This window comes from Pseudomonas sp. SH10-3B (genome assembly GCF_019891415.1).
Classification (GTDB): Bacteria; Pseudomonadota; Gammaproteobacteria; order Pseudomonadales; family Pseudomonadaceae; genus Aquipseudomonas.
Map to the genome: position 1 here is coordinate 1 of NZ_JAFLXD010000030.1, position 57,671 is coordinate 57,671.

Here is a 57,671-nt window from a genome sequence, read left to right on the forward strand (position 1 = left end):
TCCCCATGTGAGAGTAGGTCATCGTCAAGATTAAATTCCGAAACCCCATTTGCGAAAGCAGATGGGGTTTTGTTTTGCGCGGTCGAAAAGTAAAAACACCGTTCTGAGTGAGCTTTCGAATACCCTCAAGGTAGGCCACCGTGGCACCGTAGCCATCGACATTGAGCTCACCTCAGAGTGCCGTTGGAGAATTCAATGCAAAGTGTTTCTGCATTTTTGCTATGGTGCAGCACATTTCCCAAGGACTGATCTTTCATCGCAGGATGCGGCGTCGACCTTCTTCAACGAGATGCTGTAGAAATGCCTGAACCTATACCGATTAAAGATCACGAAAAAGAGAACCGCCTCGTCAATAAGCGCCTGCTCGCTTGTGCGTTGCTGGTGATCGGCATTACATGTGCCCTGGTGGGGCGTATGTATTTCCTTCAGGTCGTCCAGTTCGACTACCACTCCACGATATCTGAAAACAACCGCGTCCACGTACTGCCCATCACGCCGACGCGCGGTCTTATCTATGACCGTAATGGCGTGGTCCTAGCCGATAACCGACCCAGCTACAATCTGACCATCACCCGCGAGCGCACCACTGACCTCAAGGGCGAACTCGACGCCATCGTCAACCTGCTGCATCTGCCTGCTGAAGACCGCGCACTGTTCGACAAGGCCCTGAAGCAGGCACGCCACCCATTCGTCCCCGTAACGTTGTTCTACGAGTTGACCGAAGAACAAATTGCGTTGTTGGCGGTGAACGAGTTCCGCCTGCCAGGGGTAGACGTAGAACCGCAATTCGTCCGTCACTACCCCCTGGGTGCGCACTTTGCCCACTCCATCGGCTATGTAGGACGCATCAATGAGAAAGAATCCAAGGCCCTCGATTCGGTGGAGTACCGCGGCACACAATCTATCGGCAAGACCGGTATCGAGCGTTTCTACGAATCTGAACTGCATGGTCATGTGGGCTATGAAGAGGTCGAGACCAATGCCCAGGGCCGCGTACTTCGAGTGCTTAAACACACCGACCCGATCCCGGGGAAAAATATCGTCCTGAGCCTCGACATCAAACTCCAGGAAGCCGCGGAGGAAGCCTTGGGGGATCGCCGTGGTTCGGTCGTTGCCCTCGACCCGCAAACCGGTGAAGTGCTGGCCATGGTCAGCAAACCGAGTTTCGACCCGAACCTGTTTGTCACCGGTATCAGCTTCAAGGAATACGCCGCGCTGCATGATTCCATCGACCGGCCGCTGTTTAACCGGGTATTGCGCGGGCTGTACGCTCCAGGCTCAACGATCAAGCCAGAAGTGGCCATCGCCGGTCTGGACAGCGGTGTCGTCACGGCTCAAACGCGTGTATTCGACCCCGGTTACTATCAACTGCCCGACTTCGACCACAAATACCGCAACTGGAACCACAGTGGCGACGGCTGGGTGGACATGGACGCAGCCATCATGCGCTCCAACGACACCTACTTTTACGATCTGGCTCATAAACTCGGCATCGACCGGCTGCACGACTACCTGGCAGAATTCGGACTTGGCCAGAAAGTGTCGCTGGATATGTTTGAAGAGTCTGCGGGTTTGATGCCTTCCCAAGCGTGGAAGCGTGCCACCCGGCGTCAGCCTTGGTTCCCTGGTGAAACCGTGATCCTCGGCATCGGCCAAGGCTATATGCAGGTCACGCCGCTGCAGTTGGCCCAGGCCACTGCATTGATTGCCAACAAGGGGGTGTGGAACCGACCCCACTTGGCTAAAACCATTGATGGCGTGCCACCGGTGGATGAAAACCCAATGCCGAACGTCGTCCTTAAGGACCCGCGTGATTGGGAACAGGTCAACCACGGCATGCAACTGGTGATGCACGACCCGCGCGGTATTGCACGGGCTGCAGCGCAAGGCGCGCAATACCGTATCGCCGGCAAGAGTGGCACCGCCCAGGTGGTTGCGATCAAGCAGGGTGAGCGTTACAACCGTGAGAAGACCTTGGAGCGCCATCGCGACAACGCGTTGTTCGTCGGCTTTGCTCCCGCTGAACACCCGAAAATCGTGATTTCAGTGATGATCGAAAACGGTGAGGCCGGTGGTCGCGTCGCGGGACCGGTGGTGCGGCAAATCATGGATGCCTGGCTACTTGACCAGGAAGGCCACCTGAAGCCGCAATACGCCACGCCGGCTAAAGCGCCAGGTGACCCGCGCGTCTAAGTCATGCCTTCCATTCGTCCCAGTGCTCTATACCTTCATGGGCGAGCCAAGGCACATCATGGGCCGTCCAGATGTGCGAGGTGGGCCTGACGCCCGGATCATCATCCAGCGTCGCCACCCGCACAATCACATGGGGCTGATGCCCACGCTCTGCTATCAGGTGTGAGCCACAACGTGAGCAGAAATACCTGAGCTTGCCCGGCGAAGATTCAAAGGACGCCAGCAGCTCCTCCCCCAGCGTCCAGCGAAAATGTTCGCGCATCACTCCGGCGGTGGCCACAAACGCCGCCGCATGTATTTTACGGCAGCTCGCGCAGTGGCAGTGGCTGATGGGCATGTCCAGTTGGTCCACCTGATAGCGAACACCTTTGCAGAAGCAACTTCCATTCAATGGGTCAGTCATAAACGTATTGCCGGTTCAAGGACGGGGTCATCATGATTGCTTACAACCTGAGGTTGCGCATTGTTTGATGTCGCCTACTGTCAACGGAGGAGGTGACTTATGCACGTATTAGATCGCATCGAGCGCAAAGTTCTGCTCAACGCTTCACGTAAACAGGTCTGGGAAGCGCTCACCAATGCCGAGCAATTCGGTAACTGGTTTGGGGTCGCCCTCAAGGGCAAAACCTTTATGGCTGGGGAAACTATAGAGGCGCCGATTACCTACCCAGGTTACGAACACGTGATCTGGAAAGCCAAAATCGAACGCATCCTGCCGCAGACGCTGTTCTCTTTCTGGTGGCACCCCTTCGCGGTCGAAGAGGGCGTCGACTACGACAAGGAAACCCCGACACTGGTGGAGTTCACCATTGAGGATCGCGCGCCAGGCATTTTGCTCCGGGTGGTTGAATCCGGTTTCTATACGGTGCCAGAGAAGCGTAGGCAAAAAGCCTTCAAGATGAACTCCCGTGGCTGGGACGAGCAGATGGGCAATATCGAAAACTACCTGAGCAAAGCTCGTCGGGCGTAAACCGGATAACGGGCATCAGCACTGATGCCCGTCCTTGTCGTTCTCAGCTTTCATAAGTGATGCAGGGCAGTTGGCCTTACGGTTAGAAGTCGACCGTCGCCGACAACTTGGCCACGCGAGGATCCCCCTGGCTCAAGAACCCGCCCTGAGCCGACTCCCAGTACTTTTCGTTGGCAACGTTCTCCACAGTGGCGCCCAGCGTCACCTCACGCTGATCCAGCATGAAGGCGTAGCGCGCGCCTACATCGAAACGGTTCCAGGCTGGCAGGCTCAGGTTGTTGGCCGCATCCGCGTACTGGCCACCGGTGCGCAGCATGCGCCCGTTGAGGGTCACGCCTTGCAGGCCGGGCACGTCCCATTCCACGCCGGCGTTGAGCTGGAAGGAAGGTACACCGATGGCACGGTTGCCATCGTTGGTACCGTTCTGCGTGTCCTTGAGCTCGGTCTTCATCACCGTCGCACCACCCAGCAAACGCAGGCCGCTGACCGGTTCGCCGAAGACGTTCAGTTCGACGCCTTTATTGATCTGCTGACCTTCACGCACGTAGCGCGCGGTGGTGGCGTCGATGACTTCTGAATAGCCTGCGCCAGGCTGCTCGATACGGTAAACGCCTAACGTAGCGCCATAGGTGCCCATGTCTACCTTGACGCCCGCTTCGATCTGCTTGGAGCGCGCGGGTGCATAGGCCTGCCCGCCGCCGATGATAGTCCGGGTACCGGCCGTAAGCGGCGAAACCGGGCCCTGGGCCAAGCCTTCAATACGGTTGGCGTACACCGATACGTGTTCCCACGGCTTGAACACAACGCCGTAGACCGGCGTGGTGATCGATTCGTCATAGTTGGCGGTGCGTGTACCGCTCATGTAGTTGTAGCCCTGTACCACCATCTGCTGGCGTCGGGCGCCGACGGTCACCAACAGACGGTCATCGAAGAAACCCAAGGTGTCGGAGATGGCTGCGCTGCGCACGAATGTCTTGGCGGTAATGGTCGGGTCGCTGAAGTCCGTGCCGGGGGTGTTGCGTGGGTTATTCAGAGTCGGTGGTGCCCCGGTCACAGGGTTGTAGATATTGGTCGCACTCGGTGAGCCGTTGAAGACATAAGCGTTGCGCGCCTGGGTCCAAATGCCGGCGAGGCCGAAGTTGAGTCGGTGGCTGACGGGCCCAGTCTGGAATTTGCCATTCAGGCCGCTCATCAGACTGGAGTTGTCTTCTTCGTGCGCGATGGTCGAGCGGCTGGAGGTGGCATTACCGACGTTATCGGTCAGGGTCACCGACGAATACTGGCCCATTTCACGACTGTGCTTGGCACCGGCTGCGGCATAAGCCGTCCAGTTTTCGTTCAGGTCATATTCGGCGCGCAGCATGCCCAAGGTGTCTTCAAGGTTGGTACGGCTCCAGCTCGGCGCATAGTTCGTGTCGGCCGAAGGCGCATCCGGTACATGTGTGGCGGTCCCCACGAATACCGAATTGCGCCCGCCGTTGATACGCTGCTTTTGATAAACGAAATCACTCGATACGCGCAAAGCATCGCCGCGGTAATCCAGGCCGACCGCAAACAATTTCGAACGCTGGTTTTCATCATCAATGCCGGTATCACCTTCGCGCTGGGACAGGTTCACCCGAGCGCCAAACCGATTGTCTTCGCCGAACCGCTGGCCTATATCCAAGTGCTCGCCGACGCGGCCATCGCTGCTGATATCCGTGCTGAAGCGCCGCAGCGGTACATCATCGGCGCGCTTGGGGTGCAGGTTCACGCCGCCGCCGATGCCGGAGCCGCCCGGTGTCACGCCGTTGATAAACGCGTTAGGCCCCTTGAACACTTCCACGCGTTCCAAGGCGTCAGTAGAGATGATCTGACGGGGTAGGATGCCGTACAAGCCATTGTAGGAAATGTCATCACCATTCAGCGGCAGACCACGGATCATGAAGGTCTGCGCCTGGTTCGCATACCCCGAGGCCTGGCGCACTGACGAGTCATTGAGCAGCACATCACCGACGGTTTCGGCCTGTTGATCGCGGATCAGTTTTTCGGTGTAAGAGGCCATGCTGAAAGGCACGTCCATGATGTCCTGGTTGCCCAGCACACCCAATTGGCCGCCGCGTGCCACCTGGCCGCCGCTGTATACCGGGGGCAGGGCGTTCGGCGCGGGCGCGTCGGCGTTGATATTGGTGGCACCCAATTCCAGTGTGTTGCCGTCCTGACGGTTGTTCGCATCCTGCGCGGTGACGGGGGTTGCGGCATGAGCGGCAAGGCTCAGGGAGCAACAAAGGGCGAGCAGGGTCGGGCGAAACGGCACAGCGAATGAGGTACAGATGGGCATGGTCGATCCTGACGGCGAACCGTCAATGTGAGAAAGAGGGCAACAGGCGTTGCGCTTCCTCACTGCGCGAATACGACTCCGGCGCGGATGATAGTAATTATTATTAACGTCCTGCAACAAATTTATCAGATTGCGCCCGACGTGCGTGTTTACCTGCCGCGTTGGCACGGATGCCGCGTAGAATCAACGCCTGAACGCTATTCCTGAGGTGCGGTACGGTGGATTTACAGCAGGGTTTTGTCCTGACCCGGCATTGGCGCGATACCCCGGCGGGCACGGAGGTCAGTTTCTGGCTGGCCACAGACCATGGCCCGCGGTTGATCCGCCTACCCGTGCAGACCTCGGTGATGTTCATTCCCGAGGCTCATCGCAAGCCGTTGGATTGGCTGCTCAAGGGCGAGCGCGATATCGAACTGCGCCCGCTGCAACTCTGCGATTTCCATCACCGCCCGGTCCTGGGCCTTTACACCCGCCAGCACCGCCAGGCGATGGACGTGGAAAAACGCCTGCGCGCCGCCGGTGTCGACGTCTACGAAGGCGATGTACGTCCGCCCGAACGCTACATGATGGAGCGCTTTATCACCGCCCCGGTCTGGTTCGGCGGTACGCCCGATGCCAGCGGTGTCCTGTGCGATGCGCAGATGAAACCCGCGCCCGACTACCGTCCGCCGCTCAAGCTGGTATCCCTGGACATCGAGACCACCGCCCAGGGCGACCTCTATTCCATCGCCCTCGAAGGCTGCGGCGAGCGCCAGGTGTACATGCTCGGCCCGCCGAACAAAAGCTGCGCAGTGAACTTCAAGCTCGACTACTGCGACACCCGCGCCCAACTGCTCGAATGCCTCAACCAATGGCTCGCCACCCATGACCCCGACGCAATCATCGGCTGGAATGTGGTGCAGTTCGACCTGCGCGTGCTCCACGAACATGCCCAACGCCTCAACGTGCCGTTGATGCTAGGCCGCGGCGACGAACCCATGGCCTGGCGCGAACATGGCAGTCGCAACCATTACTTCGCCGCAGCGGCTGGACGCCTGATCATCGATGGCATCGAGGCCCTGCGTTCGGCCACCTGGAGCTTCGAATCCTTCAGCCTGGAGAATGTCGCGCAAACCCTGCTCGGCGAAGGCAAGGACATCTCCACGCCGTACCAGCGCATGGACGAAATCAACCGCATGTTCGCCGAGGACAAGCCCGCCCTGGCGCGCTACAACCTCAAGGACTGCGAGCTGGTCACGCGAATCTTCGAGAAAACCGAGCTGCTCAAGTTCCTGCTCGAACGCGCCAGCGTCACCGGATTGCCGGCTGACCGCAACGGTGGCTCTGTGGCCGCATTCACCCATCTGTACATGCCGTTGATGCACCGCCAGGGCTTCGTCGCGCCGAACCTGGGCGACAAACCGCCTCAAGCCAGCCCCGGCGGATTTGTCATGGACTCGCGCCCCGGCCTCTACGAATCGGTGCTGGTGCTCGACTACAAAAGCCTTTATCCATCGATCATCCGCAGCTTCCTGATCGACCCGGTGGGCCTGATCGAAGGCCTTAAGCACCCCGACGACAGCGACTCAGTGGAAGGCTTTCGCGGCGCGCGCTTCTCCCGCACCCGGCACTGCCTGCCCGCCATCGTCGCACGAGTCTCCGAAGGTCGCGAAGAGGCCAAGCGAGAACACAACGCACCGCTTTCCCAGGCGCTGAAAATCATCATGAACGCCTTCTACGGCGTGCTTGGTTCCAGCGGTTGCCGCTTCTTCGATACACGGCTGGCGTCATCGATCACGATGCGCGGCCACCAGATCATGCGCCAGACCCGCGAACTGGTTGAAGCCCAGGGCTATGAAGTGATCTACGGCGACACCGACTCCACCTTTGTCTGGCTCGGCAGCGCGCATTCCCAGGAAGACGCCAGCCGTATCGGTCAGGCGCTGGTCAAGCACGTCAACACGTGGTGGCGTGAACACCTGCACCGCGCGTTCGGCCTGCAAAGCGCCCTGGAGCTGCAATACGAAACCCACTTCAGCCGCTTCCTGATGCCGACCATTCGCGGCGCGGAGGAGGGCAGCAAAAAACGCTACGCCGGCCTGGTCACGCGTGCAGACGGCAGCGAAGAAATGATCTACAAGGGCCTGGAAACCGTGCGCAGCGACTGGTCGCCCCTGGCCCGCCGGTTCCAGCAGGAACTCTACCAGCGCATCTTCCACCGCCAGCCCCATCAGGACTACATACGCGACTACGTGCGCCGGACCTTGAGCGGCGAATTCGATGAGCTTTTGATCTACCGCAAACGCCTGCGCCGCCAACTGGACGACTACGAGCGCAACGTGCCGCCCCATGTGCGCGCCGCGCGCCTGGCCGATGAGTACAACGACCGTCTGAACCGCCCGCGCCAGTACCAGCGCGGCGGCTGGATCAGCTATGTGATCAGCGTCAACGGCCCCGAACCCTTAGAAGTGCGGCAAGCCCCCATCGACTACGACCACTACGTCACCCGCCAATTACAGCCGGTGGCCGATGCGATCCTGCCGTTCGTGAACGATGACTTCAGCACCCTGGTCGGTGGGCAAATGGGCCTGTTCTAGAACGCTTGCTTCGCGGTGTCCAGGCGCTGCATTGTTGTCATCCGATGATGAACTTCCAGGAGGTCCGCCCCATGTACACGCTCTATGGCATCGACGAGTCCGGCTCTTGCATGATCGAAATCGCCCTGCAGCGCTGTGCGGTGCCGTGGCGACGGACGGATGCAGCCTCCTGGGCCGATGGCGAGGGCAGCGACGAACTGGCCCGTATCAACCCGCTCAAACAGGTGCCCACCCTGGTCACCCCAGATGGCCAGGTGCTGACCGAAAGCGCGGCCATCCTGATCCACCTCGGCCTGGAGTTTCCCGGCGCACACCTACTGAGCGGCGATCGCGCCCAGATCATCAGGGGCCTGGTGTATATCGCTGCCAATTGCTACTCGGCAATTGGCATCATCGATTACCCGCAACGCTGGCTGGGCAACGCCGAGGAGGCCGTGCAGGCGCAACTGGTCACCGGCACGCGCCGCCATCTGCATCAGGCCTGGGTGGTGTTTGCCGAACAGTTTTCCGGCCAGTTGTTCGCGCCCAATGGCGCGCCGAATGCGCTGGGTATCATTGCGGCGGCGGTGTCGCGTTGGGACCAGGCGCGTGCGGCCTTGACGGCCCTGGCGCCAGGCTTTGCGCAGACCCTCGCGCAAGTGGATGCAGACCCCATCGTGGCGCCCGTGTTTGCCCGGCATTGGCCGGACTGGGAGGTCTCTTAATGTTTCGGCAATCAAAGGAAACAATGCTGGATGTCGCCTCCAAGCCCTTGCGGAGCGGGCGTCCTGGCCTACGCTTTCTGAACGCAGTGTAGGAATCATCCTTGAATTTGACTGTCGCAGACATGAAACTCAAGAACCCTGCATGGAATTCAAAGGAGGTGCGCATGCTCATCCGGTCGCTGACCCTGGCTACCTTGATGGCTTTTACGGGGCCGCTGTTGGCTGCTGATGATATCAACCCGCTCAAGCAGGACCTGGGCAAAGCCCGGCCACTGGTGGTGGTGGAGCTTGATTCCGGCAACGACACACTGGCGACCCTCAAGAAACAACTGGACGAGCCTGCCACCAAGCAGTCCTTTGAAGAACGCAGCATGGTGTTCTACACCGTGAAGTTCGGCAGCATCGGTGCTGAAGGGGAGAAGTTCGCCAAAGACCCCAAGGACAACAAGAAGCTCACCCCACCTGAGACCAACGCGTTGATCCGTGCCCTCAAACTCGGCGCCGGCAGCGGCACCAAAGTGATCCTGGTGGGCAAGGATGGCGAGAAGAAAGTCGAGAAAACCGTACCGCCGGATACCCTCGATTTGAAGGAGTTTTTCAGCGCCATCGACCAGATGCCGATGGCCGAGAAAGAAACCGCCGCCGCCCCGGAACCAGAACCCGTTGCACCGGCTCCGGCCAAGGGTGCCAAGCCTGCGAAACATGCCGGCAAACCCGCTGCGCCACAACTGGATGACTGAAGCCAATACCCGGTAGGAGCACGCTCGCTCCTACCGTTATCTGGCAGCCTTGCGCACTGGAAACGGAAAGTAGAAAAACCGCAGGAACGCCACCCGCTTGATCACTTCCCCGATCAATAACGGCACCACCACCGCCACCACAAAACCGATACAGGCTGCGACAAACGCGTGCAGTCCCAGACGCTCCAACAGATCAAACGTCTTGTGCTGGATCTCCCCGTGGAAGATCAGCAGGATCAGGGTCGACTGGCCGATGTAGGTCATGGCACGGGTGACCAACGCCGAGGCCATCAGCACCCGCGCCAATGCCCAGCACAGGTACACCCCGATCACCGCCAACAGGCTGGTCCACAGCCAGTGGTCGTAGCGACGTTGCGCCAGGTCCATGGTATCGCCCCGGTAGAGGAACACCGCCGCGAACAGCGCCACCGACACCAGCAGTGTCAGCAGCGAGCCCGCATGGGTACGCAGCCAGTCGCGCAGCAGGTAGCCGTAGACGAAACACGCGCTGCTGATCAACGTGATATCCAGGCTGAACGGCAAGCCGGGCAGCACCCAGGTTTGCCCACCGACAGTCACCGGCAATTGCCAGAACCAAGGCAGCATCCAGATGCCGAGCAGCAGCGGAAGCAGCATCACTGCGCAACTCGCCGCCAGCGGCAGCCGCTGGATCAGCCGCAGCACCGCCCAACTGAACAGGATCGCCACCCAGAAGTGCGGTAAAAACCACAGCGCCTGCCACGGGATGGTGTCCACCGAGGCGTACAGCACGCCGCCGATATCCGGCAGCAGCGGTTGGCCGCGCAGCACGCCACGCACGATCACATACACCAGCATGGTGAAGAAGAACGGCTTGAGCAGGCCATCGGCCTTACGCACCGCCATCTCCACAAACGGCTGTTCAGGCTTGAAAAACACCCCCGACAAAAAGAAGAACAACGGCAGCACGAACGACGCCAGGATCGGGTACATCAAGTCCGGGGACGTGGCGACAAACCAACTGTGGGCATACACGATCACCAGGATGCCGATGCCCTTGGCGATATCCATTTGAATCCAGCGATTTTTCACCTGAGTGCTCCCGATTGATCATTCATGCCCTGCGCCACGGCTTAAGCCACAGCCCCATGCCGAGCAGCACCACGGCGCCCGCCAGGGTGCTCAGCCCCAGTTGCAGCCACACGCCCTCAATACCAAACAGCATCAGCGCCGCGAGCCCCATCAGCAGCGCACTGAGCAGCCAATGCCGGGCCCACGGCAGGGTGCCGATCAACGCCTGGCGCTGCATCAGCAACAGCGCGGTGCAGATCACGCCGGCCAGTGCGGCGAGGGGGATGCCGGCCAGGCCGAACACAAAGGGCAGGGCGGCCAACAGCACCACGTTGACCAGGCTGCCGAGCAACTCGCAGCGCAGCGGCTGGCGCGTATCGCCGGCGGCGTAGGCATAGCGCGCGAGCAAGGCGTTCCAGGCGCCGAACACCAACGGCACGGCAAACCAGGCCAGCAGCAGCGGCAACGGCGAATCCGCCGATTGCTTGGGCAGCAGCAACGCCACCAGGCTTGGAGCTGCCGCCACCAGGCCGACACCGGCGGGCAAGGTCAGCACGCTGGCGGTTTCCAGGCCGCGCTTGAGCAGGGCCAGGCGCTCATTGCCCTGGCGACGGCTCATCATGCCCAGCACCACCTGGTTGAGGCTCATCAGCGCAATCAGCGGCAGGTTCATCAGCTTGCGTGCCAGGTTGACCCAGGTCACCGCGCCTTCGCCCAGCAGCGACGCCACCAGCCGCTCGATCAGCGCCAACCCTTGGCTGGCGCCATTGCTCAGCACCAGCGGACCGATGCGCTGGCCCAGCTCCCGCAGAGGCGCGAAGTTCAGCTGCCAGCGCCACGGCCGCCAGCCTTGGCGCCACACCGAGGGCAACAGCGCCAGCGGCATCAACAGGCTGCCGGCCAGGCAGGCCAGGGCCAGCGAGTGAGGTTGGGTGGCGGTGCCCGCGAGGGCGAGGTACGTCACCGGCGGCAGGTTGAACAGCAACGAGCCCAACCCTGCGAGGACAAAACGTTCGCTGGCCTGCAAGGGAATGCTGAACAGCGCATGCAGCATCAATCCCGGCACACACCAGGCGACGATCTGCAGGTTGCTGCCGGCCAATGCCGTGGCGGTGTCGGCCAACCCTGGGCCGAGCACCTGCACCAGCCATGGCGCCAACAGCGTCAGCAGCAGGCTGGTGACCAACGCGATCAGCAGCAACGCCGGGAACAGCACTGCCAGCCAGTCCAGGCGCTCGCCGTCCTTGCGTTGCAGGTACAGCGGCAGCGCGGCGGCACTCAGCAAACCGCCAGCCAATGACATGCGCAGTGCTTCCGGCAAAAACAGCGCGATCAGGAAGGCGTCACTGCGCTCTCCGGCGCCCCAGGCCGCCACCAGCAACCATTCACGGGCGAACCCCAGGCACAGGCCCAACAAGGTCGCCAGGGTCAGCCAGGCGGCAGAGCCGAGCATCAGGGCCGCGCCCCGTCAAACAAGGTTTTGCGGTAGGCCACGGTCTTCACCTGCGGCAGCCGCGCCGGAAACAAACGCCGCGCCTCCAGCACATTGATGCCCACCATCAGCCAGAACAACGCCACCATCACCACCGCAAAACTGAAGTAGTGGTCGAACAGGCCGCTCACCAGCGCCGCCAGAATCCCACCGGTGGTGCCCAGCCACAGGGCATTGTCCTTGGTCAGGCGGATCGGGCCTTTTTCCGGGCGTGCTTCACGCCACCAGCGCACGGTCACCGCCACAAAGAACAGCATGCCGACGATGCCGGTCTTGTAGATGAAGTTCAGCCACAGGTTGGAGATCCCCAGCAAGTGGGTGTCGGGCACCGGCGGGTCAACCTTGAAGCCGATGCCGAACGGATAAGACACCACCGCCTGCGGGAACATGCGGTACTCGTCGAACCGCACTTCGGTACTGGCATTGTTCGACGAGAAAATCGTCGCCAGGCGTTCCTGCAGCGGTGGATAGGCCATCACCAGCGCCACGGTCAACGCTGCGCCGATCATCAGCAGGCGCCCGGTGTAGGGCACGCGACGCGTGGCCATCCACAGCAGCACCAACGCCAGGCTGACCATCGCGCCGCGGCTGCTGGCCAACAGCAACGCTGCCGCGCCCAGGCACGCCACGCCCAGCCCCAGTGCGCGCTTCCAGCCTTGCTCGGTCATGCCGAAACAGAAGGCCAGGGGCAGCAACAACGCCATGATCCCGCCGATGGCATTCGGGTGCATCCATGGCGAACCCATGCGTGAAGACATGGCCTCCAGGCCGAATTTCAACATGTCAAAGTTGCCGTAGTTAAACAGCGCCAGAATCGGCGCAATGCCGGCCCCGGAGCGCGTGCGCACGAATACCGCGATCGACAGCACCAGCATCGCCAGGCTGCCCAGCAACAGGGCGATGACCAAGGATTCGCGGTGTTTGTGATCCACCAGCAATTTGGCGCAGAGGAACACTGACGACAGGCTCAGCAACCAGCGCAGCCAGTTGGCCACGCCACTGGTGTCGGCGTGGATGGTGACCTGGCCGACGATGAACGGGAACACGCTGAACAGCATCAGCCACACCAGCATCTGGTCGGTGGGGCGGCGGGTGAGGCTTGGCGTATCGGGCAGGCGCGCGAGGAAGTTGTGCCACAGCACCGCGCCCCAGGTCAGGGCAAGGATCGCTTCGCTCACGGTGCTGCGGATCCCCAGGTTGATGGTCGAGTACGGCATGAACGTGGCGATCATGGCAAACAGCAACAGGCCCCAGAACGGAAAGCGCAGGATGGTCACCGCCCCGGCCAGGCCGACTACGGCGAGAAACGCCTTGGCCGGCGACAGCAGCAAGGCGATGGCGCCAAACAGCAGGCCGAAGAGGATGGCGACGAGGCTTGCCAGGTTCACTCTCACTTGAGTTCCTCAATCAGTTGGGCCAGGCGCTGGCGATAAGCGTGATGGTTGAAACGTTGCGCCCACAGGCGCCGTTGCTCGGCGGATTCTTCATCCGGTTGTGTGCCCAGGCTGACCATCAATTGCACCAGCGCCGGGCCATCGGTGGGCGAAAAGCGCGGTGCCGACGGCGGGGTGATTTCATCCAGCGAAGTGCCGCTGGCCACCGCCACCGGCGTGCCCACGCTCAGGGCCTCGATCACCGGTAAACCGAAGCCTTCGGCATAGGACGGTTGCCACAGGCGTGAAGCCTGACGATAGAGGGCGTGCAACTCGGCATCCGACACACCGCTCAAAGCACGAATCCCCGGCAGCGTGCGCTGGGTTTCGGGCAAATGATCCAGGCGGCCCACCAGCACCAACTCCGGCACGGCGGGAGATTGGCGCCGCGCCTGCTGCCAGGCGTCCACCAGAAACGGCACGTTCTTGCGCAACTCTCGGGTGCCGACCAGCAGCCAATAGCGCTCGGGCAACTGACGTTTGCTCAGGTCGGCCGCCAGCTCGGCAAAGCCGTCGACTTGATTGGGCAACACGCGAATCTTGCCCGCTGCCTTGGGAAACAGCCGCGCGGTTTCATCGGCGCTGTACTGCGACGGCGTCCACACGCGGTCGGCGCTGTGCACCGCGTAGGCAATCGACAGGCGATCACTGGTCTTGTAGATCAGTGCCTTCAAGCGGTTGGCGTGGTAGTTATTCAAGGTGATCTGGAACAGGTCATGCAGCAGCACCACCGTGCGCAAACCCTTCGGCTTGGGCGGCAACGGCAGGCCCATGTTGAAGGTGCTGATGTACAGGTCGATACGCTCCTCGCGCAAGGCGCGCGGCAGAAAACCGGCCTCAAAGCGCAGACGATTCTGCGGTTGATGCATGGCGGTCTTGGCACAGCCCCACGTCGGGCAGTGGGCCAGCAGGCGAGTCTCATCGCCCAGGGGCGCCACGGTAAACCGCTCAAGCTCGATGCCCGGCAAGGTGTACAGCGCACTCTCCAGCGCATACACCTGGCGACTGATGCCCGATTGCGGCGAGGTGCCGACGGTGCGGTAATCCAGGCCTACACGCATGCGGGCTCCTTCTGATTCAGCGGCACAAGCGTGGCGTACACCTGCTCCAGTTGGCTGGCGGCAACGCTCCAGTCATGGGCTCGGCGCACATAGGCACGTCCGGCCTCACCCATGGGAACAGCGGCTTCAGGACATTGCAGCAGGCGCACCACGGCATCGGCCAAGTCGTCGGCGCTCTGCCCGCCGAGGTAGTCCAGGCCTTCCACCAGGTCCAGCCCCGATACGCCTTGTTCGGTGCTGGCCAGCGGTAGACCGGCGGCCAGGGCTTCGAGCACCTTGAGTTTGGAGCCGCCGCCATGGCGCAACGGCGCCAGGAACACCGAACAGCTCGATTGCAGGTCCAGCAGGTTGGGCACGAAGCCTTGCCACTCGATACGCGGGTCTTTCCAACGTTCGCGCCAACTGCCAGGCATGCCGAAGCCGCATACGCTCATGCGTGCCTCCGGGCAGCGCGCCCAGACCTTGGGCAGGATTTCATCCAGGGCCCATTCGATGGCATCCACGTTCGGCGCGTATTCGTAGTTGCCAAGGAACAGCACGCGGTGTGTCGAGGGATCTGGATGGGCTGCGGCGAAGTGATCGCAGTCCACCCCATTGACCACCACCGGCACAGGTTTGCCGGCGATCTTTGCCAGGATGTGCGCATCGCTCTGGGTGACCGCCACCACCTGTGTGGCCTGGCGCATCACCCGGCGTTCCCAGCGGGCATAGCGCCATTGATCGTAGCGAATAAACGGCAGCGACCAACTCGGCAAGCGGTCGTAGGTGGCCGCGCCCAGGGCCGACTCGACGTTGTGTTCGGTCAGCACGAACGGCTGGGACGTGCGCGCCAGCGCATCTTCGTAAGGCTGGAAACTGTAGCTGTGCTCGATCTGCACTACGTCCCACTGTTCACCCAGCAACCAATTGAAGGTCTCCTGCAACTCGCCCGACAGCCCATTCACACTGGCCAGCAGCGGGTAGGGTGCAAACAGCCCTGCCACCAGGGTCTTGAGGCTGCGCAGTGGGCGGCGCGGCAGGATGATCAACTGTTCGACAAACGCCTCCAGCACCTGGCGATCGCTGAGGGATACCGGGTGCTTGTCATGCAGCAGCAAGGTGATCCGATGCCCCCGCGCCGCCAGGCTGCGCAGCAGGTGGAACTGGCGCGTCTTGCCGCCGCTGGTCGCGGGCCAGGGCGAGTAGGGCAGGATCCATAAAATACGCATGGCGGGCCTCACTCCCATAACAGGATTTGCAAGTTCGTTTTGACCGGCACGGTCAGGCCGTTGGTGCCGCTGACCGGAGTTTGTGTGCTACGTAGCGGGTCGTACAGGGTGGCGCTGGCCAGGTTGGGCAAGTGCGCGCTGCCGCCCTCGGCCGACCAGAAGAACCACAGCTTGCGCCCGTCGGCGCGGGTCCAGCCGATGCTGAACAGGCCGTCTGGCAACTGGTCGGCGCTGGGCGGGTCGGCGGGGGTGAGCGTCGGGCCGCTGACGTCGAGGAAGTTTTTCAGCGCGGTGTAGACCGGCTTGGGGTTGGCGTCGATGTCGAGCAAACCGTAAGACTGGTCCCGCACACTGGCGCGCTGGTCGAGGTCGCTGAGGGTAAACAGGAAGATCTTGTCGTAATCCAGCGCACTCATCAGCGCCAGGCGGCGCACCACATAATCGGCCTGGGCCTGTGGGGTGATGATGTCCTGGGCGTCTTTAGGCCCGGTGTAGGTCGACCAGCCCCACTCGGTGCTCCACAGGGTCTGCACGCCACCGTTGCGCAGGGCCTGGTTGAGCGCAGTGGTCTTGGCGATAAAGTCCAGGTTGGCCGGGTCGTTACCTTCGGGCAATTGGGTGTAGGGGTGGTAGGAAATGATCGTATTCAGGCTGGCCACGCCCAGCGCGCCGAGCGCGTTGAACATGGTCTGACCGTTGGGCATTTCACTGAAGAACGCCATACCGGCGGCCACCACCGGTTTGCTCGGGCTCATGGCGCGCAACGCGGCGGCAGTGCTGGTCAGCAGCGCAGCATAGCCGGCCGGGTCGGCCACCGGGCGCCAGAAGCCTAGCAGGTTCGGTTCGTTCCACACCTGCCAGGCGTCGACGCTGGGGTAGCGCTGGGCCAGCAAGGCCATGCGGTTGGCGAACACGTTCGGATCTTTCGGCGGGTACTGGTCCTGATAGGGCGCACCCACCGGCGCGGAGGTGGCGAACGGCGCCGACCCCACCAGGTAGAACACTGACTTGAGCTGGTTGTCCTGCAGTTTGCCCACCAACTGATCCAGCGTCGCAACCTGGTACTGCCCTTGGACCGGCTCCAACTGATCCCAATGCAGGTCCAGGCGCACCCACTCCAGCCCCAACGCCTTGAGACGGTCGATCTGTTTCTGGTAACGCTCGGGGCTGAACCACAGGAACTGCGCGTTCACCCCCAGAAAGTCTTTCCACACCACAGTTTTGTTGCCCTTGAGCACATGGCTTTCGGCATCGGCCTGGCGTCCCCACAGAAACGCCGTCAGGCCCAGGGCAGCGACCACGATCAAGGTGGCGAAGTAGGTGCGTTTACGCGCCATGGCGGCTGTCCTCGATGGCTTGCTCAAACAACCCCTTGAACTTCTGCGCAGTCAACGGCCACAAGCGCTCGCGGCCGATTTCGCCGGCGCGTTCGGCCCAGTCCCGGGCCAGCAGCGGCGTGCGCGCCAGGCGCAGCAGTTGTTCGCTGAGGGCGTCCACATCACCCTCGGGATAGATGGCACCGTTACCGCTGGCAACTTCCTCGGCAAAGGCGCGGGCGTCGGAGGTAATTGCCCCGCGTCCGCAGGCGGCAGCCCAGGACAGCGCACCACTGGTGCCGCGTTGGCGCCCGAGCAGGCCGAGTTTCTTCGATTCGCGGTAGGGCAGCACCATCACATGGTGGGCCTGGATGGTCTGGGCAATCTCATCGGCCGGCAGGTTCAGCCGCCAGTCGATGGCATCCGCCAGGCCGAGCTCGGCGATCTGGCTGTTCAACTGCTCCAGGTAGTTGCTGCCCGCGCCAAACGCCATTTCCGCGGCCGTACCACCGGCCAGGGTCAGGCGCACACGGTCACGCCATTCGGGCGCCTGCTTGAACACGGCGGCGAGGGCCTGCAACAGGTCTTCGATGCCTTTGCCCCGGTAGATAAACCCGAAGTACAGCAGGCGCAGGGTCTCCAGGGGCGGTAACGGCACCGATGGAATTGCCAGGTTGGCATGGTTGATCACCGCCACTTTACCCGCCGACAGTTGCATGCGTTGGCCCAGGCAATCGGCGCCCAGGCGGGTGAGGGTGATCAAACGGGTCAACCCGGCGGCGACCTGGCGCTCTTCACGCAAGGTCAGCGGGTCAGCCAACACCACCGCCGCCTGTGGCATCGGGCTGGGCAAGCGCTCCAGCAGGTTCAACGGGAATGGCAACCGCTCGCGCCGCCACACGATGCGTTCCGGATCATGCACCGTGGCGGTCAGGGGCAGTGCCGGGTAGGCCTTGCGTAACTCGCGCAGGGCCAGAAACTCCCCCAGCCGTCCGCCCCCCAGCTCGGCGTGGACCAGGTCCACGCTGTGCCAGTCGAACCCCGCGATGGCCTGCTTGATCGCCTCGCTATTGCCCGCCACACCGGCCAACGGCGTCAGCACCGTTACCTCCAGCTGTTCCAGCGCCGTGCGGAAATGGTTCGCGTAGTCGGCGATACCATTTTTTTCCGGCGGCAACGGGGCGAGCAGGGCGACACGCATCAGAACGCCCCCCGGTACTTGGCGATGGTTTTAAGCACCTTGGCCGGCACTTCGAATTTACGCCGGTTCATGATGATGCCGTCCACCTTGCCGAACGCGGTGTTGAGGATCGACAACGCGTGCTCGACCACCGGCACCGTGCTCTTCTGCGCCTCCACCACCAGCGCAATCAGGTCGGCACGACGCAGGTTGATAAACGCATCGCGGTTATCCAGCAGTGCCGATGCGTCCAGTAACACCACTTCACCCGGCGCCGCAGGTGCAACCCCGCCGACGCGCACGCTGATGCCGTTTTCCTGCAACAACTGGCGCAGTTGTTCCACCACAAAGGTCACGCCCTCTCCATGGCGCGCCGAAGTCAGGCCAAGGGTCAGGCCCTGTTCGGCGATGCGGTCCAACTGCAGCAAACCGTACAGGCGATAGATGCTCGCATTGAACGCATTGGTGCTTTGGGCGGTGCTGGTGTCCAACTCCGGCAGGGTGGTCCACAGCGGCAGGCCGAACTTGCGTTCCACCAGGCCACCATCGTGGATGCGCTGGTCGAGCAGGTAGCACAGGTAGATCACCAGCAGGCCGACGACGATCGCAAACGGGATCGCCAGCACCAGCATCACCAGGGTTTTCGGAAAGATCCGGCCGGGGTTCAGGGTGGCCTCTTCGATCACCGCGATATTGCTGATCTGGCTGCTGTCCAGCTCCCGGTCGATGCGCGATTTTTCCAGGCTGTCCACGTACAGCGCGTAGTTGCGTTCGGCAGTGCCCAGCTCGCGGGCCAGGCGGGTCAGTTCCGGTTCAATCTCCAGGGCTTGCTTGCGTTGGTCTTCCAGGTTGGCCAGTTGCTTTTGCTGTTGAGTCAGTTGGGTACGCAGCGCCAGGTTGTTGCTCGACTCATCCAGCAGCACCCGCTGCAAGTGGATCTCCAGAGTGTTGGGGGCACGGTTTTCCGAACTTTGCACAGTGTTGCTTTCGCTCGCGACGTGCGCCTGCATTGCGCGGATCGATGCATCCAGGGCTTTGACCGGCGGCGCGTTATCCGTGTAGGTGCGCATCATGTCGGCCTTTTCCAGCAGCTTCTGGTTCAGCAGGCGCCGCAGGTCCTGCTGCTGTGGGTTGAGTGCGATCTGGCGCACCGTGGTGACTTCCTTGGGCTGGCTCTTGAGCTGGGTGCGAGTGCTCTGGATGGCGCTGTCGGAGGAAGCGATCAGGCGCGTGGTGTTGAACGTTTCGCCGCGCAGCACGTTAATGCGCTCGGACAAGTCTTCCAGGCGATCAGTGATGCTCGCCGCGCCGATCTGGTTCAGGTGTGTGAGGATCTGTTCCTTTAAGCCCTTGATCTCGGTGGCACTGGTGGAGACCTGCCCTTCATAGAAGGCGTACAGGCTTTTGCGCCCCAGGGCTTGAGTGCGTTCGTTGATATAGGTTTCAACCCAATCCTTGACCACCGCCTGGGCAATCTCCGGGTCGCCCCACGTAAAGCTGATGTCCATCACCGTGGAACCGGCGGCGTGGCTCACCTCAAAGTTTTTTTCCAGGCTGGCGGCCAGGCGTTCCACCGGCGTGGTTTTTTCCACCACGCCGATGGTTTCCAGGACCACCCGCAGGCCATCGAATATCGCGCCCACGCCTTCCTTGACGTAATGCTTGGCGGTTTTGACAAAGCCCTGGGGCGGCGGCGCGTTATTGATCACTTCCAGGTAGTGCTCGGCCACCGCGCGCACAATCGGGCGACCGGTCAGCAAGCGCTCTTCGTCGACAATCGGGTCGCGCTGGGTGCTGGGCATCACCAGCGCCTGGCGGTTGCTGATCTCGATAGGCAAGGTCGAATCACGTCCGGGCTTGACCAGCAGGCGCGCGGTGGATTCGTACTTGGCCGGCAGCAAAAACGCCCCCAGCAGGATGATCACCAGCGCCGCAATCGCGGCCAGTCTGAACTCGTGGCGGAAGATGAAGAACAGGCGTAGCAGATCACGAAAAGAACGGATCTCGATCATGGATGTCGCTCCTTTAGTTATTGCCGCCGCTGGTTCGGGTGTAGTTGTAGCCGACCCCAATGGACTTGGTGAACGGAATCAGTTGGTTCATGTAGGTATCCACGCCCTGGATGCGCTCGCCCACATTGGACTTGGGCACGAACACCACATCGCCGCGTTGCAGGTGCACCGGCTTGCGTCCGTTGGCGCCGGTCTTGAGGAGCTGGCTGAAGTCCAGGAAGTAGGCGCGGTAGGCGCCCTGGGCATCTTCGCGCAGCAGCGCGACCATGCTCGCGTTGCCCGCCGGACTGACTCCGCCGGCACCGAGAATCGCCTGTTCCAGGGTATTGGCCGTGGCGATCTGCACCGCCGTCGGGTTATTCACCGCGCCGCCGACGATCACCGAGTTGCCCGGCGCCTGGTTGATGTTCACCGTGACCCGGGGCTCGCGGTAGGTCTGCGCAAGCTCGTGGGTCAGTTGGTTGGCCAGCTCCGATGGTTGGCGCCCGGCCACCTGGATCGGCCCCAGGAACGGGTAGTTGATCTTGCCGTCGGTCTGCACGGTGTACAGCGTCAACTCGTAGATGGTGCTGACGTTGAACGCCGACAGCGTCGGCATCTCGCCGGCATCCCGGACGATGCGCAGCTGGTCGCCGACACGGATGCGTTCCACCGCCGGTGGCAACTGGGCCAATTGGTCGAGGGCGCGCTTGCCTTCCTCCACTGTCTGGCTGTCCGGCGGCACGATGCGCGCCGGGGTATTGCAGGCGGCCAGGGCCATCATGGCCAGGACGAGCATGCTTCGTTTCATCAAGGGGGACTTCCTGTGGGTCATGATGCTCACCTCCAATAACCGGGAAACATGCTGATGCGTCGCTTGAGGGCGAGGGGCAGGCGACGTTCAAGATGGCCCAGGCGATAACCCAGCAATTTGAACGCACTGCGCACCAGCACCTCGGGCACGCGATGCAAGGCCCCGGCTTTGCGCAGGGCCGCGAGTTCGGCCAGCACATAGCGTTTGCCCTCGCCACCCGCGTCGCCAAAGGCCTGCTTGATCCACGGCTCGCGGCCGTAGAACACGCCGATATCGAAGTAGCGGTGAAACTCGTCCATGAGTTTGTAATCGTGGGAGTGATGCACCAGCGCGGTGGCGGCGTAGCGCACCTTGTAGCCTTCCAGCAGCATGCGTGCGGCGACGTAGGCGTCTTCGCTGCCGATCACGTCGGCGGGGAAACCACCCACCGCCTGCAGCACGCTGCGCCGGTAGACCGAAAACGAGTCCGAGCTGAAACAGGTCTTGATCCCCAGCGTGGGCGCGTCGGCCAGGCTTTTGCTGCGGCTGTGTTCCGGGTAATTGAAGTGCCGCGACTGCGCACCCAACACACCGGCATCGGGGTGGGGCAATTGCCGTCCATAGGCCACGCCGTTGAGCGGGTCCTGCTGCAATTCGTCGAGCAGGTTGGCGAAGGTCTCGGGCGTCGCCGGGATGGCGTCCTGGGTCATCACGATCAGCGCCTCGCCACCCACCTGCTCACTGGCCCAGCGGCGGGTGCCGCCGTGGTTGAAGTCACGGGCGTCGATCACTTCGACCCGCGCGCCGAACTCGCGAAAGCGCGCCACGGTGTCATCGCTGGAAGCGCTGTCGACCACCAGCGTCTCGTCAGGTTGCAGGGTTTGCATCTTCAGCGCCGGCAGCAGGCGTGCCAGATGGCTGGAGGCGTTGCGGGTGGGGATGATCAGTGAAGTGCGCATATCATTTTTTCACTTCGGCAGGCGCGCGGCCGTAGATGTCGTCGAAGCGCACGATGTCGTCTTCGCCCAGGTACTCGCCGCTCTGCACCTCGATCATCACCAGATCGATGATGCCGGGGTTGGTCAGCCGGTGTTTGTGCCCGGCCGGAATGTAGGTGGACTCGTTGGCGTTGATCAGGAACTCGCGCTCGCCATTGGTGATCTGTGCCGCGCCGCTGACCACCACCCAGTGCTCGCTGCGGTGGTGATGCATCTGCAGCGACAGCGACGCCTGGGGCTTGACCACGATGCGCTTGATCTTGAAGCGACTGCTTTCCTCCAACACGGTATAGGTGCCCCACGGCCGGGTGACGGTGCGGTGCAGGCTGTACGCCGGATGGTTCTGACGCTTGAGCTCGGCGACGATGTAGCGCACGTCCTGGCTGCGGTGGGCGTCGGCAATCAGCAGTGCGTCGGGGGTGTCGACGATGATCAGGTCGCGCACCCCTACGGCGCCCAACACGCGCTTGGGCGAGTCGATGTAGCAGTTGTGCACGTCATGCAAAATCGCTTCGCCATTGACCTGGTTGCCATGGGCATCGCTGGGGGTGAGCTGGCGCAGCGCTTCCCAGGAACCGATGTCGCTCCAGCCAATGTCACAGGGCACTACGGCGACTTGCTGGGACTTTTCCATCAAGGCCACGTCGATGGAAATATCCGGTGCGCTGCCGAACGCATCCGCATCCAGTTCACGTTGGCGCGAGGTTTTGTTTTGCAGGCTCTGGCTGTGTTCCAGCGCGGCGCGGGCGGCCTCCAGTACGGCGGGGGCATGGGTGGCCAGTTCGTCCACCAGGGTGCTGGCCTTGAAGCAGAACATGCCGGCGTTCCACAGGTGCTTGCCGCCGTCCAGGTATACCTGGGCGGTGGCCAGGTCGGGTTTCTCGACAAAGCGTTTGACTCGGTAGCCGTGGCTCAGCGGCTCGCCTTGTTCGATATAGCCAAAGCCGGTTTCCGGGTGGTCGGGCTGGATGCCGAAGGTCACCAGGTAGCCGGCTTCGGCCAGGTCACGGGCCTGGGTCACGGCCTCGGCGAACGCGACTTCATTGAGGATCAGATGGTCGGCGGGCATCACCAGCAACTGCGCGTCGCCGCCGAAGTGCTCCTGCACATGCAGGGCCGCCACGGCAATGGCCGCTGCAGTGTTGCGGCCGAAGGGCTCCAGCAGCAGGTCCAGGGGCAGATGGGCCTTGTTGACCACGCGGTAGTCATCCAGGGTACGGAACAGCAGGTCGCGGTTGGTCACCGTCAACACGCTTTCCACGCCGGGCAGTTTGGCGGCGCGCTGAAAGGTTTTTTGCAGCAGGCTCTGGCCATCGCGCATGCGCATGAAGGGCTTGGGCATGTTCTGCCGCGACACCGGCCACAGTCGGGTGCCCGAACCACCGGAAACGATGCAGGGAATTAATCCGTTGAGGGTATTCATCAATAGACTTCCTTGGTGGAAAGGACGGCCGGGACCGTCATGAAAACGATGTACAGGTCAAACCACACCGACCACTTGGAGATGTACTCCAGGTCGTACTCGACACGTTTCTGGATCTTGAACAGGGTGTCGGTCTCACCCCGGTAACCGTTGATTTGCGCCCAGCCGGTGATGCCCGGCTTCACACGGTGGCGCGAGCTGTATTCGCTCACGGCCACTTCGAAGGGAACGCCGGCGGCCTTGGTCGCCGTGGCATGGGGGCGCGGGCCGACCATCGACATGTTGCCCAGCAGCACGTTGAACAACTGCGGCAGCTCGTCGATGCTGGTCTTGCGGATGATGCGGCCCACCCGGGTGATGCGCGGATCGGCGCGGGTGGTCTGGCGTTCGGCGGTGAAGTCGCTCTGGTCGGTGTACATCGAGCGGAACTTGAACACGCGGATCTCGTTGTCGTTGTAGCCAAAGCGGTTCTGGCGAAACAGTACCGGCCCTTTGGAATCGAGCTTGATCGCAATCGCCGTCGCCACCATCACCGGCGACAACGCCACCAGCGCCAGGCTGGCCAGCAGCACATCCTCACAGCGTTTGATCACCGGCGACCAGCCGCGCAGTGGCAATTGCGAGGTGTTGAACATCAGGATGCCGCCCACGTCGCTGATGCGGCTATGGCCGTAGCGCAGGGCCGCCATGTCGGGCACCAGCATGACGTTTACCGACATCTGCCGCAGGCGGTTGACCAGCCCATGGATGCGCTGCTCGGCGGCCCATGGCAGGCAGATCATCACTTGGTTGACCTGCTCGGCGCGGATGAGCTTTTCCAGGTCGCGGGTGTTGCCCAGCAAGGGCAGGTTGCTCAATTCCTTGGGAATCCGCTCGGTACGATCGTCGATAAAGCCGATCAGGCCAGAGCGGATATCACCGTTGCGTTGCAGGTGATCGGCGACGTGCACAGCGGTGTCGGTAAAGCCCAGGATCACCGTGCGCTGCAGGTATTTGCCCTTGCGCATCAGGCTGCGGTATAGGCGCAGCATCATCAGGCGTTCCAGGCAGAACAGACAGAGGCTGGCGATGTACCACGCCACCAGGTTGCGTGGGGTCAACTGCGGGAAAAATTGCAGGATCTGGTACATGAACAGCAGGATGCAAAATGCCGCCGACCACGCCTTGATCTTGGTTTTCAGGCGCAGACGGTTGCTGAACAATTCTTCGGAATAGATGCCCAGGGCCTGGAACAGAATGATCGTCAGGACCGCGAAAAATACCAGCAGGCCGAGGAAGTGCCCGCGCAGTTCAGGGTCCATCGGGTCGATGAACATCACCAGGATCAGCGGGGGCAAAATGGCACTCAGGCCATGTATGAACTTGACGAAAACAACAAAGAACTCAACAAAACCGGCGCGCGTTAAAAACAGGCTGTCGACGGACGACTTCTCTCGCATAAAACATCCCTCATTGCACGCCAGAGCTATTGTTTGGATGTTTGTTCAATAAAGCAGCGAACTGCTTTAGAGGGCACTTCCAACTACGGCTACTCTGGGTAATACGCAACTATCAATTCAAATGCAGCTATCCATTTGAAGGGAATTTGCGGGGGTAGTGACTACAGGAGTGTTCCCTTAATCAATTTGTCAATGAATTGACGATGGTGCGGAGGTGGCAGGGCAGACAGGTTTATCAGTGTTTTGTTCGGCATTTTATTGACATTCCTTGTCCGGGTACGCGGTGATTGGGTGTGTTTTTGAGTGTAGAAACAAATGCAGGATTTTTCCTGCATAAAGGAAAAACCTTTTTTCAAAGGCGGTAGGAAGGGGGGACAAAGAGGGGGTGGCAGGGCGCACGAAGTGCCCTGCCTGCGGGACTTTCGCCAGATCAGAAGTTGCCTTTCAAACTCACCGTAAAATTTCGTGGCTCGCCATAAAAGTTACCCCAGGAGGCTGTACCCACAGTGTTGTAGTAACTTTTATCGAACAGATTGTTGCCGTTGAGTGCGACGGTCCAAGTGTCGTCGATACGGTACGCCACACGGGCACTCCAGGTTGCGTAACCGGCCTGTTCGAGCTTGATGGTCTGCACGCGGTAATTGCTGCTCTGAGCGTTGACGCCGGTGCCCACGCTCCATTTCGACAGGGCGCCGTCGAGCTGGTAGTCGCCCCACATGCGCAGCATGTGTCGAGGTACGTAGGTGTTGGACGTACCGCCCTCCAGGGCGGTATCGATGTTCTTCAGGGACTTGGTCTGGGTGTAGGTGTAGCCGCCGGATACCTGCAGGCGCTCGAGCACTTCACCGCTGATTTCCGCCTCCACGCCCTGGGCGCGCACCTTGCCGCTGTCGGTGTAGCAATAGCCGTCGGCGGAGGTCGGGCACTGGGCGATGTAATCGGATTCGGCCGCGTTTTTCTCGACGGCGCGGAACAGCGCCAGGGAGCTGTTGAGGCGCCCGTCGAACCATTCGCCCTTGATACCCAGCTCGTAGTTGTCACCGATCTTCGGCTTGAGCGCGGCGCCATCGAGCGTGGCATAGGAACTTTGCGGCTGGAAGATATCCGCGTAGCTGGCGTACACCGACAGGTGCTCATTAAGGTCGTAGATCAGTGCGGCAAACGGCGTCACTTCACCGGTTTCCCGGGTGCGGGCATCCTGCAAGGCCCACTCGCCCCAGGCCAGGTTGTTGGACTGGCGACGGTTCTCGTACCAGCTCACGCGGCTGCCTACGATAAACATCAACGGCTCGGCCAGGCGCAGGCGCAAGGTGGTGTAGGCGCCGTACTGGGTCGCGGTCTCCTTCACCGTGCCGCCGCGATACATGTTCGGCCAGAAAGTGCTGTTGGCGGGCTCCGGGAAATGGTGGTCGGGTTGGTAGATGCCTTGGCGCCTGGGCAGGTTTTGGATCGCGTACACATCGTCCTGGGTACCGCGGCTGCCATTGGCACCGAGGATCAGTTCGTGTTCCAGCCCGAAGGCTTCGAACTTGCCGTCCACATAGGCGTCGAGGCCGAAGTCCTTGTGGTCGTAGTCCATCAGCGCCGCATAGGAGTTGGCCGTAGGCGTCGGGTTGCCGTAGGCAATGGTGCCTTCGCTGGCGGCGTATTTGGTGTCTTGCAGGTTGCGGCTGTGCACGGCCGCAACCTTGAGTTTCCAGTCATCGTTGAAGTGATGGGTGAGGTCGGTGAAGAAGGTGGTGCGCCGGCTTTGCCAGTCGTTCCAGGATTGGCCCAGGCAGGTGGAGCGGCTGAGGTGGGCGCTTTTGCCGTCGGCATAGCGCGGCAGGCCGCCCCAGCACGGTGTGGCGTCGACGTCTTCATAGCTGGCGCCGAAGCCCAGGGTGGTGTCGGCGTTGAGATCGACATCCAGGGCGCCATAGAACGCCTGGTCCTGGCGCTTGGAAATGTCCATGTAGGAACCGCGATTCTGTTGGCTGATCGCCGCGCGGCCGCGCACCGTACCGCTGTCATTCAGCGGGCCGCCGGTGTCGACGTCGGCGCGGTAGTTGTCCCAGGTGCCGGCGGACAGCGACAGGCTGGTGGTGGGCTTGGCCTGGGGCCGCTTGCGCACGAAGTTCACCGCGCCGCTGGCGGTGCCGGCGCCCTTGAGCATGCCGGCCGCGCCCTTGAGCACTTCCACGCGGTCGTAGATCGCCATGTTCGCGCTGAAGCTGTCGGCCTGCACGTAGTCCTTGCCCATGTCCAGGGGCACGCCATCGTACTGGTACTGGCCGAGCATCTTGAAACCACGGGAATAAAAATATTTGCCGCCCATGGGCGATTCGTAGGTGGTGATCCCGGGCGTGCGTTCCATCACGTCATCGATGGTGGTGAGGTTCTGGTCATCCATCAATTGGCGGGTCATCACACTCACCGATTGCGGCGTTTCCCGCAGGCTGTGTTCGCCCTTGCCGATCGTCACCGCACCCGTGGTGTAGGCCCCGGTGCCATCGGTGGTGGCGCCCAACCGCTCACCGGTGACCGTGGTGGCGCCCAGGTTCAGCGCGCCGCCGTCGGCCACTTGCGGCAACAGCAGCCAGGTACTGTTGCCCTGGCGCTGGGCTTGCAGGCCCTGGCCACGCAGCAACTGGCCGAGCGCCTGCTCGCGGTCCAGGCGACCACTCAGGCCCTGGCTGGTCTTGCCGGCGACGCTGGTGGCGTCATACGACAGGCTGATGCCGGCCTGGCGGGCGAACTGGTCCAGGGCCGTGGCCAGGGAACCGGCGGCGATGTTCCAGTCGCGGGCCTGGGTGTCGCTGGCCGGCGTTTCGGCCCATGCGAACGGCGGCGCGGTTGCGCAGCTCAGGCAGGCGCCGAGCAAGGCGGCGTGCACCGCGTGCTTGAGGGGTGAACGTGGGAAGGGGAACGCTTGCATGACCGCGGGATGCTCCTGAAGGAAGTGAACAGAACCGGCCTGTTGATCGGCCTTTCCTTACAGGTCGAGCGGCAATGAGAATTCACCTCATTTATTTTCGAATGTTAAACGCGGGCGGTGACGGTCACCCAGTAGCGGCTGCGGTAAGTGACATCGAGCTTGAGTGAGTGGGCTACCAGGCCCAGCACCTCATCGGTGTCGTCCAACTGATAAGTGCCCGACACCCGCAATCCGGCCACCGCTTCGCTGCAGCGCAGCAGGCCGTTGCGGTAGCGGCCCAGTTCGGCGAGGAAAGCATCCAGGCGCATGTCCCGGGCGCTGATCACGCCTTCGCTCCAGGCCCAAGGGTCCAGGCCATTGGCGGCGAGAGAACGAATGCCACTGCGGTCGAACAATACCCGTTCGCCGGGGTTGATCACTTGGCGCGCGCCGGCGACGTGGTTGTCGGCAAACACCGCCACCGTGCCCTGCTGCACGGCGAGCATGGTGCCTTGGATCTCTTCGTGCACCAGGAAGCGCGTGCCGAGGGCGCGCAGGTAACCGTCACGGGTCTGTACCCAGAAGGGCCGGTTGTCGGCACCGGGATTGACCAGTATTTCACCCTGGCGCAACTGCACCAGGCGCCGCTCCTGAGTAAACGCCGTGTCGAACGCGCTAGCGCTGTTCAGTTGGATGCGGCTGCCGTCGTTCAATGCCACCCAACGCCGTTCGCCGGTGGCAGTGCGGTAGTCGGCCATCAAGGCGGGCAGCGGGGTGTAGTCGCGGCCAAACCAGGTCAGGCCGGCCGCACCAGCCACCAGGCCGAGCAGCTTCAACCCTTCGCGACGGCTGATACGTCGACGTGCACCGTGCAGGGCGTGGCGGCCGACCTGCGCGGGCAGGTGGCTGAACTCATCATTCATCGCCGCCACCCGCTGCCAGACCTGCTGGTGTTCGGCGCTGGTGTGCAGCCAGCGCTCGAACGCAGCGGTGCTGGCGTCGTCGGCGACGTTGAAGCGCAGCTTGATCATCCACTGGATGGCCTGGTCGAGCAGGCGCGGGTCAGAGGTCGGCATAGCGCAACCGATAGCAGGCATGCAGCGCCTTGGACAGGTCACGCTCCACCGTGGCCTTGGACACCCCGAGGCGCAGGGCGATCTGCGCGCAGGTCAGGCCGTCCAGTTGCGCCAGCAGGAACGCTTCACGCACCCGCGGCTTGAGCTGGTCGAGCAGGCGGTCGATACGTTCCAGGCTGTCGAGAATCAGCAGGCGGGTTTCTTCCGACGGCACGTCGGCCTGGGGAAAATGCGCAAGGCTTTCGAGGTAGGCGCGCTCCAGTTCGCGGCGCCGATACTGGTCGATCATCAAGCTGCGGGCGATGCTGCTCAGGTACGCGCGCGGCTGCAGCACGGCCTGCTGTTTGCGTGCGTTGAGCAGGCGCACAAAGGTTTCCTGCGCGAGGTCGGCGGCACGTTCACGGCAACCAGTGCGTCGGCTCAACCAGCCGCGCAGCCAGGAGTGATGGGTGTGATAAAGCTGGCCGATGGCGGCATGGTCCAGTGGGTGATCGCTCGACATGGGCATCCTGGCGCAGCCGTCTTAATTGATAATGTTTCGCATTCTAGACGCTGGTCGTGGCCATTCGCAATTGCCGATGAACAATGTATCCAGCACAATTTTTTGTTCGCCCCGGGCCCAAGCACTAATCTGCAGGCTTTTCCCGGTGGACGGCTTGAGCATGATCGACTTTGCGACCCTGGCAGTTTTTTCAGGTGCTGTGCTGTTGTTGCTGTTATCCCCGGGGCCGAACATGGCCTTTGTGATCAGCCATGGCGTCACCCACGGCTGGCGCGGGGGAGTGGCCTCGGCCTTGGGCATCGGCGTGGCCGACCTGCTGCTGACCGCATTGACTGCCACCGGGGTGACGGCGTTGGTCGCCAGTTGGCCGCCATCCTTTGACGTGATCCGCTATGCGGGTGTGGTCTACCTGCTGTGGCTGGTGTTCAAAACACTGCAGAAAAAAACCTTGCCGGACGCGACCGACCTGCACCGCGTACCCCTTGGCCGGGTGTTTCTGCAGGCCATGTTTAACAGCCTGCTCAACCCCAAGGCGTTGCTGTTTTTTGTGGTGTTTTTGCCGCAGTTCGTAAGGCCGCAGGCGGGCGCCATCGGCATGCAGTTGATGCTGTTGGGAGGCGTGCTTACCCTCATCGCGGGCGTGTTTCACCTGCTGCTGGGCATGTTTGGCGGGGCGCTGAGCCGCTTCTTCGCCAGGCGCCCAACAGGCGCCTGGCTACAGAAATGGGGCTTGGCGACGGTGCTGACAGTGCTGGCGGTGCGCTTGGCGGTGATGTCTCGCCCCGCCTGACCCCGAAAAGGCATGGATTATGTGGCGAGCAAGCTTGCTCGCCACAGGTACAGGGTCAGCCCAATCGTGCCGCCGCGCGCGCCACTATCTCACCCCGCGTTTTGCGAGACTCGGTCGTGCGTTTTTTGGCTTCCTCCAGCACCTGCGCAGGCGCCGTGTCCGGGCTACCCGAATCGAACGGCGGCGCCGGCGCATATTCAATCTGCAACTGCACCAGTTGCGCCGCCGCTTCGCTGTACAACTCCGCCGCCAGCACCAGGGCAAAGTCGATACCGGCGGTAATGCCGCCGCCGGTGAACAGGTTGCCGTCACGCACCACGCGTGCCTGTACCGGGATGGCGCCGAGCGGGGCGAGCATGTCGTGGTAGGCCCAGTGTGTCGTCGCCTTGCGCCCGCGCAGCAACCCTGCCGCGCCGAGCACCAGCGAGCCGGTGCACACCGACGTCACGTAGCGTGCGGTCTGCGCGTGGGCCTTGAGGAAGTCCAGGGTCTGCGGGTCTTCCATCAATGCGCCCACGCCGGAACCGCCGGGCACGCAGATCACATCCAGCTTCGGGCAGTCTTCATAGGTCATGGTCGGCGTGAACACCAGGCCAGTGCTGGAAGTGACCGGCGCCAGGTCCTTCCACACCAGGTGCAGCTTCACATCCGGCAGCGAACCCAATACGTCGTAGGGGCCGGTCAGGTCCAGTTGCTGAATGCCGGGAAACAACAGAAAGCCGATCTGCAAGGTCATGAATGAAGCTCCGATCAAGGGGTAGACGGCTTCACTCTAGAGGCCTAGGCTTTGGCGAATACGCCATTGAACCCACGAATCACGCCAATATGCCCAGAATCGTTCACGTACTCGCTTTCGATAATGCCCAGGTGCTCGACGTCACCGGGCCGTTGCAGGTGTTTGCGTCGGCCAATGATCTGGCACGCCAGCGTGGCGCACCGCTGCCTTACGCGGTCACGGTGATCGCCGACCAGGCCGGACCGGTAATGACCTCTGCCGGCCTGGCGCTGTTGGCTGAGCCGTTGCCCGCAGTCGGCCAGCCCTGTGACACCCTGGTGATCGCAGGTGGCTGGGGCGTGTACGGCGCCGCCGAAGACCCGGCGTTGGTCGATTGGGTGCGCGAGAAAGCCCGGCACACCCGGCGCATGGCCTCGGTGTGCACCGGCGCGTTTTTGCTCGCGGCCAGTGGCTTGCTCGATGGCTGCCGCGTCGCCACCCACTGGACACGTTGCGAAGAACTGGCTCGCAAGTTCCCGGCGTTGACCGTGGAGGCCAACCCGATCTTTATCCAGCAAGGAGCGGTGTGGACTTCTGCCGGTGTGACCGCCGGCATCGACCTGTGCCTGGCCCTGGTCGAAGAAGACCTGGGCCGCGCCGTGGCCCTGGAAGTGGCGCGGCACCTGGTGGTGTTCCTGAAGCGGCCCGGTGGCCAGTCGCAATTCAGCGTGACCCTGTCCCTGCAAAAGGCCGGCAGCCGTTTTACCGAACTGCACGCCTGGATGGCCGAGCACCTGACCCTCGACCTGAATATCCCGACCCTGGCTGCCCAGGCCGGCATGAGCGAGCGCAGCTTTGTGCGTCACTACCGCGCCGAAACCGGCCAGACGCCCGCGCGCGCCGTCGAGCTGATCCGCGTCGAAACCGCGCGCCGGCAGTTGGCCGACAGCACGGCGTCGATCAAACGCATCGCCGTGCAGTGTGGTTTTGGCTGTGAAGAAACCTTGCGCCGCAGCTTTATGCGGGCCTTGTCGGTGACGCCCCAGGCCTACCGCGAGCGCTTCTGCGACCCGGCTTGAAGGAAAACGTACACACCTGGACCAAGGTGTTATGTTTGCCTCACTTTTTCGCAGTGAGCCCCTGTCCCTGCGCCGCAATTCCCTCCCTCCGGCGTAACGTTGCTCATGAAACCATTGCCTGCGACCAGCGCCGACCCTTTGCAGGACGATTGCGCCAGCGAGCTTATTCATATTCCCGGCTCGATCCAGCCCCATGGGTTGCTGTTGACCCTCAGTGAGCCGGCGCTGGTGGTGTTGCAGGCCAGCATCAATACCCATTCCGCACTGGGCCTTGGCGCCGCGCCGTTGTCCGGCCAGGCGCTGGGCACCCTGATCGGCGAAGAGGCACTGGCTCAGGTGCGCCGGGCGCTGGCGGACCTGGATGCGGATGAGGACGAACTGCACACCGTCATGCTCAACGGTTGTCTCTTCGACCTGTTGCTGCACCGCCACCAGGGTCTGCTCCTGCTCGAACTGGAGCACAGCGTGGCGCCCCTGCACGCCGCCACGTTGCCCGTCGCCCGGACCCTGCGCCGCCTGCAGTCGGCGAAAAACCTCGATGGGCTGTACCAGATCTGCGTCACCGAGATCCGCGCATTGACCGGCTACGACCGCGTCACCCTGTACCGCTTCGAACAGGAGGGACACGGCAAGGTGATCGGTGAATCCTTGAGCGACGGCATGCCGCCGTACCTGGGCCTGTGTTTCCCCGCTTCGGACATACCGCCTCAGGCCCGTGAGCTGTACCGCTTGAACTGGATCCGCGTGATTCCGGATGCCGCCTATACGCCGGTGCCGATCCTGCCGGCCTTGCGCCCCGATAACGGCCAGGCCCTGGACCTCAGCTTCGCGGTGCTGCGCAGTGTGTCGCCGGTGCACTGCCATTACCTGAAAAACATGGGCGTGCGTTCGTCGATGAGCATTTCCCTGCTCAAGGACGGCCAGCTCTGGGGCCTGATCACCTGCGGCCACCGCGAACCCTTGCGCGTGCCCCATGAGTTGCGCATGGCCTGCATCAGCATAGGCCAGTTGCTGTCGATGCAGATCACCTTGCTCCAGGCGCAGGAAGCGCGCGTTCAGCAGCAGGAAAAAAACGCGATGATCGAGGCGTTGACCAACACGATGGCGCAGGAAACCTGCGATGTGATGGAAAGCCTGTGCCCGTACTCGCAAACCTTGCTGAACCTTACCGCCGCCGACGGCTTGGCGATTCTGGTGGAAGAGCGCCTGCACCGGTTTGGCGTGTGCCCGAGCGAAGCTGAAATCCGCGCCCTGTACCCGTGGATCCAGCAGCAGGGCAAAGGCGTGGTCTGCAGCCACCAGTTGGGCATGGACTTCCCGCCGGCGGCGGCCTATCAAGGTCTCGCCAGTGGCCTGTTGGCTTTTCGCCTGCCCAAGCCGGTGGACAACGCGGTGATGTGGTTTCGCCCCGAGGTCCAGACCACGGTGCAATGGAGCGGCGAGCCAATAAAACAGCGCGAAGCGGGGACCACGACGCTGAGCCCACGGCTGTCGTTTGAGCGATGGAAGCAGCAGGTCGACGGCAAGGCGCTGACGTGGTCGGCCTCGGAGTTGCTGGCGGTGGAAAGCCTGCGCCGCCACGCCCTTGAGCATGACCTGGCGCGTCAGGTGCAGCGTGAACACGCGGCCGTGCGTGCGCGGGATGAACTGGTGGCGGTGGTCTCCCACGACCTGCGCAGCCCGTTGACGATCCTGCTGATGCAATGCGGCATGATGCGCAAGCTGGTGCCTGCCGGCGAGACCAAGGCCAACCTGCGACTGAACAACGCCATAGAAACCATGCAGAACGCCACGGCGCGCATGAACACCTTGCTGGAAGACCTGATCGATATTTCCCGCATCGAGGCCGGGCGCTACCGGGTTGTCCCGCAAGCGCTGGAGGTGAAGTCGACCCTCGACCAACTCGGCCTGATGTGGCACCCGCTGGCGGCGGCCAAAGGGATCAATCTGACGTGGCACGCCCAGCCGGGACTGTGCGTCCTGGCCGACCCCGAGCGGTTGTTCCAGGTGTTTTCCAACCTGCTCGGCAATGCCCTGAAATTCACCGACCTGGGCGGCACGATCGAGGTGATCGCCCAGGCCGCAGACGACGACGTGCTGTTTCGCGTGTGCGACAACGGCACGGGGATCGGCGCAGCGCAACTGCCCTACATCTTCGAGCGCTACTGGACCTCCCGCGAGGGCAACCCCACCGGCAGCGGCCTGGGTTTGTATATCTCCCACGGTATTGTCCAGGCCCACGGCGGTACGCTCTGGGCCGAGAGCGTGCTGGGGCAGGGCAGTGTGTTCAGCTTCAGGATGCCGGCTGCCCGTTAGTCTCTGTCGAGCAACTCACAGATCGCTGCGACGGTCGTCTGCGGCGCTTCCTGGGGAATATTGTGGCCCACACCAGGTAACACCTCCCGCCGGTAAAAAGCGCTGAAATGCTCCACGTCGTCATCCTCTTGCGGCGGTGGACCTACACCGTCGTCGGCACCGCACAGCGAAATGCTCGGCACCGCAATCGCCGGTTGCCGCGCCAGGGCCTGCTCGATGGCTTCCAGCGCCGGATCGCCAGGCGCATACATGAAACGGTGGCGATAGGAGTGAATCACCACCTCGACAAAATCCGGGTTATCGAATGACGGCGCCGTCTGCCCATACAGCCCAGGCCCCTCGGCCCAGGACGGCGACCACAGCGACCACAGCAACTCACAGAGTTCGCGGCGATTGGCCGTCAGCCCGTCCACACCGCGCTGGGTGTGAAAGTAGAACTGGTACCACAACCGATGCTCTGTCGCCGGCGCCCGTGGCGAGAGCGACTTGGCAATGTCCTGGATGTTATAGCCATCGCCGGTGACCAGCCCACGCACCCGTTCAGGCCACAGCGCCGCGACGATACACGCGGCCCGCCCACCCCAGTCATACCCCGCCAACGTGGCACGCGGGATCGACAGTGCATCCATGAAATCCAGCAGATCCTTGCCCAGCGCCGCCTGTTGGCCGGAGCGCATCACCTGCGCGTTGATAAACCGCGTAGGGCCATAACCGCGCAGGTACGGCACCAGCACCCGGTAGCCGCGTTCCGCCAGCACCGGCGCGATTTCATCATAGCCGCGAGGGTCGTAAGGGAAACCATGCAGCAGGATCACCGCTTCGCCGTCGGCGGGGCCATGGGCTTCATAAGCCACGTCGAGCATGGAGGTGCGCACGTAGAGCAGGGGGGCGGCGGTGGTCATGATGGGCTCCTGTCAGGTGTTGGAACTCTAGTCGAAAGACGTGACGGCATGCCCTGCTTTTGACGACAGGGCGCTGACGTGTCCAGGGCAATCGACTTGATCTCAGGGCTGCCAGGTAGTCTTCTCCCCACTGAGCTTGCGGTCCAGGAATGTCGCCGCGCTGATCAACGCCAGATGGCTCAACGCCTGGGGTGTATTGCCCAGGTGGCGGGCCTGGCTGTCGAACTCTTCGGCGTACAGACCCAGTGGGTTGGCGTAGCGCAACAGTTGTTCGAACTCCAGGTGGGCTTTCTCGACTTGCCCGGCGCGGGCCAGGCATTCGACGTACCAGAACGAGCAGGCGGCAAAGGCGCCTTCGGTGCCTTGCAGGCCGTCGATCGCGTTGTCGTCGTTGCGGTAGCGGTAGACCATGCCGTCACGCACCAGGCTTTGCTGGATCGCCTCCAGGGTGCTCAGCCAGCGCGGATCGGTGGCCGCGACAAAGCGTACCAGCGGCATCAGCAGCATCGAACCGTCCAGTGCGGTGCTGCCGATATGCTGCACAAAATGCCCGCGTTCTTCGTTCCAGAAGTTGCTCCAGATATCGGCGTAGATCGCCTGGCGCGTCTGGTCCCAACGGGCAAACGGCGCCGGCAACGAGCGCTTGGAAGCCAGGCGGATCGCACGGTCCAGGGCCACCCAGCACATCAGCCGCGAATGCAGGAAGTGATGCTGCTCGCCGCGCATTTCCCAGATGCCCACGTCTTTTCGGTTCCAGATTTCGCAGACCTGATCGGTGACTTCCACCGTGTGTTTCCAGCCCTCGTGGGAGATGGCCTCGCCGTACTTGTTGACCAGGTACACCGCGTCCATCAACTCGCCATAAATATCCAGCTGGATCTGGTCGACCGCACCATTACCGACGCGTACCGGCTTGGCGCCGCCGTGGCCGCTGAGGTGGTCCAGCTCGGTTTCGGGCAGCTCCTGGCGGCCGTCGATGCCGTAGAGGATATGGATCTTGGTCGGCTGGCCGCAGCAGTCGCTGACCCGCCCCTTGAGCCAGCGCATATAGGCGTTGGCCTCTTCGACAAAACCCAGGCGCATAAAGGCGTAGACGGTAAACGAGGCGTCGCGGATCCAGGTGTAGCGATAGTCCCAGTTGCGTTCGCCTGCGGGGGTTTCCGGCAGGCCGAAGGTGGCGGCAGCGATGATCGCGCCGTGTTTGCGCGAGGTCAGCAGTTTGAGGGCCAAGGCCGAGCGGTTGACCATTTCGCGCCAGCGCCCGCGGTAGTTCGACTGCGCAATCCAGCCGCGCCAGAACTTCAGGGTGTGGGCCAGCGCCAGGTCGGTGCAGCTGTGGTTGACACGCTCATCGTCCTGGCCGCCGAGGACAAATTCGGCGCCTTCTTCCTGACGCAAGGTAAAGCTGGCCACGGCGGCGTTATTTTCCAGTTGCAGTGGATGGCTGCTGGATAAGCGCATGCCGGGCTGGCCGTCGGCACTGAAGCACACGGTGCCGTTATCGACGGCGGCGTGGGTGGGCGTGCGAGCATAGTCATGGCGCACGGCGCAGCGCAGGTGAATGGTTGCCTGGCCGCTGACCACGCGCACGCGGCGAATCAGCAGGGGCAGGTCATCGATTTCCTCGCTGATGGTCAACAGGTCGGTGATTTCCACCACGGCCTCATCGCTGAGCCAGCGGGTTTGCAGCACATTGGTGTCGGGCAGATAGATTTGTTCGCGGCGGGCGTTGGGCAGGTCCGGGGTGAGCTGGAAAATACCGGCGTCGGGGGTATCCAGCAGCGAGCAGAAGATCGATGGACTGTCGAATTCCGGCCAGCAGAAGAAGTCGATGCTGCCTTTATCGTTCACCAGCGCCGCGCTGCGCATATCGCCGATGATGCCGTGGGCATCGATGGCGCTTTGTGGTTCGTTTTTCAAATCAACCATTGTCACGAAACTCCGGGTAAAGGCTCATGCCGCCATCAATGAACAGAGTGCTGCCGACCACGTAGTCGGAGGCGTCACTGGCCAGCCACACCACCGCGTTGGCCACGTCTTCCACGTCGCCGACCCGGCCATAGGGGATCAACTTGAGCAGCTCCTGTTCCGCTGCGCCTTCGGTGGCCGCACGGTTGATCGCCGTACGAATCGCCCCCGGCGCAATGCCGTTGATGCGGATGCGCTGCTCGCTGACTTCCTGGGCGAGGGTGCGCATCAGCATTTCCACGCCACCCTTGGACGCCGCGTAGTTCACATGCCCGGCCCATGGGATCAACTGGTGCACCGAGCTCATGTGGATGATTTTGCCGGCGGCACGGGATACGCCTTCACGGATGCCCTGGCGCTTGAACAGGCGCACTGCGGCACGGGCACAGAGGAACTGGCCGGTGAGGTTGACGCCGATCACGCTGTTCCAGTCGTCGAGGGTCATGTCGACGATGGCGGCGTCCTTCTGCATACCGGAGTTGGCCACCAGGATATCCAAGTGGCCGAAGGCATCGAGCGTCTGGGCGAACAGGCGTTCTACATCGGCCTCTTTCGACACATCAGCACCGATCGCAATCGCCCGGCCACCCTCGGCGTTGATCTGCTGTGCCAGAGCCTCGGCCGGTGCGGCCTGGCTGTTGTAATTCAGCACCACGGCCGCGCCGGCTTGCGCCAGAGCCTTGGCGGCACCGGCGCCGATACCCGAACTGGCGCCCGTGACCAGTGCTACTTGTTGCTCCAACGAGATACGCATTGCCCACCCGCCCTTAAATTCGTGAGTTCAAGTAGCTGACTGACGGCGCCCGAAGGAAGTTCATCGGTGTGAAATTAGCGACTACAACCATGGTGAAAAATGGAATAAAAGAAGAATAAAAAATAACCATAAGATACTAAAAAACCGCTAAAAAGCGTTTGACAGGGTTTTTTGCCCCGTGTCTTATAAGCACATATCAACCCGCTCCGCTGGTAGTTCGGAAGTCATGCGGAGTCACCTATAAGAGATGCCTATGTGTTTATCGGCAGTTATAGGGGAACTACCAGAACAGGCGGCAACGACCTTGCCTAAGTTAGTTATCTTCGATTGCGATGGCGTACTTGTCCAAAGCGAAGAGATTACCCTGACTGTATTGATCTCCATGCTTAATGCGCATGTACCTCACGCTAAGACACTGGACAGTGCGTATTTTATTGAGCACTTTCGTGGGCGAAAGATTGCCGATTGTTTGCGTGAGGCTGAGCAGTTATTAGATATTTGTCTGGGGCCGACGTTTGAACCCGACTTCCGCGTGCGGGCCATGGAAGCATTGACCCTTGAGTTAACCGCGACCGATGGCATCGTTGAGGTATTGAGCGTACTGCAGATGCCTTATTGCGTAGCCTCCAGTGCGCCGCGCAATAAGATCGAGGAATGTCTGCGCCTGGTGGGACTGTTGCCTTATTTCCAAGGGCGAATATTCAGTTGTTATGAAGTTGGACGTTGGAAGCCGGACCCTCTGGTGTTCTTAACGGCGTGTGCAACTTATAACGTTGCGCCGTGTGAGGCACTGGTTATTGAAGACAGTGTCACCGGGGTGCAAGCCGCTGTGGCGGCCAATATAAAAGTCCTGGGGTTTGGCCCGATGCCTCGACATCGATTATTGGCCGAAGCCGGTGCATTACCGTTTGCCGATATGCGTGAGTTACCGACCCTTATTGATCAAGTCATTCAAGGAGCAAGTGTTGTGGGCACACTGGGTTATATAGAACGGCTTAAACGCAATGATCAATGTTCTGAAGTGTGGTGGGATTCGTCGCCGGTGGTGTACGCGCCTTACAAAAAAAATTTGTTGGATAAGTATCCGGCCGCGGCCGCCCATATCGAGCAGTTGATGCCGCAGGATATCTCCCAGCCCTGGGGTCTGAGCAGTGTGACCACCAACCCTCGGCTGGTGACGGCGGCGATCCTCGACAAGCGGGAGTATTGGACGTCGCGGTTTAATCTGGCCAGCCTGTCGGCAGGGGAGTTGCGCAAGCAGCTGTATAACGAAGTGATTGCGCAGGGCGCTGAGACGCTCAAGCCGCTGTGGGTTCAATCGGCTCAGGTTGACGGCTGGATATGCGCCCAGGTCGACCCCTCGGATGTGCGCTGCACCGAACGCATGACCGCCCGAGGCTTGGAGCTGCAGCGCCTGGCAGCGAATGTGATGGTGAAAGTGCCGGGCAGTCTGGAAGGGTTCGCGACCATCGAACAACTGGTGGCCCAGGGCGTCTCGGTCAATATCACGTTCTGCTTCACCGTCTCGCAGTTCCAGGCCGGTATCCAGGCGATCGAGCGGGGCATGGCCACGGCTCACGGCAACGGCATCGACACCGATCATTGCAAGTACGTGATCACCTTTATGATCGGGCGTTTTGCCTGCCAACCCGAGTTCGCGTTGCAGGCCGCAGAGCGTGGCCTGACGCTGGGCCCGGAGGAACTGCGCTGGGCCGAGCTGCTGGTTTACCAGCAGATTCAGGCGTTGGTGGCAGCCTCGAAAGTACCGGTCAAAACCCTGCTGTCGAGTATCAAGGTCGATGTTGACGACCGTGGCCACAAGCACTGCTGGCATCTGGAAAAGACCGGGCTGACGGCGACGTGCTACACGCTGACGCCGGATGTGGTGGAGTTTCTGATCGAGCGTGAAAGCCACGGTAAACCAGTGGCTCCCGCCAGCGAACCGGTGCACGCGCCGCCTGAGACGTTCGCCAAACTGCTGTGCATTCCGTACTTCTGTGAAGCCTATTTCATCGACAGCATCGAGCCCTACGACTTTGGCAATCATGAAGCGTTTATCAACGCCTGCAACGAAGCCAACAGTGCACAGCGGCGCCTGACCGATTACTGCGTGCGCCTGTGCCCGGTGGCGAAGCCTTTCGCACGCTCGCTCAACGCCATCCTGGCCGCTGAATATGGGGTGCTGGCATGAACAAGATGGTCGGGTTATGGGCGCACCCGCGCTCCCGTTCCACGGTGTTGGAACGGGTGTTTATCGAGCGCGGGGATTTCGAGGTTTTCCACGAGCCCTTTGCGCATATGGCGTTTTCTGCGGATTCGGCGATTCCCTCGGATGAGTGGGACCACAGCTTGCCCACCACGTATCAGGGCATAAAAGCGCAACTGATCAAGGCCCGGGAAGGGGCCAATGTGTTTCATAAAGACATGTGTTACCACTGCCTGGATGACTTGAAAGTCGACCGGGAATTTCTGGCGCAACAGCACAATGTTTTTATTATTCGTGAACCCGCCGGCAGCATTATTTCCCATCATCGGATACACCCCGATATGCCCGTGCAGGCTATCGGGCATAAAGCCTTGTACGAGATCTTTTGTGTGGTGACCAAACTCACCGGGCAAGTGCCTTATGTGATTAATGCAGACGATCTCGCCGCCGAACCGGAGCGGGTCGTGCGCAAGTTGTGTGATTACTTGCAGATTGAATTCCTGCCCCACGCCATGACCTGGAAGCGCGAATGTCCCCCACAGTGGAAAACCTGGAGAAGTTGGCATGTGGCGGCGCAGAACAGCGAGCGCATTGTATCGGCGGATAAACAGCCCATCGACATGGACGCATTTGACCAGTCGCCAAAATTAAAAGCCTTGTATGAATACCATCGACCGTTCTACGCCCGCATGAATGCATTTTGCCAATAAGGATTGTGGTATGAAAAAGTTGATTGTCACCGGTGCAGCTAATGGAATTGGTCGAGCGACCGTAGAAAAAGCTATCCAGGCCGGTTATTTCGTTATTGGTGCCGATAAGGATGCCGACGGCCTGCGTGCCTTGCAGCGCACTTACCCGTCGGATGTATTGGAAACACATGTCGCGGACTTTTCCCAACAGGCGGTGATCAAGGGATTTATACCTGCGCTGTATGATCGCCACGCAACGATTGATGCATTAATCAATAACGCCGGTATTTACCACGGCAAAAGTGTCTACGCCTATTCCGATGCTGAAGTGGACGAGATACTTAATGTCAACCTCAAGGCATTGGTCTATCTCTCCAAAGACTTCGCCGAACGCGAAATGCAGCACGAAGCGCCGCGCACCATCGTCAATATCGCCTCCGTGGCCGGCGAGGTAGGCAGCTGCGATGCCTTGTACGGCGCCACCAAGGCGGCGGTGATCGGCCTGACCAAAGCCAACGCCTGGAATTTCGCACCGTTCGTGCGGGTTAACGCGGTCTCGCCGGCGCTGATCCATGACACCGCCATCTACGACACCATCCCCGAGTACCGTCGCGCCGAGTACGCGCGCCAGGAAATCCTCAAGGACCCGATCCTGCCCAGCGGAGTTGCCGAGGTCATTTTGCTGCTGATCAGCGATGCCATGCGGCATATCACCGGCCGGGTCATTCCGGTGGACAACGGAGCTTACCCACGATGATGCCGTCAGCCCCTAAGAAGAAACTGTTGCTGGTGGGCGCGGGCAACCTGTGCCTGCAGATCCTGAAGATCCTCGGGCCGAAAAATGCCTTTGAGTTCGTGGTGCTGGGGCGCAATGAAGACGCGACCTTGCGGCTGTGCAACCTGGTGGCACTGTCGTGTGCGCAGTTGGGGCACGACATCGCGATCAAGCCGGTGATTGCCGACCTCACCGATATCGACCGGGTGACGCGGGTGCTGCGTGAAGAGGCCCCGGACATGGTGGTCAATTGTGCGTCGTTGCAGTCGTGGCGGGTGATCACCGGGTTGCCCAAGCTCTCCTTCGAACAACTCGACCAGGCGCAGTTCGGGCCCTGGCTGCCCATGCACCTGACGCTGATGCATGACTTGATGCAGGCGGTAAAAGCCTCCGGCATCGTGACCCGGACGGTCAATGCGGCCTTTCCCGATGCGGTCAACCCGATCCTGGCCAGGGTCGGTCTGGCGCCGGATATTGGCGTGGGTAATGTGGCCAACCTGATCCCGGCTGTGCGCTTTTCCGTCGCGCGGCTGCTGGAGTGTGCGCCTGCCGATGTGCAGGTGCGCCTGTATGCCCAGCACTATTTCAGCCACTACGTGCCACGCGGCGGCTTGCCCCCGCGCGCCAGTTACCGCTTGTTGTATGAGGTTCGTGACCGCCCGGCCGTGAACCACCTGCCGGCTGAAGCGATTTTTTCCACGGTTAAATCCGAGTTCCGCCGCCTGGGCGGTATCGATGGGCAGTTCCTCACGGCGTGCTCGGCGGTCACCGTGATCGAAGGGCTGTTTTCGCCGACGCCGGTGCTGGTGCACGCGCCCGGGCCGCTGGGGTTGCCGGGCGGGTATCCGGTGTGGCTGCAGCAGGGGCAGATCAAGGTGCAGTTCAGTGATGAGTGCCCCCAGGACGAAGCGGTGCGCATCAACACCATCTGCCAGAGCCAGGATGGCATCGACGAAATCCATTGCGATGGTTCGGTCACCTTCAACCCGCAATGCATGGCCGTGATGCAGGCGATGCTGGGGTACTCGAAGAAAACCATGTCCATCGAACAGTCCGCCGAGTTTGCCCGTGAGCTGTCGAGCAAATACCTGTCTTTCAAACATTCAACCTGGTAGGTGTGTGATGAATCAGATGTCGGGGCACAAGCACAACGAAGTCGCCAGTTACGCGACGCAATACTCGAAAAAATTCGTCGAGCGCTGGGATGATTTGATCGATTGGGACAAAAGAAAAGCGGGGGAGAACGGTTTCTTTGAAAACCTGCTGAAGCAGCACGGCGTGAAGTCGGTCATCGACGTCTCCACGGGCAGTGGTTTTCATGCGGTACAGCTTAAGCAGGCGGGGTTCGATGTCGTCGCCACGGACGGCAGCAGTACGATGCTGACCAAGGCCCGCGAGAACTTTCGCCAACGCGGGTTGGCGATCGAATCGCACTACAGGGATTGGCAGTCCCTCGACCCAGACGAACTGGGGCGCTTCGATGCGGTGGTGTGCCTGGGCAGTTCGCTGTGCCATGTGTTTGCAGCCCATGAGCGGTTGCAGGTGCTGGAGAAATTCAGGGCATTGCTCAATCCGGGCGGCTTGCTGGTTGTGGATCAACGTAACTTCTTTGCCATTCGCGCAGGCAAGTTCAAATCCAGCGGTCACTACTATTACTGCGGTACGCACGCATCCGTCGGCTTGGGGCAGGTTGATGAACACGTGTGTGAGTTCATCTACTCGTTTGATAACGCCGAGCAGTACCGGTTGCAGGTCTATCCGCTGTTGCCGGGCGAGTTGAAGGGGGAGGTGCTCAAGTCCGGGTTTTGCGCCCATGAGAGTTACGGTGATTTCCAGCGTGACTACGACATGATGGATTGTGATTTTGTCATCCACACGGCGCGCGCCGTTTAAGGAGTACCTGATGAGCACACTGGTACACAGTAGCGCCCGCCCGTTGGACAGCGTCGTGCTGGCGGTGGTATTGACCGGATTCGTGGCCAGCACCTACGGGTTTGGCGTTTACCTGTTCGCCAACCTGGTGGTGGACATGCGCCGCGACATCGGTTTCGACTACACCACGGTGGGCTTGATCACCGGCGGCGCGCAGATCGGCTTCCTGTTGTTTTCATCGGTCACCAGTGTCATCAGCCGGTTTGTCGAGGGCTGGAAAATCAGCCTGGTGTCGACGCTGATCACCTCCCTGGCATTGCTGGGCCTGAGTGTCAGCGACAGCATCTGGTTGTCCGGGGGGCTGTTGATTCTGCTCGGGGGCTGTTCGGCCTCGGTGTATATCCCGCTGGCAGAAATCGTCACCAAGGGCTTCAGCCCCGGTCATCGCTCCAGGGTCATGGGACTGATTTCCAGTGGCACCAGCTATGGCGTGTTTATCAACGGCTTGCTGGTGTCGTTCCTGACCGTGCATGGCGGCTGGCGCTCGATCTGGCTGACGGCTGGCCTGATCTCGGTGGCCCTGTGCGGGGTGGCCTGGTGCTTGTTACGCCAGCGGGGGGCGGCCAAGGAGGGCGGTTCATCGCCGCAGCGGTCGGCGTCTTTTGAGCGCCCCACCGCGTGGCTGAGCCGGCCGCTGTACCTGATCTGGGCCATCGCGTTTCTGAATGGCATGGCGTTGTTGCCGTTCCAGACTTACCTGGCGCCTTACCTTCGCGATGAGCTGGGCGTATCAGTACAGGACACCGGATTTATCTGGACCACCATCGGCGCGGTGGGCATGGCCTCGGGATTTCTGGTGGGATGGATTGCCGACAAGGTCGGGGTACGGGCGTCGTTGGCCATGTGCTTTTTAAGCGCGGGCCTGGCTGCCACCGTGGTGTTCAGTTTCAACAGCATTCCATTGTTCTATGTGGCGGCGTTTTTGTTTGCGCTGGCGTTTTATCCGGTCTTTGGCCTGGTTCCCAGTTACATAGGGCAAATCGTGCCGGTCAGTCGCCTGACCCAGGCGTTTGGCATCGCCAATGTGCTGATCGGCTTGGGCGGTGTGTGCGGCAACTTCCTCGGCGGCTTTTCCAAGGACCTGACCGGGTCGTTTTCGAGCATCTATTGGGTGGTTGCGCTGCTGCTGTTCGGGCAATGCGTGATGGTGTTCATGTTGGGCAAACCGCCTGTTTCGGTGACGGAGGCTGAGCAGCCATGAGTTATTGTCCAGACCGTCCAGACCAGAACCTGCACGCGTTTGCGTTCAGTCATCCACGCGCCGAACACTTACCCATGCAGCACAAGCCCAGGGTGATCTGGATGACCGGCATCTCCGCGTCCGGCAAGTCGACCATCGCCGATGCCCTCGACATGGCCCTGCAGGCACAAGGGCGCCAGACCTGCATTATTGACGGTGACTCAGTGCGCGGTGGGCTATGCCGGGACCTGGGTTTTACCGACCGCGACCGCGATGAGAATATCCGGCGTGTCGCGGAAGTGGCGCGGTTGATGCTGGACGCGGGCCTGATGGTGATTGTGGCGTTGATCTCACCGTCCTCGGCCAGTCGGCATTACGCGCGTTCGATTATCGGCAATGAATATTTTGTCGAAGTGCATGTGGATGCGCCGCTGGAAACCGCCGAAAAGCGCGACCCTAAAGGCTTGTACAAAAAAGCCCGCCTGGGGCTGATCAAACACTTCACCGGTATTGATTCGAACTACGACGTGCCGATCTTTCCGGAAGTGCACGTGGACACCCAGGTGCTGTCTGTCGAACAGTCTGTCGCGACTATTCTCGATTGGGTGGCTCGCGACGACGAGCGTGCCTAGCCGCTGGTCTTGGCACTGCGGCGGCGGTTTCTGCACGTCAAGAAAACAAGGTAATCTGCGCCATCGCAGCCCCACCATGTTTTTTCAGGAGCAGGCATGACGCATTTTACCGGCACTGCAAAGTCGATTCGCCTGATTGGCGGGGCCCAGGTGTTGGACTTCATCAATACCACCAATGGCCGTCGCCCTGGTTCTCCACTCAGGGTGATGGAAGAACGGCTCACCAGTTTTCAGTTCTTCTTTGAATGGGCGCTGCATGCGTCGTTGATCTCTGCCCAGGAGTTCGATGACTACAAGGCCATGGTGTTTGAATCGCCTATTTCCTACCAACCGGATCTGGACGCCATCATTGCGTTCCGCGAATGCCTGTATGCCGTGTTTTACCCGCTGTCCTTGCGCCAGGTTGCGGCCGATGCGGCCTTGCAGCAGATCAACCTGAATTTCCAGCAAGGCGCCGCCTGGCGGGTGCTGCGCACGGTTGACGGGATACCGGCCTGGGCGTGGAGAACCTGCTCCAACGCCGAGGAATTGACCGCAATGCTGATCGGACGCCTGGCGATCAAGGCTACGCAGTTGCTGGTGTCCGGTGATCTTCGCGAGTTGAAGTGCTGCACCGCCACGGACTGTGATTGGATATTTTTGGACATCTCCAAGAACAAACTGCGCAAATGGTGCCAGATGAGCGTGTGCGGCAGCCGAGAGAAATTGAGCCGCCTTAAACAGGCGCTGCAGTGACCAGGCCATCTGCGCTGCAAGGCCTGCGGAACCTGCCGGTTTCCTGATTCTTACATCCTCACATCACAGATTGCTGCTGGCTCAGGAACCGTTTCCGACAATGTGCCACACATGGGAAAGCTGATGGGCTTCGACGTTGCGTTGGAGCGGCAAGCTGAAGATCGCGCCCACCGTATGGAGAAAACGATGTCGGTATCAAGTTTCGATACACAGGTCTCTGCCTCATCCACCTCTGGCCTTTCGCTGGCCACTTCCACGCCTGAGGTCAAATCCGCTCAGTCGATGACTGCCCTCAACGGCCAATCGCCTGCAAACGTCAGCTACCTGTCTCAGGAAAGCCAGGGCGGGCCGGTGTTCGGCGGTTATTCATCGTCGGCAGCCGGTCAGCGTGGCGCTGATCACGTGCTGCGTCATCCCAGTGCGCCCGCTACACAGGGCTTGATGGCAGCGGTCAAACACTGGATGGGCCCTTGGTTCCCCGGGCATCGCCCACCCTGCGGCAACCCACCGCCGAGGCCAAATCCTGGCTGCGGTAATCCGCCGCCGAGGCCAAATCCTGGCTGCGGTAATCCGCCGCCGAGGCCAAATCCTGGCTGCGGCAATCCACCACCACGCCCCCATCCCACCGTGTGTAAACCGTATCCGACCCCACCGTGCGGGCCTGATCCGTATTACTCGCGGAAAAACAACGAAGAGCTGGCGAAGGAGTTGCACCGCAACTTCGACGCCTTCAGAGACCCTCGCAACCCTGGGTTTGTCAGCGTTGACAGCATCCGCGCGATGGCGGACAAAGGCTGGTCCCGCGACCCCGCTACGAACGCGAACATTCGCTTGGCCAAAGAGTTGTTGCGCCGCCCGGACCTGATGAGCGCTCTTGACCGTAATCCTTCTACGGGTTCCCTGGATGGCCTGATCAACGTGAAAAATGTGAGAGACGTGATCAAGGGGGATAACTATTTCAAGTACGACAGCGACAAGCAGTTGGCCGCTGAAATGCTTACGCATTTCAACCAGCTGAAATATGATCCGCGGGCGCCGGAGCTGAGTTTTCGTGATCTGCAGAGGAGGGCGTCCCAGCCCCTGACGGGCAACGCTGCCCAGGATCACCTGACCCATCTGGCGCAGGAAATTCTCAAACGCACTGACGTGTTGAAGAAAATGGACAATCTCGCCGGCCGTGATAATGATCGCCGAATCAGTTGGCAAGCGCTTTACCAGCTTTCCCGTTAATCGAAGTCCATGCGCCGTCATCAAATGATGGCGCTTGGCTTAGCTGTGTCAGGAACTGTTTACGCCGATTGACCACATAGTTCATATGAACCGGACTTGATCAAATCGATCGTTTTTCAGATTCCGCGTGGAGGGCCTGCACATGACATCAACCGCGTTTCACCCATGCCGGCCCAGCGGCCATGAGCTCTTTTGTAAAACCCATGATGGCGATCCGACTGTATCCAGGGGCGACATCGTGGCGCAAGAGCTCCTGGCCCCGTCGGATGTGCATGCTGTTGAAGCCAGGCGCATGAGGACCTTCGCCGGCCAGCGCAAATTCCAGGCGCCGGTCGAGGAAGACTTTTTCCGCGGCATGCTTGCGACCGGACAGGTGGCAAGTGACGACGCCAGACCCCTTAAGCACTCCAGTCTGATCAACAGCCTGATGACTTGGTGGCGTCGGTAAGGGCGCGGCTCACCAGACCTGCTGGTCGCTTTTTTACATACGGTCATGGGTATTCGTCGATTATCCGGAACTGTCGTGCCTGCCCAACCACACAGGAGGTGCCTGCCTGTGGAATCCATTCGATGATTTCACCCGCCACGGGGCAATTACCGGGCAGGTATGGATCGGAAAAGAGTTGGAGGAAACCCATGTCAACCGAGGGTGTACTACTTCATGGTCGGCCCTTGGCACTGGACGGGCCGGTTTTACAGCCTACCGCGCCAGCGCCGCTCATTCTCTCTGAAACCTCGGATGAGGCTCGTTCTGCACGCGCCGACGAGGTGTCGCGGGTGTCCTTGCCGCCGCGCCGAACATCGTCGGTACTGCGCCAGCGAGTGCTGCAGAATCGGCCTGTTACGCGTGTGAGCGTTTGCCAACCCGGCGTATCGTCCAGCGACAGCCAGTTGGCGCAGGCCCTGGAAAAAGACTTTGGCAGGCTGCACCCCTTCCTGAGCGAAGGGCGTTTGACGTGGTTGTCATTGCAGCGTGCTGCCGTTGAGGGTTTGGGCAAAAGCGAGGAGTTGGACCGAACGATTCAGGTGGTCGGCGAAATTCTCAAGCGTCCGCGATTGAGTGATGCGATTTTGAGCCGCGACGGCGATATCACACGTGACAGTCTCAGGGCGGCCGCCCAAACGATGCAGGGGAACAGCTCGCCAAGCGTGTTCAGCGTGGACCCGTTCCATGCCCAGGGCAATGCCCATGTGGTGAAGGCCTTGCAGGGCCAGTTCGAACAGCTGAGAGACAAGTCGCAGGACCGGACATTTCTCTTTGAACAGTACCAGTACGTTGAAATCGCCGCGCTCAAGGCCATCATGACGGATCCGTATGTGTGTGATCCACAGGGTACGCCCGTGCTGGATCGTTCCAATGGCATGCAGCGGCCCAAATACAGCAAGCTCTGGGTCTTCACGGCCAAGAACATTCTTGGGCGGCTGGGTTTGCTGCCTTCACTGATACGTGCGAACGGCGCGCGACTGTTTGGTCCGCCTCAAAAGGAGGGCTGGCTCAGCAAACAAAGCCTTGAACGTTGGCAGGAAGAGGAATTGGCGCGCAAATCGCGCTGATACCCGGATTCATACCTTGAGGATTTTTCCGCTCAGCGACACGCCTGCGAGCAACACTGCGATCAGCACAAAGGCGCTGCTCAGGCTGCTGCCATGGGCAATAAAACCGATCACCGCAGGGCCGGCAAGAATCCCGGCATATCCCAAGGTCGTGATGGCGGGCACGGCGATATGTTCCGGCATCACCGTTTGCTTGCCAACGGCGGTGTACAGCACCGGCACGATATTCGAACAACCGGCGCCGACCAGCGCGTACCCCAGCAACGCGGTTTCCCAGGTCGGCAACAACGTTGCCAGCAACATGCCGGCAGTGGCCAGCGCACCACCGATCACAATCACGCGGGTCGCGCCCAGGCGCCGCACGATGGCATCGCCGGTCAGGCGTCCGGCGGTCATCGTCAGGGCGAAGGCTGCATAACCCAGGCCGGCGTAGGCTTCGTCCAGGCCGCGTTCGGCACTGAGGAACACGGCGCTCCAGTCCAGCACGGCGCCTTCTGCCAAAAACACGATGAAGCACAGGCAGCCGATAAACAGCACGACGCCGTGGGGGATCGCAAAGGCCGGGCCCGAACTTTCACTGCCGTAGGGCAATAAATGTGGCCCGGCCTTGAGCAGCGCCACCGCCATGATGACGATCACCACCAGGGTCGCTTGCAGCGGCGACAGACCCAAGCCCAACAGCCCGGCAACCCCTGCGGCGCCGACGATTCCTCCCAGGCTGAACAAACCATGAAAGCCCGACATCATGGTCTTGCCACTGGCGCGCTCAACAATCACCGCTTGCAGGTTCACGGTGGAGTCCACCGTGCCAAGGCCCGCGCCAAACAGGAACAACCCGGCGATCAGCAACGGAATCGAGCTGACCGTGGCCAGCATCGGCAAGGCCAGGCAGATCATGATCGTGCCGGCGGTCAGCACCCGGCGGCAACCAAAGCGAGACGCCAGCGCACCCGCTGCCGGCATGGCGATGATAGACCCCACCCCCAGGCACAACAGCAACAGACCCAGGGTGCCCTCACTCAGTTCTGCGCGCGCTTTGGCGTACGGCACCAACGGCGCCCAGGCAGCAATGCCGAAGCCTGCGATGAAAAATGCGATCCGGGTCGACATTTGCTCCAGTCGCCCGGGAATGACGGGGGCTGAGGTGGGGATGGCAGTCATGAAAAATCCTTGGTTTTGCGTTCAACGAACGATGTCCGGCCCGACATCCTTGCACATCAGGCCTTGGCGGGCGAGCCAGGTTCCCCGAGATAGGCAGGGATGAGTTTATTTTCGCGAGCCTGGAACGCTATGAACGCTGGTAACCACCCACAGACCGTCGTTGCACAAGGCGTTCTGGAAGGTGCGTAAACCCCGTGAGAACTGGTGAACCCCGGATTCTCGCGGTGGATTACCACCTTCCAGGCCGCTTCCCACAAACCTTGCGTTGTGTAATACGCTGCGGGTCCATCAGGTAGGCAACTGCGGGGACGAGCCGATGAAGATTGCAAGGCGGGCGGCGCCATGACCCTGTTCTATGACGCACGGGGCAATATTTACGGGGTGGTCACCCCGGCTTTTTTACGAGGACAGGGTATCGAGGTGCCTCATGGCGCGGCGCAGGCCGCGGCGACTCGGGAAGTTTGGACGGCCTCGGCCATAAGCTCCGAATGCACTTGGGGATCAACGCCGCGCCCGGTCGATGCCAAGGCCCACCGCTGTGATGGCTTGCTGGTTGGCCCGTTCCAGGCCGAGCCGCCGTTTGACCTGCTGATCGTGAACACCGACGGCTCGCTGGCTGAGCGCAGTGGCAATGGGTTGACGATCTTCGCCCAGGCGCTTACTGATCAGGGCTTGATGGCCGGGGCCTGTGAGTTGCGCGTGCACCATGACAAGCCTGGCGCGGTATCGCCGATGGCGACTCGGATCGAGCCCGCCATTCATGAGCACATCTCTGGATTCTGGCTGGCCTTGGGGATGCCCGGATTCGGGCCGTCGGCCGTGGGGGCGCAGGGAGTGGAGCCGGTGTCCCTGGACGGCATTGAACTGAGCCACGTGAAGGCGTTGGCGGCGATTAACCCGCAGTGGGGGCACAGTCAGTTTGTGCGGGTGGGCAACCCTCACTGTGTGACCTTGGTCGAACAGGTGGCAGCCTTGCCGGACACGTTGCAGATGCAGCAACCTGCGCTGTTCGAACCGTTACAGGCGATAGCCTTCGCGCCCCCGGCAGGACGCGGCGAGCCATGTCCGACCGGAGTCAATTTGCAATGGGTCGCCAGGCACTCGCGCAATCGGGTTGTTGCCCGTGTGTTCGAACGGGGAGAGGGCCCCACGGCGTCCTCCGGGACCAGCGCCAGTGCCGTGGCGTGTGCGGCGTGGCGAGCCGGTTGGGTTGAGGGCGATGACATTGCGGTGGTGATGCCGGGTGGCACTGCGCCGGTTCGCTTGCATACTCAGGCCGATACACTGCTGGGCGTCAGCCTGTTTGGGACCGCCCGGCCTCAGGCATGAGGTCTTTTGAACGGCTGATGTCCTGAGTGGGTGTCAGCCGTTTCACATTCCTTCTTACATAAACTCCACCTGCGCCGGCTGGCGCTTCATCAACACCTTGCCATGGCGAATCGAGTACAGCGGCAACCCTTGGCTGCGAATCACCTCGTAGTCGCTGTCTGCCGAGAGGATCAACAGGTTCGCTGGACGCCCGGCCTCAAGGCCGTAACGGTCACCCAGGGCCATGGCCTTGGCGCTGTTGTCGGTCACCAGGTCGAGGGCGCTTTGCAGGTTGCGGTAGCCGAGCATATGGCAGATGTGCAAACCGGCCTCCAGCACGCGCAGGATGTTGCCATTGCCCAGCGGGTACCAGGGATCGACGATGGAATCCTGGCCGAAGCACACGTTCATGCCGGCTTCGAGCAGTTCGTTGACCCGGGTGACGCCGCGGCGTTTCGGGAAGCTGTCGAAGCGGCCTTGCAGGTGGATGCTTTCGGTTGGGCAGGAGACGAAGCTGATCCCGGAGTGCCCCAGCAGGCGGAAGAGTTTGGCGCAGTAGGCATTGTCGTAGGAGCCCATTGCCGTGGTGTGGCTGGCGGTGACGCGGGCGCCCATGTCGCGGCTGCGGGCTTCTTCGGCGAGTACTTCGAGGAAGCGTGAATGCGGGTCGTCGGTTTCGTCGCAGTGCACATCCACCAGGCAGCCGGTGCGTTCGGCCAGGTCCATCAGGAACTTGACTGAGCTCACGCCTTGGTCGCGGGTGTATTCAAAGTGGGGAATGCCGCCGATCACATCGGCGCCCAGGCGAATGGCTTCTTCCATCAGCTCGCGGCCGTTGCGGTACGACTCGATGCCTTCCTGGGGAAAGGCGACGATTTGCAGGTCGATCAGGTGCGTGCTTTCTTCGCGCACTTGCAGCATGGCCTTGAGCGCCGTGAGGTCGGGGTCGGTGACATCGACATGAGTGCGTACATGCTGGATGCCGTGGGCGGCGAGGGCCTGGATGGTTTTTTTGGCGCGGGTCCTGGTGTCTTCCTCGGTGATGGTGGCCTTGCGTTCGCCCCAGCACTCGATGCCTTCGAACAGGGTGCCGCTCATGTTCCAGCGCGGTTCGCCGGCGGTGAGGGTGGCATCAAGGTGAATATGCGGTTCGACGAAGGGCGGTATCACCAGGTTGCCGGCCGCATCCAGGTCATCGGCCGCCATCAACGGTGCTGTTGTTTGTGGGGTGATGCTGGCGATCCGGCCGTGTTCCAGGTGCAGATCATGCAGGCCTTCACGGTTGCGCAGGCGGGCGTTGATGATGTGCATGGGCAAGTTCCTCTTGGCTAAAAACAATCAGGCAGACAGCCGCCGGATCATCGGGGCAATGCCGATGTCCAGCGCTCATCAGGGTACCATTCTCGTGAAACCAGGCGTCCAGGCTTATGCCTGGGCGTCAGCCAGGGGCGCACGCATACGCAGTACGGCGCTGATCGCGATGTAGCTCAGCGACGCAGCGGCGATGCCCACCAACGGTGCGACCCACGGCGAGTGGAATGCCAGCACGGTGCCCACGGCATACGCCGCCAGCCCATGCCAGTTGAACGCGGGCAGGCGCGCCTGCGCCAGGCGTGGGTATTGGCCGCGATAACGGTAGAAGAAATCCGCCATGATCACCCCACCAATCGGCGGAATCACCGTGCCCAACAGGATCAGGTAGGGCACCAGCATGTCGTACATGCCGAGCAGCGCCAGCAGCGTGCCGATCAAGGCGCCGGCGAGGGTCACGGTCTTGCGGCGTTGGGTGCGCATCAGGTTGCAGCCGGCCACGGCGAAGTTGTAGATGGTGTTGTCCTGGGTGCTCCAGATATTGAGCAGCAGCATGGCCATCGCCGCCATGGCAAAGCCTTGCAGCAGCAATACTTCCACCACGTCCGGTTGCTGATAGACGATGGCGCCGTAAGCCCCGATCAGCACCATCAAACCATTGCCGATAAAGAACCCGATCAGGCTGGCCAGCACCGCGACCCTGGCCGAGCGGGAAAACCGCGTCCAGTTGGTGGCCTGGGTGGCGCCGCTGACAAACGTGCCGAATACCAGGGTGATCGCGGTGGACACATCCAGCTCGCCGGTCGGCACCACCGCCAGCAGCCCCTCCAGCCCGCCGACTTTCACCGTGGCGACCCACATCGACAGAAACAGCAACAGCCCCATCGCCGGCACCGCGATGTAGGAAAGAATCTCCAGCCCGCGATAGCCCACGTAGGCCGTGGCACAAAACACCAGGCCGAACAGCACCATCAACCCCAGCACGCTGCCCTGGCTCAGCTCGAAATACTTGCCGAGCACCACCGCGGCCGTGGCGGTGCCCCAGGCGTACCAGCCGATCTGGGTGAAACCGAGGATCAAGTCACTGAGCTTGCTGCCCACCTCGCCAAAGCAGAAGCGGCCCATCAACACCGAGTTCAACCCGCTCTTGAACGCGATGTAACCCAGGCCTGCGGCGTAGATACCCAACAGCAGGTTACCCAAGGCCACCACGCCGAGCATGTCGGTGAAGCTGAACGCCACCCCCAGCTTGCCGCCGGCAAACATGGTTGCGGTAAAAAAGGTGAAGCCCAGCAGCACCATGGCGGTTGACGCCAGGCCTTTGCGCGCGTGCATGGGGACTTCGCTTAGGGGGTAGTCGTTGCCTGATTCTGGCGGCGTCATGTGCGTGCTCCCTGAATGAGTGACGCAGCCTCGTTGCACCGTGCGTGCCAAATCTGCAGCAGCGACGGGCGCACGCTATTAGAGGGTAAACGCAGGCGAGGGTGTTCGCAGTGCCCCGTCGGGCACGAAAGCGGTGCAGCGGTGGTACAAATTGGACCCGTCGAACCGCGTTCGGCAGCGAGCCTCGTGCAACACAACCGCCTCGCCCCGAGGCTCAGCGTAATACCAGGGGTTGCAACAACGCAGGGCACAAAAAAACCACCGCAAGGGTGGTTTTTTCACATCGCCGGCTTACTCGCCGCGATAGATACAGCCGCTGGTGCAGGTCTCATGGATGCGAATCGCACTGAGCTCCGGCAACAGCGGTTTGAGTTCGTTCCAGATCCACTTGGCCAGCACTTCGCTGGTGGGGTTTTCCAGGCCAGGGATGTCATTGAGGTAGTTGTGGTCGAGGCGTTCGTAGAGCGGCTTGAAAATCGCCTTGATCTCCGAGAAGTCGCGAATCCAGCCGGTATGCGGATCCAGGTCGCCGCTCAGGTGGATCGCCACCTTGAACGAATGCCCATGCAGGCGCCCGCACTTGTGGCCTTCCGGTACGTGGGGCAGGCGGTGGGCGGACTCGAAGGTAAACTCTTTGAAGATTTCCACAGTATTTTTCAGCTCGGTCAGGTATCTGGCAGGCGGCGAGTTTAACAGCTTGATCCGGTACCGCGCATACCGCTCGGTCAAAGCGCCTGCAAGCGCTCGCCCAGGCCGGCGTTATCGGCCAGTTGCAGAAACTCATCCCCCAGCCGCCGGCTCTCGCTCATCGCGGTTTGCCAGTACTTGTTGCGACTCGGGTCGTCGCCCATGAAGCGCTTGAAGTCGCTGCGGTCCGGCAGTTTGCCGTGGGGCAGGCGGGCCAGGTAGTCCTTGGACGGCGCCAGCAGCAACACATCCTGCAAGCCTTGCTGGTTGCTGCGCCGCCATGGCAGGCCCTTGTCGAACCAGCCGGGGATGACCCGGTCGGTGAAGTGCGGGTACAGCACGATGTCGTCGCCGTGGTAGGGCAGGTCGAGGTGATAGTCCAGCAGACCGCCGTCGCGGTAGGTGCCGCTGCCTGCGCCGGGCAGGTCGCGCACGCCTTGCATCACCATGGGGATCGAACCGGACGCCAGCAGCGCCTGGCGCAGGTTGCCCATGTCTAACTCAAGAAAGCGCGATGGAAAATCCTTCAGCGGGTGCACCGGCGGTGCCTGGCGAGGATCGTGGATGATCAGCCGCTCGAAATGCCGCGCCAGCCGCGCACGGCCGCGCAGGTTGTCGGCAATCACCGATGACAGGCCCAAACCCAGGCGCCCGCGATGGTCATCGGCGAGCAGGCCGTGGCTCTTAACCACCATGATGTTCAGCCGGTAGTCGGGGTTGTCCAGCACGCGCGCATCGCGGCCTGCCAGCAGGTCGTCGAGCATGCGCTGGCAGCTGCGGCTGACTTCGGCCATGGTCACGCCTTTGGCAAAGCGTTGTTCGTTGTACAGGCGGCCGAGGTCCAGCAGGCCTTGCACCGGGTCGGGCAGGCAGGCGCTGGCAAACCGCCAGGAACCGATCGATGCACCGATCAGCGCACGTTCCCGTGGCGCGCGCGGCAGCCAGTCGCCGAACAGCGCCAGGTCCAGGCCCTGGATCCCCAGCGCCTTGGGGCCGCCGGCCGCACCGGGGAGGATGCCGACATCCGCAGGTTTAAGGCCCTGCTCGCGAATGCGCGCAAAGGCGCGTTTGCCGGCCTTGAGGGTCAGGGCGGGGAACTTGATATGGATGGCTGTCATACCGGTCTCTGTTGAAGCGAGGTGTAGGAGCAAGCTTGCTCGCGAAAAACGTTAACGATACCGCGTGAATCCTGAATAAACATCGTAGCCCGTCGCGCCTGCCGGAAATTGCCATGGTGGCAATTCAGTTTCAGTTAAGTTGCAGCCGCTACCGTAGCCGGCGTAGGAAAAACATCGTTTAACGGAGACTCATCATGAAACGCCTCACTGCTCTGGTCGCCGCCGCTTTCATCGCCGCCACGGCGACTCAGGCCGGAGCCGTGGACCCCGACAAACCACTGATCGTGCCCGCCACTGTTACAATTGTCGCTTTCGACCAGCTCGAAGCCACAGCCCAGGCCCTGCACCCCGGTTCAACGCTGCTGGACACCGACCTGGACGAGGCTTACGGCAAGTATGTCTATGAAGTCGAACTGCAAGATGCCGACGGCATTGAATGGGAGGTCGAATTGGACGCGCTCACCGGGCAGGTTCTCAAGAATCATCAGGATACGTAATGAAGGCAAATTTACGCGCCGGCAGTCGAGTGGCGTTGGTGCTGGTGGTGTTCTGCTCAGGCTTGCAGGCCCGCGACCTCAATCAGGATGAAGCCTTGGCGCTGCGCCAGCAGGGCGTGATCCTGCCCCTGGAGCAACTGTTGCAGCAGGCCATGGCACGCTATCCCGGCTCGCGCCTGCTGGAAGCCGAGCTTGAGAAAAAACACGGCCAATATGCCTATGAAGTGGAACTGGTGACCACCGAGGGCGTGGTGCGCGAGATTAAACTCGATGCCACCAACGGTGTACTGATCAAAGATGAGGAAGACTGATGCGCCTGCTCCTGGTGGAAGACAACGTACCCCTGGCCGATGAACTGCTGGCCGGCCTGCAGCGCCAGGGCTATGCCGTCGACTGGCTGGCCGATGGCCGTGATGCCGCGTATCAGGGCCGCAGCGAACCCTACGACCTGATCATCCTCGACCTCGGCCTGCCCGGTTTGCCCGGCCTTGAGGTGCTGGCGCAATGGCGCGCCGCCGCGTTGGCCACGCCGGTGCTGATCCTCACCGCCCGCGACTCCTGGGCCGAACGCATCGAAGGGCTCAAGGCCGGTGCCGACGACTACCTGAGCAAACCCTTTCACCCCGAAGAGCTGCACCTGCGCATCCAGGCGCTGTTGCGCCGCTCCCACGGGCAGGCCAACCAGCCCACCCTGCAAGCCGCTGGCCTGCACCTGGACGAAGGGCGCCAATGTGTACTGCGCGACGGCGACGAGATCCAATTGACCGCCGCAGAATTTCGCCTGTTGCGCTACTTCATGCTGCACCCTGAACAGATCCTCTCGAAAAGCCACCTGGCCGAGCACCTCTACGACGGCGAGACCGAGCGCGACTCCAACGTGCTGGAAGTGCACGTCAACCACCTGCGCCGCAAACTGGGTCGCAGCGTGATCGAAACCCGGCGCGGCCAGGGTTACCGGTTTGGCGCCAGCCCTGCATGAAGTCGATTCAGCGCCGCCTGAGCCTGGGCCTGATCAGCGTGATGGTGATCGTCGGCGTGGTGTTGGCGCAGACCAGCCTGTGGTTGTTCGAGGCCGGTTTGCAACGCTACCTGGAAGCCGGGCTGCGCAACGACGCCGAGAACCTGCTGGTCGCCTTGGTGCGCGGGCCCAACGGTGTACAGCTGGATGAACAGCGCCTGTCGCCGGCCTATCAGCGGCCGTTTTCCGGGCATTATTTCCGTATCGATTTTGCCGACACCCACTGGCGCTCCCGCTCGTTGTGGGATCAGGAATTACCCCGACTGCCCGAGGCCGGGCTCAAGGGCAACCTGCAATTGGGCCCCGAAGGCCAACAACTGCTGGTACTGCGTTCGGACTACAAGCGCTTTGGCCAGTCGATTTCCATCAG

General features: G+C 61.6%; 50 protein-coding genes and 1 pseudogene (1 of these 51 running past the window's edge). 25 read left to right on the forward strand and 26 right to left on the reverse strand.

Going from position 1 to position 57,671, the window contains the following annotated elements; all coding sequences use genetic code 11:
- Positions 1–300: 300 nt before the first annotated feature.
- The gene (gene mrdA / locus J1G35_RS20575) at positions 301–2,193 is read left to right on the forward strand and encodes a penicillin-binding protein 2 (protein ID WP_053132308.1); all 1,893 of its coding nucleotides are present in this window, start codon (positions 301–303) and stop codon (positions 2,191–2,193) included.
- Between the two features lies 1 nt (position 2,194).
- On the opposite strand, the gene J1G35_RS20580 is transcribed toward mrdA, so the two are convergent.
- A complete protein-coding gene (locus J1G35_RS20580) occupies positions 2,195–2,596 on the reverse strand; it encodes a GFA family protein (RefSeq protein ID WP_223015876.1) in 402 nt (133 codons plus the stop codon).
- 99 nt (positions 2,597–2,695) lie between these two features.
- On the opposite strand from J1G35_RS20580, the gene J1G35_RS20585 reads away from it, so the two are divergent.
- Positions 2,696–3,163 (forward strand): SRPBCC family protein, encoded by a 468-nt coding sequence (locus tag J1G35_RS20585; RefSeq protein WP_223015877.1) that lies wholly within the window; start codon positions 2,696–2,698, stop codon positions 3,161–3,163.
- Between the two features lie 82 nt (positions 3,164–3,245).
- On the opposite strand, the gene J1G35_RS20590 is transcribed toward J1G35_RS20585, so the two are convergent.
- Positions 3,246–5,483, reverse strand: coding sequence for a TonB-dependent siderophore receptor (locus J1G35_RS20590; protein WP_223015878.1), 2,238 nt, complete (start codon positions 5,481–5,483; stop codon positions 3,246–3,248).
- 218 nt (positions 5,484–5,701) lie between these two features.
- Between J1G35_RS20590 and J1G35_RS20595 the strand changes: the two genes are divergently transcribed.
- The 3 genes from J1G35_RS20595 (at position 5,702) to J1G35_RS20605 (ending at position 9,503) form a co-directional block, all read left to right on the forward strand.
- A complete protein-coding gene (locus J1G35_RS20595) occupies positions 5,702–8,059 on the forward strand; it encodes a DNA polymerase II (RefSeq protein WP_223015879.1) in 2,358 nt (785 codons plus the stop codon).
- A gap of 71 nt (positions 8,060–8,130) precedes the next feature.
- Positions 8,131–8,763 (forward strand): glutathione S-transferase, encoded by a 633-nt coding sequence (locus J1G35_RS20600; protein ID WP_223015880.1) that lies wholly within the window; start codon positions 8,131–8,133, stop codon positions 8,761–8,763.
- A 164-nt stretch (positions 8,764–8,927) separates the two neighbouring features.
- Entirely contained in the window at positions 8,928–9,503 is a 576-nt protein-coding gene (locus J1G35_RS20605) for a DUF4174 domain-containing protein (protein ID WP_223015881.1), read from the forward strand.
- Between the two features lie 36 nt (positions 9,504–9,539).
- On the opposite strand, the gene J1G35_RS20610 is transcribed toward J1G35_RS20605, so the two are convergent.
- The 15 genes from J1G35_RS20610 to J1G35_RS20680 form a co-directional block, all read right to left on the reverse strand.
- On the reverse strand, positions 9,540–10,574 hold the full coding sequence (locus J1G35_RS20610; protein ID WP_082340959.1) for an acyltransferase family protein: 1,035 nt from the start codon (positions 10,572–10,574) through the stop codon (positions 9,540–9,542).
- Between the two features lie 22 nt (positions 10,575–10,596).
- On the reverse strand, positions 10,597–12,006 hold the full coding sequence (gene murJ / locus J1G35_RS20615; RefSeq protein ID WP_223015882.1) for a murein biosynthesis integral membrane protein MurJ: 1,410 nt from the start codon (positions 12,004–12,006) through the stop codon (positions 10,597–10,599).
- A complete protein-coding gene (locus tag J1G35_RS20620; protein WP_223015913.1) occupies positions 12,006–13,433 on the reverse strand; it encodes an O-antigen ligase family protein in 1,428 nt (475 codons plus the stop codon). The genes murJ and J1G35_RS20620 overlap by 1 nt, the downstream gene beginning before the upstream one ends.
- 2 nt (positions 13,434–13,435) lie before the next feature.
- The gene (locus J1G35_RS20625; protein ID WP_223015883.1) at positions 13,436–14,539 is read right to left on the reverse strand and encodes a glycosyltransferase family 1 protein; all 1,104 of its coding nucleotides are present in this window, start codon (positions 14,537–14,539) and stop codon (positions 13,436–13,438) included.
- Entirely contained in the window at positions 14,530–15,747 is a 1,218-nt protein-coding gene (locus J1G35_RS20630) for a glycosyltransferase family 4 protein (RefSeq protein ID WP_223015884.1), read from the reverse strand. Before J1G35_RS20630 ends, J1G35_RS20625 begins: the two co-directional genes overlap by 10 nt.
- An 8-nt stretch (positions 15,748–15,755) precedes the next feature.
- A complete protein-coding gene (locus tag J1G35_RS20635) occupies positions 15,756–17,084 on the reverse strand; it encodes a cellulase family glycosylhydrolase (RefSeq protein WP_053132279.1) in 1,329 nt (442 codons plus the stop codon).
- Positions 17,074–18,264, reverse strand: a complete 1,191-nt coding sequence (locus J1G35_RS20640) for a glycosyltransferase (RefSeq protein ID WP_223015885.1) — start codon at positions 18,262–18,264, stop codon at positions 17,074–17,076. Before J1G35_RS20640 ends, J1G35_RS20635 begins: the two co-directional genes overlap by 11 nt.
- The gene (locus tag J1G35_RS20645) at positions 18,264–20,255 is read right to left on the reverse strand and encodes an exopolysaccharide transport family protein (protein ID WP_223015886.1); all 1,992 of its coding nucleotides are present in this window, start codon (positions 20,253–20,255) and stop codon (positions 18,264–18,266) included. Before J1G35_RS20645 ends, J1G35_RS20640 begins: the two co-directional genes overlap by 1 nt.
- Before the next feature lie 13 nt (positions 20,256–20,268).
- A complete protein-coding gene (locus tag J1G35_RS20650) occupies positions 20,269–21,045 on the reverse strand; it encodes a polysaccharide biosynthesis/export family protein (RefSeq protein ID WP_053132272.1) in 777 nt (258 codons plus the stop codon).
- Positions 21,046–21,074: 29 nt separating this feature from the next.
- A complete protein-coding gene (locus tag J1G35_RS20655) occupies positions 21,075–21,986 on the reverse strand; it encodes a glycosyltransferase (protein ID WP_053132270.1) in 912 nt (303 codons plus the stop codon).
- A 1-nt stretch (position 21,987) separates the two neighbouring features.
- Positions 21,988–23,448 carry a mannose-1-phosphate guanylyltransferase/mannose-6-phosphate isomerase gene (locus J1G35_RS20660; RefSeq protein ID WP_223015887.1) on the reverse strand — a complete coding sequence of 487 codons (1,461 nt, stop codon included), beginning with the start codon at positions 23,446–23,448 and terminating at the stop codon, positions 21,988–21,990.
- Positions 23,448–24,887, reverse strand: coding sequence for an undecaprenyl-phosphate glucose phosphotransferase (locus J1G35_RS20665; protein WP_223015888.1), 1,440 nt, complete (start codon positions 24,885–24,887; stop codon positions 23,448–23,450). The genes J1G35_RS20660 and J1G35_RS20665 overlap by 1 nt, the downstream gene beginning before the upstream one ends.
- A gap of 430 nt (positions 24,888–25,317) precedes the next feature.
- Positions 25,318–27,804 carry a TonB-dependent receptor gene (locus tag J1G35_RS20670; protein WP_053132264.1) on the reverse strand — a complete coding sequence of 829 codons (2,487 nt, stop codon included), beginning with the start codon at positions 27,802–27,804 and terminating at the stop codon, positions 25,318–25,320.
- Positions 27,805–27,908: 104 nt separating this feature from the next.
- Entirely contained in the window at positions 27,909–28,859 is a 951-nt protein-coding gene (locus J1G35_RS20675) for a FecR domain-containing protein (protein WP_053132263.1), read from the reverse strand.
- Complete coding sequence (locus tag J1G35_RS20680) at positions 28,846–29,361, reverse strand: sigma-70 family RNA polymerase sigma factor (protein ID WP_053132260.1); 516 nt, start codon at positions 29,359–29,361, stop codon at positions 28,846–28,848. Before J1G35_RS20680 ends, J1G35_RS20675 begins: the two co-directional genes overlap by 14 nt.
- Before the next feature lie 160 nt (positions 29,362–29,521).
- On the opposite strand from J1G35_RS20680, the gene J1G35_RS20685 reads away from it, so the two are divergent.
- Entirely contained in the window at positions 29,522–30,151 is a 630-nt protein-coding gene (locus tag J1G35_RS20685; RefSeq protein WP_223015889.1) for a LysE family translocator, read from the forward strand.
- 55 nt (positions 30,152–30,206) lie between these two features.
- On the opposite strand, the gene inhA is transcribed toward J1G35_RS20685, so the two are convergent.
- On the reverse strand, positions 30,207–30,887 hold the full coding sequence (gene inhA, locus J1G35_RS20690; protein ID WP_223015890.1) for an isonitrile hydratase: 681 nt from the start codon (positions 30,885–30,887) through the stop codon (positions 30,207–30,209).
- A gap of 89 nt (positions 30,888–30,976) precedes the next feature.
- Between inhA and J1G35_RS20695 the strand changes: the two genes are divergently transcribed.
- Both J1G35_RS20695 and J1G35_RS20700 read left to right on the forward strand, forming a co-directional pair.
- Positions 30,977–31,945 carry a GlxA family transcriptional regulator gene (locus J1G35_RS20695; RefSeq protein ID WP_223015891.1) on the forward strand — a complete coding sequence of 323 codons (969 nt, stop codon included), beginning with the start codon at positions 30,977–30,979 and terminating at the stop codon, positions 31,943–31,945.
- A gap of 105 nt (positions 31,946–32,050) precedes the next feature.
- Positions 32,051–34,261, forward strand: coding sequence for an ATP-binding protein (locus J1G35_RS20700; protein WP_223015892.1), 2,211 nt, complete (start codon positions 32,051–32,053; stop codon positions 34,259–34,261).
- Here the strand turns inward: J1G35_RS20700 and J1G35_RS20705 are convergent.
- The 3 genes from J1G35_RS20705 to J1G35_RS20715 form a co-directional block, all read right to left on the reverse strand.
- The gene (locus J1G35_RS20705; RefSeq protein ID WP_223015893.1) at positions 34,258–35,163 is read right to left on the reverse strand and encodes an alpha/beta hydrolase; all 906 of its coding nucleotides are present in this window, start codon (positions 35,161–35,163) and stop codon (positions 34,258–34,260) included. The genes J1G35_RS20700 and J1G35_RS20705 overlap by 4 nt on opposite strands.
- A gap of 102 nt (positions 35,164–35,265) precedes the next feature.
- Complete coding sequence (locus J1G35_RS20710; RefSeq protein WP_223015894.1) at positions 35,266–37,092, reverse strand: glycoside hydrolase family 15 protein; 1,827 nt, start codon at positions 37,090–37,092, stop codon at positions 35,266–35,268.
- Positions 37,085–37,885 carry a glucose 1-dehydrogenase gene (locus J1G35_RS20715; protein WP_223015895.1) on the reverse strand — a complete coding sequence of 267 codons (801 nt, stop codon included), beginning with the start codon at positions 37,883–37,885 and terminating at the stop codon, positions 37,085–37,087. The genes J1G35_RS20710 and J1G35_RS20715 overlap by 8 nt, the downstream gene beginning before the upstream one ends.
- Positions 37,886–38,138: 253 nt before the next feature.
- Here J1G35_RS20715 and J1G35_RS31235 point away from each other — a divergent pair.
- From J1G35_RS31235 to J1G35_RS31005, 12 genes and pseudogenes are all read left to right on the forward strand, one after another.
- A pseudogene (locus tag J1G35_RS31235) lies at positions 38,139–38,729 on the forward strand (HAD-IA family hydrolase); the annotation flags it as partial.
- A gap of 123 nt (positions 38,730–38,852) precedes the next feature.
- Positions 38,853–40,076: a transaldolase family protein gene (locus tag J1G35_RS31240; protein ID WP_223015914.1), complete on the forward strand. Its 1,224-nt coding sequence runs from the start codon at positions 38,853–38,855 to the stop codon at positions 40,074–40,076.
- Positions 40,073–40,801: a hypothetical protein gene (locus J1G35_RS20730; protein WP_053132241.1), complete on the forward strand. Its 729-nt coding sequence runs from the start codon at positions 40,073–40,075 to the stop codon at positions 40,799–40,801. Before J1G35_RS31240 ends, J1G35_RS20730 begins: the two co-directional genes overlap by 4 nt.
- A 10-nt stretch (positions 40,802–40,811) precedes the next feature.
- On the forward strand, positions 40,812–41,537 hold the full coding sequence (locus J1G35_RS20735; protein WP_223015896.1) for an SDR family oxidoreductase: 726 nt from the start codon (positions 40,812–40,814) through the stop codon (positions 41,535–41,537).
- A complete protein-coding gene (locus J1G35_RS20740; protein WP_223015897.1) occupies positions 41,534–42,670 on the forward strand; it encodes a hypothetical protein in 1,137 nt (378 codons plus the stop codon). The genes J1G35_RS20735 and J1G35_RS20740 overlap by 4 nt, the downstream gene beginning before the upstream one ends.
- A gap of 7 nt (positions 42,671–42,677) precedes the next feature.
- On the forward strand, positions 42,678–43,448 hold the full coding sequence (locus J1G35_RS20745; protein WP_053132231.1) for a class I SAM-dependent methyltransferase: 771 nt from the start codon (positions 42,678–42,680) through the stop codon (positions 43,446–43,448).
- Positions 43,449–43,458: 10 nt separating this feature from the next.
- Positions 43,459–44,688 carry an MFS transporter gene (locus J1G35_RS20750; RefSeq protein WP_053132229.1) on the forward strand — a complete coding sequence of 410 codons (1,230 nt, stop codon included), beginning with the start codon at positions 43,459–43,461 and terminating at the stop codon, positions 44,686–44,688.
- On the forward strand, positions 44,685–45,299 hold the full coding sequence (cysC, locus tag J1G35_RS20755) for an adenylyl-sulfate kinase (protein WP_053132226.1): 615 nt from the start codon (positions 44,685–44,687) through the stop codon (positions 45,297–45,299). Before J1G35_RS20750 ends, cysC begins: the two co-directional genes overlap by 4 nt.
- Positions 45,300–45,395: 96 nt before the next feature.
- A complete protein-coding gene (locus J1G35_RS20760) occupies positions 45,396–46,034 on the forward strand; it encodes a CGNR zinc finger domain-containing protein (RefSeq protein ID WP_223015898.1) in 639 nt (212 codons plus the stop codon).
- A 111-nt stretch (positions 46,035–46,145) separates the two neighbouring features.
- Positions 46,146–47,264, forward strand: a complete 1,119-nt coding sequence (locus tag J1G35_RS20765) for a type III secretion effector protein (protein WP_262417356.1) — start codon at positions 46,146–46,148, stop codon at positions 47,262–47,264.
- 142 nt (positions 47,265–47,406) lie between these two features.
- Positions 47,407–47,712: a type III secretion protein gene (locus J1G35_RS31000; RefSeq protein WP_262417357.1), complete on the forward strand. Its 306-nt coding sequence runs from the start codon at positions 47,407–47,409 to the stop codon at positions 47,710–47,712.
- A gap of 188 nt (positions 47,713–47,900) precedes the next feature.
- Positions 47,901–48,818, forward strand: coding sequence for a type III secretion protein (locus J1G35_RS31005; protein WP_262417358.1), 918 nt, complete (start codon positions 47,901–47,903; stop codon positions 48,816–48,818).
- 9 nt (positions 48,819–48,827) lie between these two features.
- Here the strand turns inward: J1G35_RS31005 and J1G35_RS20780 are convergent, their stop codons facing one another.
- Positions 48,828–49,979 carry an MFS transporter gene (locus J1G35_RS20780; RefSeq protein ID WP_223015899.1) on the reverse strand — a complete coding sequence of 384 codons (1,152 nt, stop codon included), beginning with the start codon at positions 49,977–49,979 and terminating at the stop codon, positions 48,828–48,830.
- 342 nt (positions 49,980–50,321) lie between these two features.
- On the opposite strand from J1G35_RS20780, the gene J1G35_RS20785 reads away from it, so the two are divergent.
- Positions 50,322–51,308 (forward strand): diaminopimelate epimerase, encoded by a 987-nt coding sequence (locus J1G35_RS20785; RefSeq protein ID WP_223015900.1) that lies wholly within the window; start codon positions 50,322–50,324, stop codon positions 51,306–51,308.
- Positions 51,309–51,362: 54 nt separating this feature from the next.
- On the opposite strand, the gene codA is transcribed toward J1G35_RS20785, so the two are convergent.
- The 4 genes from codA to J1G35_RS20805 form a co-directional block, all read right to left on the reverse strand.
- On the reverse strand, positions 51,363–52,598 hold the full coding sequence (codA, locus tag J1G35_RS20790) for a cytosine deaminase (protein WP_223015901.1): 1,236 nt from the start codon (positions 52,596–52,598) through the stop codon (positions 51,363–51,365).
- 114 nt (positions 52,599–52,712) lie between these two features.
- The gene (codB, locus tag J1G35_RS20795; RefSeq protein ID WP_223015902.1) at positions 52,713–53,981 is read right to left on the reverse strand and encodes a cytosine permease; all 1,269 of its coding nucleotides are present in this window, start codon (positions 53,979–53,981) and stop codon (positions 52,713–52,715) included.
- A gap of 291 nt (positions 53,982–54,272) precedes the next feature.
- A complete protein-coding gene (gene queD, locus J1G35_RS20800; protein WP_003190259.1) occupies positions 54,273–54,629 on the reverse strand; it encodes a 6-carboxytetrahydropterin synthase QueD in 357 nt (118 codons plus the stop codon).
- A gap of 77 nt (positions 54,630–54,706) precedes the next feature.
- A complete protein-coding gene (locus tag J1G35_RS20805) occupies positions 54,707–55,786 on the reverse strand; it encodes a patatin-like phospholipase family protein (RefSeq protein ID WP_223015903.1) in 1,080 nt (359 codons plus the stop codon).
- 194 nt (positions 55,787–55,980) lie between these two features.
- Between J1G35_RS20805 and J1G35_RS20810 the strand changes: the two genes are divergently transcribed.
- The 4 genes in view from J1G35_RS20810 to J1G35_RS20825 are tightly spaced (each overlapping or abutting the next) and all read left to right on the forward strand, a layout consistent with a single transcriptional unit that may run on beyond the window.
- A complete protein-coding gene (locus tag J1G35_RS20810) occupies positions 55,981–56,283 on the forward strand; it encodes a PepSY domain-containing protein (RefSeq protein ID WP_053132202.1) in 303 nt (100 codons plus the stop codon).
- Positions 56,283–56,594 (forward strand): PepSY domain-containing protein, encoded by a 312-nt coding sequence (locus J1G35_RS20815; protein WP_053132200.1) that lies wholly within the window; start codon positions 56,283–56,285, stop codon positions 56,592–56,594. Before J1G35_RS20810 ends, J1G35_RS20815 begins: the two co-directional genes overlap by 1 nt.
- The gene (locus J1G35_RS20820) at positions 56,594–57,262 is read left to right on the forward strand and encodes a response regulator transcription factor (protein WP_027603141.1); all 669 of its coding nucleotides are present in this window, start codon (positions 56,594–56,596) and stop codon (positions 57,260–57,262) included. The genes J1G35_RS20815 and J1G35_RS20820 overlap by 1 nt, the downstream gene beginning before the upstream one ends.
- Positions 57,259–57,671 carry the 5' end (the start) of a sensor histidine kinase gene (locus J1G35_RS20825; RefSeq protein ID WP_053132199.1) on the forward strand. It continues 907 nt past the right edge of the window, so only the first 413 of its 1,320 coding nucleotides appear in the window; the start codon lies at positions 57,259–57,261; its stop codon lies off the right edge, out of view. The genes J1G35_RS20820 and J1G35_RS20825 overlap by 4 nt, the downstream gene beginning before the upstream one ends.

Bases quoted from the DNA above. Each gene is read 5' to 3' on its own strand.
- J1G35_RS20780 (WP_223015899.1), bottom strand. From the start codon at position 49,979: ATGACTGCCATCCCCACCTCAGCCCCCGTCATTCCCGGGCGACTGGAG.
- J1G35_RS20745 (WP_053132231.1), top strand. From the start codon at position 42,678: ATGAATCAGATGTCGGGGCACAAGCACAACGAAGTCGCCAGTTACGCG.
- J1G35_RS20815 (WP_053132200.1), top strand. From the start codon at position 56,283: ATGAAGGCAAATTTACGCGCCGGCAGTCGAGTGGCGTTGGTGCTGGTG.
- J1G35_RS20630 (WP_223015884.1), bottom strand. From the start codon at position 15,747: ATGCGTATTTTATGGATCCTGCCCTACTCGCCCTGGCCCGCGACCAGC.
- J1G35_RS20625 (WP_223015883.1), bottom strand. From the start codon at position 14,539: ATGCGTGTAGGCCTGGATTACCGCACCGTCGGCACCTCGCCGCAATCG.
- J1G35_RS20660 (WP_223015887.1), bottom strand. From the start codon at position 23,448: ATGAATACCCTCAACGGATTAATTCCCTGCATCGTTTCCGGTGGTTCG.
- murJ (WP_223015882.1), bottom strand. From the start codon at position 12,006: ATGCTCGGCTCTGCCGCCTGGCTGACCCTGGCGACCTTGTTGGGCCTG.
- codA (WP_223015901.1), bottom strand. From the start codon at position 52,598: ATGCACATCATCAACGCCCGCCTGCGCAACCGTGAAGGCCTGCATGAT.
- J1G35_RS20635 (WP_053132279.1), bottom strand. From the start codon at position 17,084: ATGGCGCGTAAACGCACCTACTTCGCCACCTTGATCGTGGTCGCTGCC.
- J1G35_RS20590 (WP_223015878.1), bottom strand. From the start codon at position 5,483: ATGCCCATCTGTACCTCATTCGCTGTGCCGTTTCGCCCGACCCTGCTC.
- J1G35_RS31005 (WP_262417358.1), top strand. From the start codon at position 47,901: ATGTCAACCGAGGGTGTACTACTTCATGGTCGGCCCTTGGCACTGGAC.
- J1G35_RS20785 (WP_223015900.1), top strand. From the start codon at position 50,322: ATGACCCTGTTCTATGACGCACGGGGCAATATTTACGGGGTGGTCACC.
- J1G35_RS20700 (WP_223015892.1), top strand. From the start codon at position 32,051: ATGAAACCATTGCCTGCGACCAGCGCCGACCCTTTGCAGGACGATTGC.
- J1G35_RS20605 (WP_223015881.1), top strand. From the start codon at position 8,928: ATGCTCATCCGGTCGCTGACCCTGGCTACCTTGATGGCTTTTACGGGG.
- mrdA (WP_053132308.1), top strand. From the start codon at position 301: ATGCCTGAACCTATACCGATTAAAGATCACGAAAAAGAGAACCGCCTC.
- J1G35_RS20820 (WP_027603141.1), top strand. From the start codon at position 56,594: ATGCGCCTGCTCCTGGTGGAAGACAACGTACCCCTGGCCGATGAACTG.
- J1G35_RS20810 (WP_053132202.1), top strand. From the start codon at position 55,981: ATGAAACGCCTCACTGCTCTGGTCGCCGCCGCTTTCATCGCCGCCACG.
- J1G35_RS20730 (WP_053132241.1), top strand. From the start codon at position 40,073: ATGAACAAGATGGTCGGGTTATGGGCGCACCCGCGCTCCCGTTCCACG.
- J1G35_RS20715 (WP_223015895.1), bottom strand. From the start codon at position 37,885: ATGCGTATCTCGTTGGAGCAACAAGTAGCACTGGTCACGGGCGCCAGT.
- inhA (WP_223015890.1), bottom strand. From the start codon at position 30,887: ATGACCTTGCAGATCGGCTTTCTGTTGTTTCCCGGCATTCAGCAACTG.
- J1G35_RS20685 (WP_223015889.1), top strand. From the start codon at position 29,522: ATGATCGACTTTGCGACCCTGGCAGTTTTTTCAGGTGCTGTGCTGTTG.
- J1G35_RS20695 (WP_223015891.1), top strand. From the start codon at position 30,977: ATGCCCAGAATCGTTCACGTACTCGCTTTCGATAATGCCCAGGTGCTC.
- J1G35_RS20760 (WP_223015898.1), top strand. From the start codon at position 45,396: ATGACGCATTTTACCGGCACTGCAAAGTCGATTCGCCTGATTGGCGGG.
- J1G35_RS20650 (WP_053132272.1), bottom strand. From the start codon at position 21,045: ATGAAACGAAGCATGCTCGTCCTGGCCATGATGGCCCTGGCCGCCTGC.
- J1G35_RS20640 (WP_223015885.1), bottom strand. From the start codon at position 18,264: ATGCGTGTCGCCCTGCTCGCCCCGTTGCCGCCGGAAAAAAATGGTATC.
- J1G35_RS20710 (WP_223015894.1), bottom strand. From the start codon at position 37,092: ATGGTTGATTTGAAAAACGAACCACAAAGCGCCATCGATGCCCACGGC.
- J1G35_RS20750 (WP_053132229.1), top strand. From the start codon at position 43,459: ATGAGCACACTGGTACACAGTAGCGCCCGCCCGTTGGACAGCGTCGTG.
- codB (WP_223015902.1), bottom strand. From the start codon at position 53,981: ATGACGCCGCCAGAATCAGGCAACGACTACCCCCTAAGCGAAGTCCCC.
- J1G35_RS20655 (WP_053132270.1), bottom strand. From the start codon at position 21,986: ATGCGCACTTCACTGATCATCCCCACCCGCAACGCCTCCAGCCATCTG.
- J1G35_RS20645 (WP_223015886.1), bottom strand. From the start codon at position 20,255: ATGATCGAGATCCGTTCTTTTCGTGATCTGCTACGCCTGTTCTTCATC.
- J1G35_RS20680 (WP_053132260.1), bottom strand. From the start codon at position 29,361: ATGTCGAGCGATCACCCACTGGACCATGCCGCCATCGGCCAGCTTTAT.
- J1G35_RS20740 (WP_223015897.1), top strand. From the start codon at position 41,534: ATGATGCCGTCAGCCCCTAAGAAGAAACTGTTGCTGGTGGGCGCGGGC.
- J1G35_RS20735 (WP_223015896.1), top strand. From the start codon at position 40,812: ATGAAAAAGTTGATTGTCACCGGTGCAGCTAATGGAATTGGTCGAGCG.
- J1G35_RS20580 (WP_223015876.1), bottom strand. From the start codon at position 2,596: ATGACTGACCCATTGAATGGAAGTTGCTTCTGCAAAGGTGTTCGCTAT.
- J1G35_RS20665 (WP_223015888.1), bottom strand. From the start codon at position 24,887: ATGCGAGAGAAGTCGTCCGTCGACAGCCTGTTTTTAACGCGCGCCGGT.
- J1G35_RS20585 (WP_223015877.1), top strand. From the start codon at position 2,696: ATGCACGTATTAGATCGCATCGAGCGCAAAGTTCTGCTCAACGCTTCA.
- cysC (WP_053132226.1), top strand. From the start codon at position 44,685: ATGAGTTATTGTCCAGACCGTCCAGACCAGAACCTGCACGCGTTTGCG.
- J1G35_RS20670 (WP_053132264.1), bottom strand. From the start codon at position 27,804: ATGCAAGCGTTCCCCTTCCCACGTTCACCCCTCAAGCACGCGGTGCAC.
- J1G35_RS20705 (WP_223015893.1), bottom strand. From the start codon at position 35,163: ATGACCACCGCCGCCCCCCTGCTCTACGTGCGCACCTCCATGCTCGAC.
- J1G35_RS20805 (WP_223015903.1), bottom strand. From the start codon at position 55,786: ATGACAGCCATCCATATCAAGTTCCCCGCCCTGACCCTCAAGGCCGGC.
- J1G35_RS20765 (WP_262417356.1), top strand. From the start codon at position 46,146: ATGGGAAAGCTGATGGGCTTCGACGTTGCGTTGGAGCGGCAAGCTGAA.
- J1G35_RS20600 (WP_223015880.1), top strand. From the start codon at position 8,131: ATGTACACGCTCTATGGCATCGACGAGTCCGGCTCTTGCATGATCGAA.
- J1G35_RS20675 (WP_053132263.1), bottom strand. From the start codon at position 28,859: ATGCCGACCTCTGACCCGCGCCTGCTCGACCAGGCCATCCAGTGGATG.
- J1G35_RS31000 (WP_262417357.1), top strand. From the start codon at position 47,407: ATGACATCAACCGCGTTTCACCCATGCCGGCCCAGCGGCCATGAGCTC.